Below are 56,411 nucleotides of genomic sequence, written 5' to 3'. Positions count from 1 at the left end.
ACCGGCGAAGTCAACGATCCGAATTTTTGGCTGGGCGCGACGGGCGGCGGCGGCAAGGCCACGCGCGCCGATATCCTTAGCCGCGACCACATGAGGCTGACCGACGTCACCTATTCCGGTTGCCCGTGCCCTGATCCTGCCTGGTATATCAAGTCATCCCGGGTTGACCTGCATTACGAAGATAACGAGGGTATTGCGCGCAATGGCGTGTTGTACTTCAAAAAAGTCCCTATTCTGTATTCGCCTTATCTGACGTTTCCTATCCGCAAAGAACGCAAGTCAGGCTTTTTGATCCCGACCTATGGCACATCCAGTTCCGGCGGCATCGAGGTATCGACACCGTATTATTTCAATCTCGCACCCAATTACGACGCGACGCTGATCCCGCGCTACATGGCCAAGCGCGGAGCGCAGCTGGGCGCTGAATTCCGTTATTTGGGCAGCGGCTATACCGGGCAGGTGTTTGGTACTTACTTGAACAATGATAAAGTAGCCGACAAGAACCGCTGGTATTATTCCTGGCAGCATCGCCAGAGGTTGGGCGGGGGGCTGAGCGCCTCGTTCGACGTGCGGCGGGTATCCGATGACGATTATTTTCGCGACTTTTCATCATTGGGCCTGAACGAGGCGACGAATACGTATTTGCCAAGCAGCGCCGGCCTTAATTGGAGCGGCTACAAATATTTCAATGCATCGCTGTATGCCTACACCTATCAAACGCTGCAAGACAGCACGGCCAACTATCTGAGACCACAGTACAACAAGCTTCCCGAACTGTACGTGCGTGGCGCGCGTTATAACTGGGGCGGGTTCGATGTTCAATCCGACAACTACGCCACGCGGTTCGAGATGCCGTTTTATTCGGGCGATATCGACAAGTTCAGCGCTTTCAAAGACACGCGGATTGCCCCCAATGGAACACGGTTTTCTTCTTATACCACCGTGGCCTATCCTATCGTTCGTGCCGGCTGGTATGTAACGCCCAAGGTTGGCGTGCACATGAGCCAGTACAATACCGACTGGTATCCGGCCCGTCTGTATCCGGGCTACCCCAAAACCGAGTCACGAGTGCTGCCCATCATGTCGATCGATTCCGGCATGACTTTCGAGCGCAAGGCGAGCCTGTTCGGCAATGACTCCATCCAGACGCTAGAGCCGCGGGTTTATTACCTGAATGTGCCATATCGCGATCAATCGCAGCTACCTGTGTATGACACCGGTATTGCTTCGTTCAATTTCGCTCAGGCCTTTGACGAGAACATATTCAGTGGCGGCTGGGATCGCATTGCTGAAGCCAATCAGGTGACGGTGGGCCTGACCACGCGCTGGCTTGACGCCGACAGCGGTTTCGAGCGCTTGTCACTGTCGGCTGCACAACGTATTTATTTCTCTGATCAGCGGGTAACGTTGGGTCGAGGCGGCAAGCCCCGCACTGACAAGAAATCCGATTACCTGATTGGCGCAAATGCTGCCCTTACCGATACCTTGAATGTGCGTTTTGATGCGCAGTTCAATCCCGAATCCAGAGATCGCAACCGCATGACGGCAGGTTTCCGTTGGGAACCCAAGCGCCTGGCCAGCTTGTCCACCTCCTATCGCTACGAGCGCGATCCGCGCGCTTACTCAGACCCAGGTTATGTCTATAACCCGCTTGATGACAAGACGCGTGAGCAGGTCAGTGTGGCAGGCCAGTGGCCATTGAGCAAACACGTCTACGCCCTTGGTCGTTACGACTATTCCTTGCAGGAAAAGCGCAGCACCCAGTCGATTTTCGGCTTGGAATACAAGGGCGATTGCTGCTGGGTCGGCCGGGTCGTGATGCAGCGTTATGCTGTATCAAAAGAACAAGTGAACACAGCGATGTTCTTCCAGCTGGAACTTTCTGGCCTGGGCTCGCTTGGCACCGACCCCATGAGATTGCTAAGTGACCGGATTTCAAGTTATCGGTCCATCACTCCACCAGTACCCGAAAAAACCACCTTCGAGAGGTATGAATAATGCGTAGTGTGCATGCTAAGCGCCAGCTTGTGTCCGTTTTGATTCCAATTCTGGGCATGGCATCGTCAGGCGCTGCGTTAGCTGCTAAACCAGCTGTCCAAACGGCCGAGCCTGCCTCCGTGCAAAAGTCTTCGCAGTTTGTCGATGGCATTGCCGCCGTCGTGAATCAGAAGGTCATTACCTTGCAGCAGGTCAATACCGAGGCGCGCCTGGCGCAGCAACAATTGCAACGCCAGAAGATTCCAGTGCCCGATCAATCCGTTTTGCAGAAACAGGTATTGCAGCGCATGATCATGGAGGAAATTGAACGTCAGGAGGCTGATCGCCTGGGTATTCATGTTTCCGACGCGCAGGCCGAACAGGCAGTCCGGACGGTGGCCCAGCGCAACAAGCTAAGTGTTGAGCGCTTGCGCCAGGAAGTCGAGAAGTCCGGCATAACCTGGGATGCCTACATGAAGAATCTGCACAAGGAGGTCCGTATGGACCTTCTGCGACAGCGTGCAGTTGATAGCACCGTCGTAATTTCAGATGCCGAAATCGATGCGTTCCTGAAGAATCAAAGTGGGCAAATGGCGGCAGGGCAGCAAGCGCCCTTAGGGCCGCAGTCGGAACAAGCGCCGGCGCAGCAAAGCGGTCCGCAAATATTGGGCCTGGCGCAGATTTTGGTCGCCGTTCCCGAAGGCGCGCCATCGGCGCGGGTCCAGGAATTGCGTAAAAAGGCTGAAGGGCTTTTGGCTCGTGTACGCGGGGGCGCCGATTTCGCCGGTGTGGCGGCGGCATCATCCGACGATCCTCAGGCGCTTAACGGCGGCGAGCTGGGCGTACGGCAGGCCAACGACTGGCCGGATCTGTTTTTGCAAGCGACCGAAAACCTCAAGGCTGGCGAAATCTCCGGCATCATCCAAAGCGGAAATGGCTTTCATATTCTCAAGGTCTTGACGCGCGGCCAGCCCAATAGAGGTCCGGCCACTGCTCCCGGGCAGGCCCAGGCCGCTGCACCTGCGAATCAGCCGATCCAGGAGCAAGGGCCTATGATGGTTACGCAAACCCATGCCCGCCATATTCTGATAAAAAGCTCCAAGGTCATGTCCGACACCAAGGCCGAGACTATTCTGAAGCAATTGCTTGAACGTCTCGCCAACGGTGAAAAGTTCGAAGATTTGGCCAAGCGCTATTCCGAAGACACTTCGGCACCGCTAGGCGGGGATCTGGGTTGGCTCACGCCGGGCGAGACCGTCCCCGCATTTGAACAGGCGATGAACGCGCTTGAACCCGGCCAAATCAGCCCGCCCGTCAAGTCGCAGTTTGGCTGGCACGTTATTCAGGTGATCGAGCGTCGCACCAAAAATATGGAGAACGAGTATAAGCGTATGCAGGCCCGGCAGATTCTGTTCCAGCGCCGTATAGAGCCCGCATTCGAGGATTGGCTCAGCCAGTTGCGCGGACAGGCTTATATCGATAATCGCCTTGACCCTCAATCAAACCGGAACCGTCGTTAATTATTTATGGTTCATCAAGCACGCAAGCGTTTCGGCCAGAACTTCCTGGTCGACCAAGGAATTATCGAATCCATCGTGCGAGGTATCGCGCCCCAACGCGGGGATACCGTCATTGAAATTGGTCCGGGCCTGTCGGCCCTGACCAAGCCGTTATTGCAGTCCTTGGATAGCTTGACTGTCGTCGAGATAGATCGGGATCTGGCAGGGCGTTTGCGTCACCAGTACCCGGTGGATCAGCTCACCGTCATCGAAGGCGATGCGTTGCAGGTGGATTTTTCCCAGTTCGGAACGGATCTGCGCATTGTCGGCAACCTGCCGTACAACATCTCCAGCCCCTTGTTGTTTCATCTGATCAACTATGCAGATCATGTGCTGGATCAGCATTTCATGCTGCAGCGAGAGGTCATTGATCGTATGGTGGCTGCGCCCGGATCCGGCGACTTTGGGCGCCTCTCGGTGATGCTGCAGTCTCGTTACCGTATGGACAAGCTGTTCGATGTCCCGCCCGAAGCATTCAACCCGCCGCCGCGCGTGGTGTCGGCAATAGTGCGTATGGTGCCTTTGCCGGAATCCCGCCCAAAGCCGAAAAGCCAGAATGCGTTTGAAAAACTGGTGGTCAGGGCGTTTACCCAGCGGCGCAAAATGCTGCGCCGCTCGCTAAATGACTGGTCCGGCCTGATCGATTGGGATGGCCTGGGTATAGTGCCTACGGCGCGCGCCGAGGAACTGTCGGTGGCGCAGTTTATGGCTTTGTCCGACTGTCTGTTAGCGGCGGGTGCCCTGAAAGACTGATCCGGTTTAGCCGAAAAACCAATAGCACACCGCAATGGATGCCAGCACGCCGGCGAAGTCGGCGAGCAAGGCGCAACCTACCGCATGGCGCGCGCGTTGTATGCCCACGGCACCAAAGTACACGGCAAGCACATAAAAGGTGGTTTCCGTGCTGCCTTGCACAGTAGCCGCCAGCAACGCTGGGAAGCTGTCTACGCCAAAGTGCTGCATGGTTTCGATCAGCATGCCGCGTGCGGCACTGCCTGAAAATGGTTTGACCAGGGCGGTAGGCAGGGCGTCGACAAAACGGCTATCCAGGCCGATTGCATGGACACACCACCTGATGACCTCGAGCAGGGCGTCTAACGCCCCGGAGGCCCGCAGTACGCCAACGGCGCACAACATGGCGACCAGATATGGCAGCAGGTTTTTCGAGATATCGAAACCTTCCTTGGCGCCTTCGATAAAGCATTCATAAACCGGCACTTTTTTTCTGGCGCCCGCCAATAGAAACACCATAATGATGCCGAACAGCGTGAGGTTGCCCATGAGCGACGACGTGGCGCTGATCGCGGCGGCGCTCAGGCTGCCAAGCAAGGCCATGAGGCTGCCCAGCGCCAGGGCAAGCCCCGCTCCCCATGCGAGGACGACGGGGTCATACAGTTTCAGTCTTTGCATAAAAGCGACGGACAGCAACCCGACCAGGGATGATGCGGTGGTGGCCAGCAGTATAGGCAGGAAAACCATGGTGGGGTCAGGCGCGCCCTGCTGGGCCCGGTACATGAAGATGGTGATGGGCAGCAGGGTTAGCGATGACGCATTCAAGACCAGGAACAGGATCTGCGCATTGGTGGCGGATTTGGGGTCGGGATTGAGCGTTTGCAGCTCGCGCATGGCGCGTAGCCCTATCGGAGTAGCGGCATTGTCCAGGCCTAGTCCGTTGGCGGCAAAGTTCAGCGTAATCAGACCCAGCGCGGGGTGGCCGGCTGGTACCCCTGGCATGAGCCGCCCAAATAGCGGCGCAAGCAGGCGGCTTAGCGTTTCTATCAGTCCTGCTGCTTCAGCAATGCGCAGAAATCCAAGCCAGAGCGTCAGAGTGCCAAATAGCAGGACCATCAGTTCTACAGATAGCTCGGCCATATTGAACAGGCTGAGGACCATGCGTGAGAAGATCTCGGTATCTTGCAGGGCCACCCATTGATATAACCCCGAGATCGAGGCGATGATAAAAAAGGCTAGCCAGAGGGTATTAAGCATGGAGTGGGCGATGTAATGGCAGAGCTGAATTGTCGTAGAGTATAAGGCGTAGGCTGGTCAGTCGGCGATTCTGTAAAATACCCCCCTTATTTCCCGTCTTTGGGCGGAATAGCACGCGGCATCATCGCCCAATAACAGGAATAGATAGAAACAATGAGCTTCGACCCCCTTGGATCCTTGTTGGCCGCCATCATCATGCTGCTTATCGGCACGATGGTTAATCGCAAAATTCCGTTACTGTCCCGCTACAACATTCCAGACCCGATTACCGGCGGAATGCTTTTTGCGGTGGCGGCCGCGTTGCTGCTGGCTATCGGCGACTTCAAGGTCTCGTTCGATCAGCCTATCAAGCCTGTTTTGCTTCTGATGTTCTTTAGCGGCGTGGGTCTGTGCGCCGATTTGCGAATGCTCAAGCGTGGTGGCAAGGCCCTTTTGATGTTTCTCGTGGTGCTGCTGCCGTTCATCGTGCTGCAAAATGTGGTGGGCGTGACGCTTGCAAAGTTGTTGGACCTGCACCCGATTTTCGGTTTGGTGGCCGGCTCAATAACGCTGGTCGGAGGCCACGGTACGGGCGCGGCCTATGCAGACCGCTTCGCAGAGGTGAACAACCTTCAGATGGTGATGGAACTGAGCATGACCGTCGCGACCATTGGGTTGATTGTGGGCGGTATTATTGGCGGCCCCATAGCGCAATACCTCATTAATCGTTACAAGCTGCGCTCGTCTGCCGAGCAGGCAGCGGAAACGCATGAGTTCGAAGCGCCGGCAGCCGCAATCAGTACCGTTTCCACTTTGGGTGCGCTGGCCGGCATATTTGCCGCCTTGATCGCCGGCCAATGGCTTGCCAACCGGTTCTCGGGAGGGGCTATTACCATTCCCGCATTTTTGTGGTGCATGATTATTGGTATTGCTATTCGCAACGTTTTGCCGTTTGCAGGATTCCGGTTCGACGACCGGGCGGCGGATCTTATCTCGAATGTCTGCTTGTCGCTGTTCCTGGTTATGACCATGATGACCTTGAACTTGATCGACGTTGCGCTATCTGCCGGCCCCTTCTTGGTGATCATCCTGGTGCAGGTCGTGTTCATCTTTTTCTATGTCGTGTTCGTTTGCTTCCGTTTCATGGGCAAGGATTACGAGGCCGCCGTTACCTCGGCCGCCTTTATTGGCTTCAATATGGGTTCGACCGCAACGGCAATGGCAAATATGCAGGCCATTACATCCAAGCATGGCCCGGCCCCCACCAGTAATTTGATTGCACCTTTAGCTGGAGCTTTCTTCGTGGACATCATGAACGCATTTGTTCTGACTGGCATGTTGGCCTTGCCTTTCATCGGAGGCTGGTAATGAGGGTCATTCTTGCTTGCCTAGTCATCAGCTTGCTTACCGCCTGCGGCGCCGGCCCCGATGAGGATAGTCTGCGCACGGGGGTCGCCGAACGAATCGCGCTGGCCTTGCCTGATGGCGTCGTCGAGATCGCCAGCCTGGAACGGATCGGTTCCCAGACGGATACCAAAGCGCCCGCTGGCGAAACACGGCGCATCGTGTATTTCGACACAGAGATCAAACTGTTGAAGGATATGGATTTCGGCGCCTGGAATGCGCCGGGTATTGCAGGCTTTATCTCGGCGCTCGGTGCGGGCCCAAAAGGGATAGAAGGTATCGTTTCAGGGGGCAATAAGGCGGGTGATCTGATTCGCGCTCACGGAACAGCAAGGTATCGGCTTGACGGCAAGGAGTGGGTCGCCGTTGTGCCTGCAGGGTACCAGCCACCCATCGCGCCGGTCGTGGCAACAGGTGCGCAACAGGGCACAGGGGCCATTCTGGCCGCTATCCGCAGGGTGGTAGATGCGTTTCCCCGGGACACGTCGCCAGCTCAGCATGCCGCTATTGAAGAAGAGCTTGCGGTTGCACAGTCGAGCATACGCGCGCGGCTGGCCCGCGTATCAGATGGTTATGCCATTGCAGCAGGTGCTGAGCATGGGCAATATTTGCGGGTGGCGCGGGCGCTCTTCAACGGCGCCGACTCTCGTGCTGTGCCACTGATTACGCGCGGAGGCGAAGAAAATCTACAGCTTTTGCGCGCGGGGAAGGTCTCGCTTGCCCTGGCTCAAGGTGATGCAGCGCTGGACGCCTACAACGGAACGGGTGCTTTCCAAGGGCAGGGGCCGCACATCGTGCTGCGTGCAATCGCCAGCCTGTATCCAGAGCCTATTCACGTGCTGGTCCGGGCCGACGGTAAGTTGACGTCGATAGCTGATTTGCGCGGTAAGCGGGTAGCGGTGGGGGAGGCCGGGTCGGCATCGCGTACGACAGCGTTGCGCGTGCTGCAGGCTCACGACCTTGGGATCGAGGACATCGTCGCTCAAGAGTTCAGTCTTAATACAGCGCTGCAGGCACTGCAAAAGCAAGAGACAGACGCGGTATTGCAGGTTATTGGAACGCCAGCCGATAGCGTGCGCGATTCATTGAAGGATATGCATTTGCGGCTGCTGCCTCTCTCCAGCGACGCGGTGTCCGCCTTGACGGATTTGAAAGCCGGTTATTTTCCGCACATGATCGCCAAAGGCACGTATGCCGGCCAGGAACAAGACGTTCAAAGCATAGCCACAGCAGCGCTGCTACTGACAGACACCGCTTTTTCGGATGCCGAGATCGCATCCCTGACACGCAGAATCTTTGAAAAGGGACAAGATTATTCAGCCCTTGGCAGCGCACAAGGTACACAGATCTCAGCCGCAACCAGCCGCCTGGGGCTTTCCGTACCCATGCATCCGGCTGCAGCGAAAGCATTGGAAGGGCTGTCCGCTACGCCCGAGCCATCTGAGCAGCGCAGCAGCACGACACAATGATCAAAATCAATAGGCAGGCCGGCTGGTCCGGCCGCTAATTACTTCGCGCTTGCAAGAAGCTTGTCAAAATCCTTGTCAAGCTTGGCCAGAGAGTCGTTGATCTTTGCCCGTTTTTCTTTGATCCAATTGTCCTGATCAGCAATTTTTTGGTTGGCGATTTTCAGCATGCGCTCCATTTCTGCTGGCTGCGGGCCGCCGACGGATGCGCGGTTCTTGATAATCGAGAGCGGGTCCAGAGTAGCGCGGAACTCCTGTTCGCTCATGGGGAGTTCGCCTGTATGGTGGGTGCCTTCGACGGTCTCGGCATAGATCCGCTTTGCGTCGGCGTATGGAAAGTCCAGCGGCTTGATATCTTTCTGCTTGGCATAATCAACGATGTTGGACGCAAAGTGGTGACCAATACGGAAAGGCAATTTGTATTTGCGCATCAATACATCGGCAAGTTCCTGTGATGCTGTCCAGTCGCTATTAAGCTCTTCCAGCGCACGCTCGGGGCTGATAACCATTGACTTAAGAACGGTGTCCCAGCCCTTAAGCGCTTTAATGCCGCTGTTGATGATTGCCTTGTTGTTTTTGACTTCCTTGGGGTCGCTCATGCCAGGAGTGATGTTGTGCGCTTGAAGGACGACTCCCATCGCCAGCGACACTGCGGTCGAGGCATCGCTGCGTGTCCTGTTGAGCAGACCTGGATTGCGCTTTTGCGGCATTGCACTGGAAACGTAGGTGTTGCCGCCGCCTTCCTGCAACAGTATCCATGGACGCGACTGGGCGTACTGTGTCATGACGTCCTGGATGAAGTTCCCCGTATGCAAAGCCGTGCTGGTCACGATAGCGCCCGCCTCGACAGGCTCGTCCATCGACGATATCTGGGAAGCATCGTAGGCGTTGTCAACGATTGCGTCGAACCCAAGGTAGTCCGCCATACGAGTGCGGTTCAGCGGCCAGCTCGTGCCGTTCAACACCGTTGTACCCATTGCGGATCGGTCGACCCGCACATAGGCTTCACGGATGCGTTGCGCGTCGCGATCAAGGCCTGCTGCATGGCCCAAAAGATAGTGGCCGTAGGTGTTGGGCTGAGCGGCTACACCGTTCGTGTAATTAGGGACGACGGTGCCGGCATGCTTTTCAGCCAGCTTGACCAGTGTGCTGGAAGTCTGGTTTAGCTGGTCGGCCAGGTTCAGAAGGTCGTCACGCAGGATGGCTGAGCGGTAGGTGGCATGCATGTCCTGGCTGGAGCGGCCCGCATGAAGCAGCGTTACGTCCTCGCCGGCGGCCTTGATCAACAGGGGTTCAAAGGTGATGACGGATGATGGGCGCTTGGCGCCCGGTTGGTTACCGTCGGCGATGACTTTTGAAATGCCAGCTGCGATATCGGGCGCCAGTGACTTGTCCAGCAAGCCTTCATCGGTGTTGATCACGGCAGTCGCTTTGTTCATTTCGCCCAGCCAGAAAAACTCGTCATGGACGGGCGTTTGTTGGGCGGCGCCCGGAACAGCATAAAGCGAAACAACAATGGCCAGCGCGCAAAAAGGAAGCTTCATGACGGTACTCCTTATTAGTAAAACTGCTAGTGGGTTTTCAGTCCCGATGCTTGCGGTGCCTGGTTTGACTTATTTTTTAATAAACCAAGGCGCAAAGGGTTGAGCATCCAGACCAGGCTTCACATACCAAACCTTGCGGGTCGCATCCCAGAGTGCGCCCATGGCTTTTACCGTATCTTTGTCTGCATAAGCAACCTTAAGATCGACACGGCCTGACTCGGCCGGCGTATCGTGGGTTTGATTCTTTTCGACAGACGTGTTGGCCCGCGAGCGGGACGATGCCAGCTGCATGCGCTTGATGAACGGGCTGCGTTTTGTATCTTCCGTAGGTGATATCAGCGTCAGGCGTGACTTGGCGCGCGTGGCGCCGACATAGAAAAGGTTTTCTTCCTCTTGTTTGTGGGGGTTCAAGATGCTGGGGAATTCCTCGCTTTCCAGGAACGGCATCACCACATGGTCGAATTCCTTCCCCTTGGAATTGGCTACGCACTCCAGCACAACGAAACCTTTACTTTTTCTGGTGGCGACGAAGGCGTCGGCCGCGCCTGTCCACTCAGAGAACTGGCGCAGATTCATGTCCGATTGTTTGGCTGCGGCAATAAAACCGTTCACCGATTTTGTGATCACCGCAGCATCATGAGGGTGGACGTAAATTCGTTTGGCAAGCGCTTCCAGATCCAGCTGCTGGCAAATGTCATGTAGCACAGCATGCGCCGGGGTGTCGGCATTGACCTCTTCCATATAAGCCACTGCGCCTGAAATGCGCACCTTGGCCAGATCTTGTTTATGGCGCTGAATATGACCGCTGAAAAACGTGCGAAGTAGGGTTGGGTCACTGACGATAAGTTCCTTGGCTTCATCCATCTCTTTGGGCGTAAGGGTCAGCTCCCCGAAAATGGCCAAGGCTTCTACGATGGCTTTCTGAATAGCTGCCGACTTGACCGACGCCAGATTATTCAGGGCAATGGCGACCATGCCGCGCAAAAATAGAATTTCTTCGCGCTGGGTGTAGCCTTGCATTCCATGGGTGCGGTATGCAATATCCGCACGCATCAATGCATTCTCGATCGCTACGGACTGATGCCGGTCGCGCAGGAGGATGGCGCAATCCTCCAGAGGACGCTTTTCGGCTTTCCATTTTTGTATGGCCTCCACTACACGCGCAGCGCAAGCATCAGGCTCGTCTTGCGGATAGTGCAATGGGATAATTTCCGTTATCAGCGACAAGCCCGACTCTACTGGTTTCTGCTTGAAGGCTTGCATGGCATAGGCCAAGTGGGGACCATGGCGGTAGGTCATGGTAAGCGGGTAACGGACTGCAGCAGGTTGCCGGTCAGCGAAACGATGCCGCAGGTAGCTGTCGTCGGCGCCAAGGCTGGAATGGATCACCTGATCCTTGTCGCCAGCGCCGACGAAATACAGATTGTCCTTGTCCAGCAACGCCTCGAGGATGCGGAACGAAGCCTCGTTCAGGTCATGCAGCTCGTCGCCGGCTACGAGCCTGTAGTCAGGGAGGACATTTTTACTTTCCGGAAACTCATGAAATTGCCGCGCGAGATCGTAGGTGGCATCGAATGGACCCCGAAAGCGCGCTTCGTCGAAGCTTCCAAGACGCAGGCGTTCGTACTCGAGCGTCCACAGGTAATCGGTCAGGGGTATGCCCAGGCGCTCGGCGGCGTCATCCGGGCCATTATCGTAGTCATTTTCATCGAGCGCCATCGTGGCTTTCAGCCGCAACTGATATTCCAGAAACTGGCTGATGGCAATGTTATGGGTGCGAATATCCAGATATTCCACAGTTTGACCGTACGTCAGGCCGACGCTTTCTATTGCGGCAAGCGCCTGCGTCCTGAGGTCATGCGCCGATTTCAGTTGCAATACATTGACTCCTTCTATCGCCTTGAGTGTTTCAAGAGAGAATTCATCAAATGTCCGTATGTGAATCCTGGCTGCCGTGGCTGAAGGAATGCCGATGTCAACCAGGCGTGTTTTCATCACGCTCTTGGCTTCGGGCGTAAAAACCAATGCCAGAATTTGCTCGGGCTGGAGGCCTCGCGCGATTGCCTCGCCGATTCTTAAGGCCAGGGTCGTGGTTTTAGCAGCCCCCGCATTCGCCTCGATCAGCGTCACCCTGTGCTGGGAAAGCTGAATGTTTTTTTGTTCTTGAGTGGGAATGAGCCTGTGCGGGACAAAGCGCACAGGATTTGGGGGGCTAATCATTAAGTGGTCTCCAGGACGCAAATCTTACCCTGTGGCGGAGCAGCCTTTGAGTTACCAATCGATACGGGCTTCTATCGCCGTCGCAGTTTACAGTAACGTATCGTTTTTGCGAGGCAGACACCAATGGCTATTCTTATTCTGGGTTTGGCGGTTTTTCTGGGCATGCATTCAATTCGCATTGTCGCCGACGACTGGCGCACGGCACAACGCAACCGCTATAGCGAACATGCGTGGAAAGCGGGCTATTCGATCGTATCGATCATCGGTTTTATATTGATTGTTGTCGGCTACGGAATGGCACGGCAAGAGCCCGTCATTTTGTGGGCGCCGCCAGTGGCCATGCGGCACATTGCAGCGCTATTGACGGCCATTTCATTTGTTCTGATCAGTGCGGCTTACGTCCCGCGCAATAGCATCAAGGCGGTTTTGCACCATCCCATGCTGCTGGGCGTGAAATTATGGGCTTTCGCCCACTTGCTGGCCAACGGCATGCTGGCGGATGTGATCCTGTTTGGCAGCTTTCTGATTTGGGCTGTGTTCTGTTTTCGGGCCGCCCGCCAACGCGACAAGGCGGCCATGACGCAATATCCAGCAGGCACAGCCATGGGCACGATTATCGCCGTCGTTGTCGGACTGGTTATATGGGCCTTGTTTGCGTTCTGGTTGCACGGCCTGTTGATCGGCGTGCGGCCATTCGCTTAATGGCCTGCTTAGTCTATTTCCGCACCCATATTGGGTGCACAATCCAGTTTTACCAAAGGAATTTGATATGAAAGTGTGCACGTTTCGTACTGTATCCACGGCTATTTTCATTGCCGCGTTATTACCTATTGGCGCAGCACACGCTCAATTGGGCGACTTGTTGAAAAAAGGAACTGAAAGCAGTTCGTCCGGCTCGCTGGGAAGCCTGGGCGATATCGGCGGCATGCTGTCGGGACAGTCTATTACCCCGGGCAGCACAGGCAACGTTGCCGGCGTGCTGGAGTTTTGCATGAAGAACAACTATCTTGGCGGCAATAGCGTGGCCTCAGTTAAAGATGGACTGTTAGGCAAGCTTTCCGGCGGATCCCCTTCATCCGATAGCGGATATACCAGCGGCGCGCAAGGCATATTGAATAGCGGTGACGGCAAGCAGATAGATCTGAGCGGCGGCGGGCTGAAAGAGCAAGTCACAAAACAGGTGTGCGACAAGGTGTTGTCGATGGGGAAATCCCTGCTGTAGACACTTGATAACCATACGCCACTTCCGCCCGGGCGATGAGCCGCAATTGCGGGCTATCTTTTTCTCGGCGGTCCATGAACTGGCTTGCCGGGACTATTCAACCGCGCAACTGGATGCCTGGGCGCCAGTGGCTTACGATATGCCTGCCTGGCAAGAGCGTATTCGCGCGATTCAGCCTTTTGTCGCCGAGATCAATGGTTGCCCTGTGGGGTATGCCGATTTGCAGACCTCAGGTTACATTGATCACTTCTTCGTCGCAGGCTCGCATGCGGGGCGCGGCGTGGGCCGGGCATTGATGGCGCATATTTTCCAGGAGGCGAGGCAGCGCGGTATTGCGTTGCTTTCAGCAGATGTCAGCCTGACCGCCGAACCCTTTTTCGCCAGCAACGGTTTTAGCGTGATCACCCGTCAACAAGTTTTAGTTCGTGGTGTTGCGTTGTCCAATGCGCTGATGGAAAAAAAACAGCAATTACTGACGTGATGTAGTGCTAGATAAGGATATACAGTGAACGATCTTTCAGTTTTCCCCGTTACCAAGAAGTGGCCGGCGCAGCATCCTGAGCGGTTACAGCTTTATTCGTTGCCCACCCCCAATGGCGTCAAGGCCTCGATCATGCTGGAAGAGACTGGGCTGCCTTACGAGGTGCATTTGGTCAGCTTCGACACTAATGACCAGATGACGCCAGAGTTTTTATCCATTAGCCCCAACAACAAGATTCCAGCCATCCTGGACCCCCAAGGCCCTGATGGCAAACCGCTATCGCTGTTTGAATCCGGTGCAATATTGATTTATTTGGCGGATAAGTCCAAGCAGTTCATACCGCAAGATCCCGCCGGCCGCTACGAGACTATTCAGTGGCTGATGTTTCAGATGGGCGGTATTGGCCCCATGTTCGGTCAACTCGGCTTCTTCAATAAATTCGCAGGGAAAGACTACGAAGACAAGCGTCCGCGCGACCGCTACGTTGCCGAGGCCAAGCGCTTGCTTGGCGTGCTCGATCGGCGTCTCGAAGGCCGCAGTTGGGTTATGGGCGACGCCTACACCATTGCCGACATCGCCATCTTTCCCTGGGTCCGCAACCTGATAGGCTTCTACGAAGCGGGTGAACTGGTGGGGATTGCTGATTTTCCCAACGTCACTCGTGTGCTCGATGCGTTTGTGGCGCGGCCAGCCGTGGCAAAAGGGCTGGATATCCCCAAGCGCAATTAGTCGTTTGGCAGTCAGCGCGGCTTCAAAACGCTATTTTTACTGAAGGTGCGCTGCGTTGTGCTTCACCGTGGTAGACGGCTTCGATGTTGTTGCCGTCAGGGTCAAGAACAAAGGCGGCATAGTAGCCCGGATGGTAATCGCGCAATCCCGGGGTTCCATTGTTTTTGCCCCCATTGGCCAGCGCCGCTGCGTGAAAAGCATTGACCATCGCTTTGTCCCGCGCCTGGAATGCCAGGTGATGGCGTCCTGTCAGTTCCCCGTGCGCGGCTTTGCTATCGGCAGAGGACACGAATAGTTCGTCGACCCAGAAGTACCCATCTCCTTCGCCGCCCATAGGGATTTTCAAAACGTCGAAGACGGCCTCGTAGAATTTCTGGCTGGCGGCAAGATCCCGTACGACCAACTGTATGTGATCGATCAGGCGGCCACGATGTAGTTCTTGGGTTTCCATGGAGCTCTCCTTTAGCGGTTGGCAACAACAAAAAGCCTGGGGAAGGGCAGCAGTACAGTGCCATCAGCTAACGCCGGGTACGCCTGTGCTATGGCTGCCTTATAACGTACAAGGAATGCATCCTGTTCGTCCTTGCTCAACTGTGCAAGATAAGGCTGCAGCGCAGATCCCTTAAACCATTCGACCACTGCCGCGGCGCCGCCCTTCATCGGGTGGTAGTAGGTTGTTCGCCATACATCGACATGGGTACAGAGGGGGTGAAGCAACTCGTAGTACCAATTGGCGTTATGCCTAGCCGGCAGGATGGTTCCAGCCAGCTTCCCCGCCCATGGGCCATTCTCGGCAACCTTGCGCAATAGCTTGTGGGCCGGTTCTTCCAGATTGTCGGGAGTTTGCACGGCCAAGCAGCCACCGGGCGCGAGTTGGCCTAGCAGACGGGGGTACAGGGATGCGTGATCAGGAAGCCATTGCAGTGATGCGTTTGCCAATATCACATCGAATTGTGCCGCCGGATTCCAGGTTTGAATATCGGATTGCTCGAAATCAAGTTCGGGCAGGCGCTTTTTTGCAGTTGCAACCATGTCGCCAGCGCTGTCCATGCCGGTGACTGTAGCGCCGGGAAATCGTTGAGCCAAAACTTCTGTGGAGTTACCCGGGCCGCAGCCTAGATCAACAGCGGTGCGAGCATTTTGTAGTGGTATGGCCGCGACCAGGTCGCGCACTGGCCGCGTTCGTTCATTTTCGAAAATTGAGTATTGTTTTGCAGACCAGGTCATTGTGTTTACCGTTGTGGGTTGGGGCGTTTCGAGAACGCATACTAAACAGAATAGAATTAAAGCTGGTTTGCGTAAATACGCAATGGAGGTCGGGGGCAATGGATACTTATAATTTGCAACGCTTCATTGATGCACAAGACAAGGTCTTTCATCAAGCCTGCGCGGAACTTCGCTCTGGTAAAAAGCGCAGTCATTGGATGTGGTTCATTTTTCCGCAAATTGAAGGTTTAGGCCATAGCGACATGGCGCGTACCTTTGCTATTTCTTCGCTAGCAGAGGCCAAGGCGTATTTGGATCATCCGATACTTGGCGAAAGGCTGCGGGAATGCACCCGGCTGGTGAGTACCGTGCAGGGGCGGTCCATCGGGCAGATTTTCGGCTATCCCGACGATATGAAATTCCATTCTTCAATGACATTGTTTTCGTGCGCAGATACTGATGATCAGGTGTTTAGCGGTACGCTGCGAAAATATTTTAATAGCGAATTGGATGCCTTAACGCTGAAGTGTCTGGGGTTGTCGGGCTAAATGCCGCCTAGCAGATCGTTCTGGTTAAGTATGGTGTAGGCGATTTCGGGATGGGTTTCCAGGCAGCGACGAATGGCTGCGGGAATGGTTTGTTGCGTTTTGCTGCATAGCCCTGGTCGCGCGACAAGCCGGATGTTAAAGCCGCGCATGGTGCGTACTTCGTTAATGCCAGGGGTGATTTCCAGAATGATGCCTAGTTGGGCGTAAATTCGTTCCTGGATATGCAGCAGATCGGCGTAGCTGGAAATACTTTCAATACGCGCTATCAGCTTTTTTTCTTCGTGCTTGGTCAGCCACAGTATGCGGGTATCGCCGCCAGACCCATTCAGCAGGCCGTCTCGATCGCACGTACAGGCGCCGGCAGGGCAGGGTTCTCGGATGGGGATGGCGGGCGATGGCGACATAGAGCTCATACTGCAAGTGGGTTATCGTAAGACAAGAGCCATCTTACCGCTATCTTCGTCAGCTTGCGAAAATTTGGAATTCAGTTGATTTGACGACGGGGCGCACCACTCGACTTTCACGCTGCATCTCTACCAGTCCGTAACGAGCCATGGTTTTCAACGTGCGGGATAGATTGCTGGGTTTACGGCCGGTGATCTCAGCCAAATTGGCAATGGACGCTGGTTGTCGTGACTGGATGACTCGCAGGAGGGCACGGTTGTCATCACTTAATACTTCGGCGAGTGATCGCATCGAGGTAAACCACACCTTAGGCTCGTTAGCTTTGGGCTTATAGTCGCCTTTCGCAATCGCCAGTAAGCGTTGCCGAATTTTTTCCTGAGACAAAATTCCAATAGTTATTGTCATTGTTGTTTGTTCCTATCTAGAGTCAGCGCACGATCAACTTCCAAGAAAAAATCGGCCAATAAGTCATAGCGCTTCTAAACTCATTTCCTGATCAATAATGTTGCCGTCCATTTCTAACAGGGTATCAAGGCCAAGATTACAAGGTTTCATATATCATATCATCAGATGATAGGTTTTGGTATAGGCCTTAGTATCCCTGGGCCAGCATTAAGCGGCAATTGAGACGCGGACGGTTTTGTCCGTGGCGTGAAGGGTTCAAGCGCCATCAGCAATAGGGGCAGACCAACACAGCACCCTATCTTTCAGTGGATAATGGCATCTACAAGATAAACACATCACGCTGCAAGAGGGAACATCATGAATTGGAGAGCCTGGCGTCGTCAGTGGTTGACTGAGCCCTTGTATCGCATGGCGCGCGAGACCATGCCCAGCCTGTCGCTTACGGAACAGCAGGCCATCGAAGCAGGCGACGTCTGGTGGGACGCGCAACTTTTTTCCGGCAATCCTGACTGGAAAACGCTGGTCAACGTCAAGCCGGTTGCGCTGACTCCCGATGAACGCGCCTTCATGGATGGCCCTGTCGCCCAGGTGTGCCGCATGCTCAACGACTGGCAAATCACCTGGCAGCATGGCGATCTACCCGACGAAGTCTGGGCCTTCCTCAAGCAGCACGGCTTTTTCGGCATGATCATCCCTAAGGAATACGGCGGTCTGGGCTTCTCGCCCTACGCGCATTCTGAAGTCGTTCGGCAAATATCGGTGCGCTCCGTTACCGCCGCCGTTACCGTCATGGTTCCTAATTCTCTGGGGCCCGGCGAACTGCTCATGCAATTCGGTACGCAAGAGCAGCGTCAGTACTGGCTGCCGCGGCTTGCCCGAGGCGAAGAGATCCCGTGCTTCGGCCTGACCAGCCCCGAGGCGGGTTCCGACGCCGCGGCCATGACTGACTCTGGGGTGGTTTGCCGTCGCGATATCGACGGCGTAGACACCTTGGGCATTCTGTTGAATTGGCGTAAGCGCTATATCACCCTTAGTCCGGTCGCCACGGTACTGGGCCTGGCCTTTAAGCTATCCGATCCTGACGGTCTTATCGGCGACACGCCGGAGCTGGGTATTTCCGTTGCCCTGGTGCCTACCAGCTTGCCCGGTGTCGTGACGGGACGGCGCCATCTTCCTGCGATGCAGGCCTTCCAGAATGGTCCTACCGAAGGCAACGATGTATTTGTTCCCATTGATGCCTTGATAGGGGGCGTGGCACAGGCGGGGCAGGGTTGGCAGATGCTGATGAGCGCATTGGCTGCGGGCCGCGGCATTTCCTTGCCGTCCTTGTCGGCTGCCGCCTGCACGTTTGCCGCCCATACCTCAGGGGCCTATGCCCGTGTCCGTACGCAGTTCGGCATACCTATAGGCAAGTTCGAAGGGGTGCAGGAAAAACTGGGGCGCTTGGCCGGCAATGCCTACCTGGTCGAAGCCGCACGACGCTTTACTTGTGCAGGCCTGCAATTGGGGTACAAGCCATCAGTGGTGTCGGCCATCATGAAACTGCACGCGACAGAGCGCATGCGGCAATCGGTCAACGACGCCATGGACATCCACGCAGGCAAGGCGGTCATTGATGGGCCAGCCAATTATTTGGGCAATCTTTATCGGGCTTTGCCGGTGGCTATTACGGTAGAAGGCGCCAATATTCTTACGCGCAGTCTTATCGTATTCGGTCAGGGGGCTATCCGCGCTCATCCCTACTTGATGAAAGAAGTGGTGGCTCTGGGCAATAGCGACCAGTTGGCCGGCGAAGACGCGTTTGATGCTGTCATCTGGAAACATCTGGCGCATAGCCTGAAAAATGCGCTTCGAGCCACGGGCACGGCGTGGACAGCAGGCCGTTTTGTCGCCGCGCCTAAAGGAAGCAGGGCAGCGGCGCCTTACTATCGCAGCCTGAACCGCTACGCAGCGGCGTTCGCGCTAGTTTCCGAAGTTGCTTTGCTGACATTAGGCGGGTCGCTCAAACGCAAGGAAATGCTGTCGGCCCGATTGGGCGACGTGCTTGCCGAATTGTATTTGCTGTCCGCCGTGCTCAAGCGCTGGCAGGATGAAGGCCAGCACGAATCCGACCTGCCTCTGGTTGCATGGTGTGCCCAACAAGGGTTCGCCACTATCGAGAAGCGTCTGGACGATGTCTTGCTAAACCTGCCTATGCGTAGCGCGGGTTGGGTCTTGCGCGCTTTGCTGCTGCCGCCCGGTATGCGGGCCACGCCGCCATCGGATAAGGCTACAGCGCTGTGTGCCAATTTGCTGCTTGAGCCGTCTGATACCCGCGACAGGTTGGTTGGCGCGGTCTGGGAAGGCCACGATAGCCCCAGCGTAGAGCAACTGGAACGCGCTTTTGAACTTGTGGTTGAAATCCAGCCCTTGCTTGACCGCATCAAGCATGCCGGCCTGCGGGATTGGCGGCTGGCGCATGCCAGCGGCGCAATCACGGATGCTCAGGCAAACTCCCTGGAGGCCGCCGAAAAGGCCGTGGCTGCAGTCATCGACGTGGATGATTTCGCGCCCGGCGAATTCGAGCGGCAACCGGTTTAGTCAGCCCGTTCTTTGCGCTGTATCAGCTCGATCTTGTAGCCGTCCGGGTCTTCCACAAAGGCGATGACGGTCTGGCCGTGTTTCATGGGGCCGGCTTCGCGCGTAACGTTGCCGCCTTTTTCCTTGATCCGGGCACAGGCATCGTAAGCGTCTTCGACTTCCAGGGCGATATGGCCGTAGCCATTGCCCAAGTCATAAGCGGGTGTATCCCAATTGTGGGTCAGCTCGATGACGGCACCTTCGCTTTCGTCTTGGTAGCCGACAAAGGCCAGGGTAAATTTGCCATCGGGGTAATCTTTACGGCGCAGCAATTTCATGCCCAGAACGTCGGTGTAAAACATCAGCGATCGGTCCAGGTTGCCTACGCGCAGCATAGTATGTAGTAATCGCACAAAATTCTCCTTGGCGGTTATTTGGGGTAAGACGATTAAATCAACGGCAACGAAGCGGGATCGTGCTGCTTAAGGGCGTTGCGCGATTTTTCGAAGCCGGGCAATATCCGTTCGACTTCGCGCCAGAAATCCTTGCTGTGATTCATTTCCCGCAAATGGGCGATCTCGTGGGCGATGACGTAATCGATAATGTGATGTTCAAAGTGTATCAGTCGCCAGTTAAGCATGATGTTTCCATCGCTACTGCATGATCCCCAGCGCGTTGCCGCGGATGAAAGCCGCCAGCGACGGATCGTCAATTGGCTGGCATCCAGAAAATGCTGCAGCCGTTCGCCGAACCAGATCTTTGCCTGCTGCTGCAGCCAGGAATGCACACTATCGCGCACGCGGTTGCGATCGGCGTCGGCTGGCAACGCAAGGCTAAGCATGTCGCCATCGTCGGGCGCGAAGGGGCTACCCTGGAATATCGGCGATTTCTGCATGCTGTCCAGGTTCAGGACGATGCGCTTTCCCAGGTAGGGGATGGTGCCCCCGTTTTGCCATAGCGTGTCTGCGGTAGCCAGGTGCTGTTGTCGCGTCTGCCTGATCAGCAGTTTGCCGAGTATCCATGGCGCTTTTTCAATGACGGTGGCGTCTATCTGGCCCAGCGTGACCCAATTGGGCGCCGTAATCTGTAACCCGTCATCGTTGATGGTCAGGCCTATGCTTTTGCGTCGTGAGCGTTGCAGTACATAACCGATGGTTTGTTGAGGCGTCTTCACCTCGCGCCAGCGGGCATTCAGCGGCAAAGCCGGAGGGCGGGTCGTAACGATGTTTTCGTGGCTGGCGACAGGCTCTGGCGCAGGCTGCGGTTCAGGTTGTAGCGCGAAGGCCGAGGCCAGCGTATCGGAAAACAAGGAGAGTTGCTTAGTCAAGCCCATATCGTTCTGGATTCAGTACCCTCATTTCGGATTCGATCCACTCCTGTACCTTCTTGTTGACCGTGTCTGCATCCAGGCCGGCCGTTTCAATAAGCGGGCCTATTGAAACCGTAATAAGCCCGGGCTTCTTAATAAAGGCATTGCGTGGCCAGCATTCGCCCGCATTATGGGCGACAGGGATGATGGGGGTATTGGTGCGCGTGGCCAACAATGCCCCGCCCAATTTATATCGTCCGGTTTTGCCGGGCAACATGCGAGTGCCTTCGGGAAACAGTATAGGCCAGCGACCTTCGTTGATGCGTTGCTGGCCGATTTTCACGACTTGCTCGAAGGCGTCGCGCCCTTTGGCGCGGTCTATGGGGATCATGCGCAGCAATGCCAGGCCCCAGCCGAAGAAAGGAATGCGATGCAGCTCGCGTTTGTACACAAAGCACATGTCGCGTGGCATATGCGCAATGATGAACATGGTTTCCCAGGCTGACTGGTGCTTGGACAGCATGACGGCCGGGCCATCGGGCAGGTTTTCGGCCCCTTTGATTTCCCAGCGGATACCCAGTATTACTTTGGCGCCCCAGATTCCCAGCCGGGGCCAGCCGGTGGTGACTTTATAGCGCCAGTGCAAAGGCAGCGGCGCGCACAAAAGGCTGGCGATGGCATAAGGAACAACGGTAATGAACAGAAAAATCTGATAGAGCGTCGCGCGAAGTAGAGCCATGTTTATTCCTCGGAAAGCCACGCGTCGACGACGGCGGCCAGATTGTCCCTGATTTGAGTGCCTGCCGGGATCTCGCCGTTATCTCGTGTTTTTTGCCCGTTGCCGGTCAGTACCAGCCACGGCGAGCAGCCGGCGTCGACAGCCGCCTGCAGGTCTCGCAGGGAGTCGCCAACGGCCGGCACATGTTTCAGATCGATGTCATAACGGTGGGCTATGTCGAGAAACATGCCAGTCCGGGGTTTGCGGCATTCGCAACCGTCGTCAGGTCCGTGGGGACAAACAAAGATGGCATCGATGCTGCCGCCGACCTGCGCGACTTCGCGGCGCAGCTTGGCATGGATGGCGTTGAGCGTATCCATGCTGAACAGGCCGCGGGCGACGCCCGATTGGTTGCTGGCAATGACCACGCGCCAATTGGCGCGGGAAAGGCGCGCGATGGCCTCCAGACTGCCGGGCAGGGCTATCCATTCGTCAGGGTTTTTGATGAAATCTGCGCTATCTTGATTGATAACGCCATCGCGGTCGAGAATGGCTACTTTCACTGGGCTAACCTGGAAATATCGGCCACCTGGTTCATGACCTGATGGAGGTCTGCCAACAAGGCCAGTCGGTTGGCGCGTATGGCCGGATCGTCGGCCATGACCATGATGTCGTTGAAAAAGGCATCAACGGCATCTTTGGATTGTGCCATGGTCGCCAGGTTACCCGTGAAATCGCCCTGGGCCAGTTGCGCCTGCGCCTGGGGCTTGAGCGTATTGATGGCCTGGGCCAATGCCTGTTCGGCTGGCTCTTGAAGTTTTCCTGGGTCGACAGCGCCGTGTTCAGTATCGGCCTTTTTAAGCAGATTGGTAATACGCTTGTTGGCTGCTGCCAGGCTTTCGGCTTCGGGGCGCTGTGCAAAGCTGGCGCATGCCTGTATGCGGGCATGTACTTGGTGCAGCGCAGGCTCGAGCGCCAGCACAGCGTCGACCACATTGCGGTCGAAGTCGCTGTTTAATTGGTTGCGGTAGCGTTCGTAAATAAATGCTTGAACCTCGGCGCCGCAGGTTGAACTGAGGACGCCGGGGGCGAAGGTGGTTGCCGCAAAGGCAAGCAGTTCGGGCAGGCGCAGGCTGGCGCTGTCGTTGATGGCCAAGTAGCCGCCCGCTTGCAATTGCTCGAAGGCGCTGATCATGCCCAGCGCGGCACGGCGCAACCCGTATGGGTCGCGTTCGCCCGTTGGCACCAGGCCTATTCCCCAGATGCCCAGCAGTGTTTCGACGCGCTCGGCAATGAACAATACGGTCGAGGTCAGGGTATCGGCATTGACGGGCGTATCCAGGCGGATACGGTATTGCTCTTTTAGGGCCAGGACGATATCGTCGGGCTCGCCGTCTGCTTTGGCGTAGTAAGCGCCCATAATGCCTTGCAGCTCGGGGAACTCGCCGACCATGAGGGAACCGAGGTCGGCCTTGGCCAGCAACGCGGCACGATCGGCATGTTCGGTATTCGCCTGCAGCTGGCCTGCCAGATAGCGCGCTATCTGACGCACGCGTTCCACGCGCTCCAGTTGCGAGCCCAGTTTGTTGTGATAAACGCTGGTGGCCAGGCCGGCTACCCGATCGGCCAGCCGCGTTTTGCGGTCAGTCTGGAAAAAGAATTGCGCATCCGCCAGGCGCGGGCGCACGACGCGCTGGTTGCCTTCGATGATATGGACGGGATTATCGACGTGCATATTGCTGACGATCAGGAAGCGGCTAGTGAGCTTGCCAGTTGCCGGCTCGAAAAGCGGGAAGTATTTTTGATTCAGACGCATGGTCAGAATCAGGCATTCGGGGGGCACCTGCAGGAATTGCGCTTCGAACTCGCCGACGTATACAGTGGGATGTTCTACCAGCGCGGTGACCTCGTCAAGCAACGCGTCTACTTCGGGACCGGCGCCTATCGTGGCGCCCAGGGCTTGCGCCTGGCTTTGCAGTTGCTGGCTGATCAGTTCCTTGCGCGCGGTAAACGACGCAATCACTTTACCTTCGTCATGCAATTGCTTTTCGTAGGTGTCGGGCGAAGCGATGGTAATCGCCTGGGGGGCCATGAAGCGATGGCCCAGTGTGGTGCGCCCGGATGTCAAGCCCAAGGCCTGTATCTTGATGATGTCGTTGCCCCAGAGTGCAATCAGTTCATGCGCGGGGCGTACGAATTTGACGCTGCTGACGCCGTCGGCCAACTGGTAGCGCATGACCTTGGGTATGGGCAAGTGGGTAATGGCGTAGTCCAGCGCTTGCTGCAAGGCGTCGGCAAGCATTGCGCCTGCGGCTATGCCTTTGGCGTACAGATAATCTTGCTTGCCGTCGGACTCGGTGATCAGGTCGGCGGCTGACAGGTGCTCCAGGCCTTTGCTGGCCAGTTTCTTTGCCAAGGCGGGGCTGATGCTGCCTGTTTCGCTTAGGCCAATCTTGGCCGGCATCAGTTTTTCGGTATAGCTTAAGTCGGGCGCCTGAGGCAGTACGGCGCTTAGCAGGACAGCCAGGCGGCGCGGCGTGGAAAAGTCCGTGATGCCGCAATCGTCGGCCAGCAAATGGTGCTGATCCAGTGTTTTGCGTATGCCTTCGGCAAAGGCCAGGCCCAATTTCTGTAGTGCTTTGGGCGGGAGTTCTTCAGTGCGCAGTTCTATCAGCAAGGGCTGTGTCGATGCGGCGGTGGCTGTGGTCATTATGCAGCCTCCGTGCCGTTGCGGTTGACTAGCATGGGAAATCCAAGTTTTTCGCGTGAATCAAAATAAGCCTGGGCGACGGCGCGCGACAGGTTGCGGATGCGGCCAATATAGCTGGCTCGTTCGGTAACGCTGATGGCGCCGCGGGCGTCCAGCATATTGAAGGTGTGCGCAGCTTTAAGTGTCGCCTCGTAGGCGGGCAATGCCAGCGGGACTTCGATAAGGCGCTGTGCTTCGGCTTCGTAATCGTTGAAGTGGGCCAGCAGCATGGGGATGGACGCATGCTCGAAGTTATAAGTGGATTGTTCCACTTCGTTCTGGTGGAAGACATCGCGATACAGCACTTTCTGCCCATGCGCGCCTTCGGTCCAGACCAGGTCGTATACGCTTTCGACCCCTTGAAGATACATGGCCAGGCGTTCCAGGCCATAAGTGATCTCGCCTGTGGTCGGGCTGCAGTCAAGGCCGCCGACTTGCTGGAAGTAGGTGAACTGGGTGACTTCCATGCCGTTAAGCCAGACTTCCCAGCCCAGGCCCCATGCGCCCAGCGTGGGGTTTTCCCAGTCGTCTTCGACGAAGCGGATGTCGTGTTCCTGGGGGTTGATGCCCAGCGCGACCAGCGAACCGATATACAAGTCCATGATGTCGGTGGGGGCGGGTTTGAGTACTACCTGGTATTGGTAGTAGTGTTGCAGCCGATTGGGGTTTTCGCCGTAGCGGCCGTCGTTGGGGCGGCGCGAAGGCTGTACATATGCCGCGCGCCATGGCTCAGGCCCGATGGACCGCAAGAAGGTTGCCGTATGCGAAGTGCCCGCGCCGACTTCCATATCGTAGGGTTGCAATAGTGCGCAGCCCTGCTTATCCCAGTATTGCTGGAGCGTTAAAATGATTTGCTGAAATGTGAGCATGAGCGAAAGCCAGTAAAGCGAAAAGCCGCAAAATTTTTCAATTTTAACTGGTTCCGCGCCAAAGAAGGCAGCCCAGTAATTGGGGCTCTGGTAATTGGTCGTATGATATTGCGTTATCGACTGTCTTTAACAGGCGCTTGCTGGCGCCGCGGCTTTTTGGGAATTGATTTATGTCTGATTTGGTAAAAGTGGAAATCATCGATCGCGTACAGATCATTACGGTCAATAGGCCCGAGGCGCGCAATGCCATCAACTATGAAACCGCGCATGAACTGGCCAAGGCGTTCGATCAGCTTGACGCCAACGATGACGTGGTAATTGGGATTCTTACCGGGGCCAATAACACCTTTTCTTCCGGTATGGACTTGAAAGCATTTGCGCATAATGGCCAGCGCCCTTTGGTCGAAGGCCGCGGCTTTGCCGGCCTTTGCGAACGGCCCCCCAGAAAGCCCTTGATCGCCGCGGTAGAAGGCTACGCTTTGGCGGGCGGTTGTGAAATGGCTTTGGCCTGCGACATGATCGTGGCGGCAAACAACTCCAGTTTCGGATTGCCGGAAGTCAAGCGCGGCATCGTGCCCGGTTCCGGCGGCATGGTTCGTTTACCCAGTCGCATCCCTTATCATATTGCCATGGAAGCGGTACTGACAGGCGAAATGCTGCCCGCTGAACGCGCGCATCAGTATGGTCTGGTCAATCGCCTGGTTGAGCCAGGCAAGGCACTTGAGGGCGCTCTGGCGTTGGCACGCGTCATAGCCGAAAACGGCCCTCTGGCTGTGCAAACCGCCAAAAAAATCGTGTCCGAATCCCGCGACTGGCGCCAGTCTGACATGTTCGATTTGCAGCGGCCTCGGGTCGCCCATATTTTCGTATCGGCCGACGCCAAAGAAGGCGCGACCGCTTTTGCCGAAAAGCGCAAGCCTGTGTGGACCGGGAAGTAAGCCTTTGCGCAACTGGCCAGTAACCTCGGCAGGTGTTACATGCTTGCCTTTTTTATGACTATATAAGCTCCATGACTACGACAATTAAAGAATCCGACCTGATCCAGTCCATCGCGGACGCCGTGCAGTTCATCAGTTATTACCATCCGGCTGATTACATCCAGCATCTGGCTCGCGCCTACGAACTGGAAGAAAGCCCAGCCGCCAAAGACGCAATTGCCCAGATACTGACCAACTCGCGCATGTGCGCCGAGGGCCATCGCCCGATTTGTCAGGATACCGGCGTCGTCAACGTATTCCTGAAAGTGGGCATGGATGTCCGCTTCGATACACAGCGCAGCATGCAAGATCTCTGCGACGAAGGGGTGCGCCAAGGGTACCTGAACCCCGACAATCCTTTGCGCGCATCCATCCTTGCCGACCCTTTGTTTACGCGCAAGAACACACGCGACAATACACCCTGTATTGTCAGTGTCGAGCTGGTCGCCGGCGCTAAAGTCGATGTGCAAGTGGCAGCCAAAGGCGGCGGCTCGGAAAATAAATCCAAATTTGCCATGCTTAATCCCAGCGATTCGCTGATCGATTGGGTTTTGAAGACGGTGCCGCAGATGGGCGCAGGATGGTGCCCGCCGGGCATGCTGGGTATTGGGGTCGGCGGAACAGCCGAGAAAGCCATGCTGATGGCCAAGCAGTCCCTGATGGAAGATATCGACATGTACGAGCTTTTGCAGCGCGGACCGCAAAACAAGCTCGAAGAACTGCGTATCGAGCTCTACCAAAAGGTGAATGCGCTGGGCATAGGCGCCCAGGGCCTGGGTGGTCTGACTACGGTGCTGGATGTCAAGATTCATACTTTCCCGACACACGCCGCCTCCAAGCCAGTAGCCATGATCCCCAACTGCGCGGCAACACGCCACGTGCATTTCGAACTCGACGGCTCTGGCCCAGCCCAACTGACGCCGCCAGCGCTTTCGGACTGGCCTGATGTCCATTGGGCCCCTGACTACAATAAATCGTTGCAGGTGGATCTGAACACTTTGACCAAAGCGCAAGTCGCCAGCTGGAAGCCAGGCCAGACCTTGCTGCTGTCAGGCAAAATGCTGACGGGCCGCGACGCCGCCCATAAACGTATTCAAGACATGCTGGCAAAGGGCGAGAAACTGCCCGTGGATTTCGCCAATCGGGTTATTTACTACGTAGGCCCGGTCGATCCTGTGGGCGACGAAGTCGTTGGTCCGGCAGGCCCTACTACCGCTACCCGCATGGACAGCTTTACCGACATGATGCTGGAACAGACTGGCCTGATCTCCATGATAGGCAAGGCCGAGCGCGGTCCGGTTGCCATCGAGTCCATACGCAAGCATGGTTCGGCGTACCTGATGGCTGTGGGCGGTTCGGCTTATCTGGTTTCCAAGGCGATACGCGGCGCCAAGGTTGTCGGTTTTGAAGATCTGGGCATGGAAGCCATCTACGAATTCGATGTCAAAGATATGCCGGTTACCGTGGCGGTGGACTCCACCGGTACATCGGTGCACGAAACCGGTCCCCGGGAATGGAAGGCGCGCATCGCCGAAATTCCTCTGATCCCAGTGTAATCAAGGGATGCCGGATTATGCTCGCCACGCGAGCGAATCCGGCCTGTTTAAGCCAAGTGAAGAGGGGCTTATCCAAAATCGAATTCACAAGCGCTGCATAAGCATGCAAGCTAGTGCTTTATCTGATTTAACGGAAAAAGAGCCTCATGACAGCCCCGAACCCCTCTGCCTGGATTGGCCGGACCGAAGAATGCAATGATTCGATCGACATTGGCCACATCGAGAAGGTCGCACTCAGCCTGGGTGCGGCAACGCCCCAGGTAGGCGACGCGCTGCCCTTGCTATGGCACTGGGCCCTGTTTGTGAAGGGTGTGCCTTACGACCAGATAGGCACAGACGGCCACCCGCAACGTGGTGGTTTTCTACCTGCGGCAGATAACCGTAACCGCATGTGGGCGGGCGGTCGCCTGGAGTTTCTGCAACCTTTACGCATCGGGACGCCAGGCAAACGGCTGTCGACTATCGCCGCCGTCAAGGAAAAAGAAGGCAGTACCGGCAAGTTGTTGTTCGTAACGGTAAAGCATGAATACACCCAGGACGGCGTATTATGCATCTCCGAAGAACAGGACATCGTCTACCGCGAGCCCAGCCCTCCCAAGCTAGAGGGTAGCGTGCCGGCGCCGCAAGCGCAGTGGTCCGAAAATATCGACCCAACGCCCGTCATGCTGTTTCGCTACTCGGCGGTAACCTTCAACGGCCACCGCATTCATTACGATGAGCCCTACGTAACGCAAGCCGAAGGCTATCCCGGTTTGGTGGTGCACGGCCCCATGATCGCGACCTTGCAATGCCAGGCATTCACCAATGCCCATCCCGACAAGGACGTTGTTTCCTTTTCTTACCGCGGTTTGAGGCCGCTGGTCGCGCCGCGCCCCTTCCAGGTGGCCGGCATGCTGACACAGGACAATACGGCCCAACTCTGGGCGGAACAAGACGGCACGCTTGCCCATCAAGCTGAATTAAGGTTCAAGGCATGAGCACTTCAACACAACCTACTATTGCAACCAGCAATCCCGCAGCGCCGCGGCCACTGGACGGTATTACCGTTGTGAGCCTGGAACACGCCATTGCCGCGCCATTTTGCACCCGCCAGCTTGCCGATATGGGCGCTCGCGTCATCAAGGTCGAGCGACCCGGCGTGGGGGATTTTGCCCGTGGCTACGATGAGCGGGTCAAGGGGATGGCGTCGCATTTTGTGTGGACTAATCGTTCCAAGGAAAGCCTGACGCTGGATCTTAAACGGCCAGAAGCGGCAGATATCCTGGGCGAATTGCTGGGGCAGGCCGATGTGCTGGTACAAAATCTGGCGCCTGGTGCGGCGGCCCGCCTGGGCTTGTCATTCGAAGCTTTGCACGAAAAGCACCCGAGCCTGATCGTCTGCGATATTTCTGGTTATGGCGAAGGCGGCTCATATCAGGATAAAAAAGCCTACGATCTGCTGATTCAAAGTGAAAGCGGATTTTTATCCGTTACTGGAACACCGGACAGTCGTGCCAAGGCGGGCTGTTCGATTTCCGACATTGCGGCAGGCATGTACGCCTATAGCAGCATTTTGTCGGCGCTATTGCTGCGCGGGCGTACAGGCCAAGGCAGCCGCATCGACGTATCCATGCTGGAAAGCATGGTCGAGTGGATGGGGTTCCCCATGTACTACGCGTTTGACGGCGCGCCTCCACCACAACGCGCAGGCGCTGCGCACGCCACCATCTATCCCTATGGCCCCTTCCCGGTGGGGGATGGCAGCGAAGTGATGCTGGGGCTGCAAAACGAACGCGAGTGGGCGGCATTCTGCAACATTGTCTTGAAACAGGCTGACGTGGCGGCCGATGGCCGGTTCAGCAACAACACCCAGCGCGTGGCCAACAAAGAGGCGCTGCGGGTATTGATTGTCACGACGTTTGCATCCTTGTCGCGTGCCCAGGTCATTGAGCGCCTGGAAGCCGCAAACATTGCCAATGCCAGCGTCAATACGATGCAGGACGTGTGGAATCATCCGCAGCTAGCCGAACGCCAGCGCTGGACCACTGTGGATAGTGCTGTCGGTCTACTGCCGGCGCTGATTCCGCCGGCAACGAGTTCGGCATTCGAGGCCCGCATGGACAAGATCCCCGCACTGGGCGAGAATTCCGCTTCTATTCTTGCCGGACTGGGTTATTCGCAAGATGAAATCCAGGGCTTGGCGCAACAAGGGGTTATTTAATGCAGCAACAAATCAGATCGGCATTGTTCGTGCCGGCGACCAGGCCAGAGCGATTTGCCAAGGCCTTGGCCGCTGGTGCCGATGCCGTCATTATCGATCTTGAAGATGCGGTTCAGCACGACCTTAAAGATCAGGCCCGGGAACATTTGCGTGAGTTTGCCAGCGCTAATCCGCAGTCTTCCTTTTTTGTGCGGACCAACGGCGCGACAACCTCCTGGTTCAATGCCGATCTGGCTTTATGCGCGGCGTATGACAACATTAAAGCCGTGTTGCTGCCCAAGGCCGAATCGGCACAGCAGCTTCAGCAGGTAACGGGGGCGGGTAAAGCCGTGCTGCCCATCGTGGAAAGCGCCAAGGGCGTACTGGCGCTGGATGAACTGGCGGCACAGCAGGGTGTTGCGCGGCTATCCTTTGGTAGTCTGGATCTCATGCTCGAATTAGGTGCGACTCCCGATACCGCTGGCGCGGCGTTGCTGCTTAACCAAATACGTTGCCAGATTCTGTTGCATAGCGCCGCTTGCGGGCTGGCGGCACCGCTGGATGGCGTCTACCCGAACTTTTCTGATCAAGACGGCTTGTCAGCACTGGCCCGGCAGGTACGAGACATGGGCTTTGGCGGGATGCTATGCATACATCCTGCGCAAATCGCCACAATACATGCAGCATTCGCGCCAACGGCCGCCGACACAGAGTGGGCGAAGCGCATTGTTGCGATGGCCGATTCCACCGGATCGCTGGCCTTCCAGATGGATGGAGAAATGGTGGATGCGCCCGTTATAGAGCGGGCAAGGCAGATTTTGCGGCAACAGCCCTGATCGCTGGTTCAGGGAATACGCGCCAGCGCCTGGTCAGAGCATGCCGCCAGCAAGGCGGCGACCGGGCCCTGCGCCAATATCAAGCCGGGCGACAGGTCCGACAGCGGCCGCAATACGAATGCACGTTCGTGCATGCGGGGATGGGGCACAATCAAATCGGGTTCCTGGATGTTCTGGTCGCCAAACAGCAGCAAGTCCAGATCCAGCGTGCGCGGGGCATTGCGATAAGGGCGCAGGCGCCCATGGCGCTGTTCGATATCCTGCAATGCAAGCAGCAACTGCCTGGCTGTCAGCACCGTATCAAATGAAGCAACGGCATTGATGTAATCAGGTCCGCTGGAGTCGATTGGCGCGCTGCGGTATAGCGGCGATAGTTCGAATTGCTCTGTGCCCGGCATTTGCGCCAGTTCGTCGGCAGCCTGCAGCAAAGCAACTTGTGCATCGCCCAGGTTCGCGCCCAGGCCAATATACGCCAGCGTCATGCTTGGGGTGTGCTGGCCGGAGCACGCCGTTTGGGGCTGCGGCGACGCCGCGTCGTGGTCGGTTTGCTGCGTGTCTTCGCCTGATAAGTTTCGATCAGTTCAGCTCGCGTAGAGTCATCGGCATTAGCCAAGTCCATCCACCATTGCGCTTGTACGCTATCCACTTCGCGCGCCTCGGCGCGCAATTGCAGGAAGTCAACGGCGGCACGAAAGCGCGGCTGCTCCAGCATGCGCCATATGGTCTTGGGGTTGGCGCGCTCGAAGCGGGCTTGCATGAACCAGATTTCGCGCATGTCAGCCTGAAAGCGGCGCTGTATGGCCAGTTTGCGGGTTTGCTCTTCCACGACTGAGTCGGCTGCTTGCATGAGTGCCTGAGCGGGGTGTTCGCCCCCGGCGCAGATTTCTTGCCAGCGCTTATTGACCAGTTTCCACAGCAGTGCGGCAAACAGGAAGCTTGGGCTAACGGTCTTGCCTGCCCGCACACGCGCGTCGGTACGCGCTAGCGCCAGTTCGACAAACTCTTCGCCGCCTTCTTGTTTGAAGATGATGTCGATCAGGGGCAGCAAGCCGCGGTCCAGGCCAACGGCCTGCAACTGGCGCACGCAGTCCATGGCATGCCCGCAGGTCAGTAGCTTGAGGATTTCGTCGAACAAGCGCGAGGACGGTACATTTTCGATAAGCGGCGCCATGCGCAAGATGGGTTCGCGCGAGGCTGGATCTATCGTGGCGCTGAGCTTGGCAGCGAAGCGCAGCGCGCGCAGCATGCGCACCGGGTCTTCGCGATAGCGTGTTTCGGGGTCGCCTATCATGCGCACCACGCGCTTTTTCAGATCTTGCACGCCGCGATGGTAGTCGATGACTTCTTCCGTGACGGGGTCGTAATACAGCGCGTTCAATGTGAAGTCGCGGCGCGCGGCGTCTTCCTCGTGCGTACCGAACAAGTTGTCGCGCAGAATGCGGCCATGTTCGTCGGTGTCTTGTTCGACCGATGCCGGGGCCCTGAATGTAGAGGTTTCAATTATTTCCTGGCCGAACACCACATGCACCAATTGAAAGCGCTTGCCGATGATACGGGCGCGCCGGAACAGCGCGCGAATTTGATTGGGCGTGGCGTTGGTGGCCACGTCGAAATCCTTGGGCTCCAGGCCTACGATAAGATCGCGCACAGCACCGCCCACGATGTAAGCGGCATAGCCTTCGTGCTGAAGCACTTCACACACTTTGATGGCGTGGCGCGAGACGTTGCGCCGGTCAATGCCATGCTTGTCTTGGGATAAGCGTTCAGGCCCGCGGCGCGGCGCGGAGAATAGACGACCTACAAAGTTTTTTATTGTTTCTTTAATCATGAATGTATTTTAAGACTTTGCGTCTTGCATGTCCTTGAAAAGATCAAGGATTTTCCAGTTCCGCTCTTGTGCGATCAGGCGCAGCGGCGGGCTGGGGTTAGTGGCAATAGGGTGCGTGACGACTTCCAGCAAAGGCAGGTCATTGGGCGAATCGCTATAGAAGAAAGAGCATTCGAAGTCGGTTCGTGCCAAGTCCATGCCCGCCAGCCATTCGTCGACACGTGTGATCTTGCCTGCCTGGAAGCTGGGCACGCCTTGAATACGCCCTGTATATCGTCCGTTCTGGGCTTCGGGAATGGTGGCGATCAGGTGCGGCACGCCAAATTCGCGGGCAATGGGCGCTGTAACGAATTCGTTGGTCGCGGTGACGATAGCGCACAGGTCGCCCTGATCGATATGATCCTGAACCAGGCGCTTGGCGATAGGAAGAATGGCCGGACGCACGACTTCAGCCATGAATATTTCGTGCCAATGGGCCAGCTCGGCCGCATCGGCCCGAGTCAGCAGGCCCAGCATGAATTCGGCGGATTGCTCGGCAGTAAGATTGCCGGCGTTATAGCGATGCATCAAGTCATCGTTGCGGCGTTGTGCTTCGGCCGGATCGCCGGCCCGCCCAGTGCGAGCCAGGAAATCGGCCCACTGATAATCGCTGTCCAGAGGAAGCAGCGTGTGATCCAGGTCGAACAGGGCAAGGCGTTTTACAGACATTGTTGGTATCAATTCATTTAGGTCTGGCTGGAAGCCAGAAAATCTTTTAATAAGGGCAAGGTAATGGCCCTGCGTTTCTCCAGGGAATAGCTATCCAGGGAATCAACCAGTTCGCTTAAACGACTCATGTCGCGTGCGTAGTGGGTAAGGATCCAGCTTATAACCTCGGGTGAAAGCTGCAAGCCGCGCTCGCCGGCTCGCGCCTTGAGGACTTCGGCCCTATCCTGGTCAGATAGCAGCTCCAGGCGAAACACCAGATCCCAGCCTAGTCGTGTGCGCAAGTCTTCGCGCAGCGGCATCGCCATCGGAGCCCGATCCCCCGCTAAAATCAGCGCGAAGCTGTGGCGGGTAGCCGCGACCTCGCGCCAGCGATTGTACAGGGCAAACAGGGCTGCCTGACCATCGGCGTCCAGAAGCTCTACATTATCGATCGCAATCAATCTGTGCTGAAGGTAATCGCCGGTGGCGATATCCTTCAAAATAGCCGGGCTATCGGTAGGCCCGTGATAAAGCCCATTGAGCCCGCTTGCCGTGGCCCGAAGCAAGTGCGTGCGGCCCGAGCCAGGCGGACCCCATAGGTAAATTGCGTGTCCGGTCTCCCAGTTGCGCAGGGCATCCAGCGCCTGTCCGTTCTCGCCGACAACGAAGTTGTCCAGCGACGGGGCAGAGGGCAGTAACAAATCCAGTATCAGTTGCTGTGTCATGTGTTGTCTAATAGGGGGCGCCGCGGCTTTTGCCCGGTCGCCGCATGCCAGGGGCGTGCATTTTCTGCGTTCATCGTAAAATCAACCCTGGTATTTAATTCAACATGCAATTCTTACACATCCCACGGCATTTCTCATGACAAACAAACATTCAGCTTCCTTGACTTATCGCGACGCAGGCGTCGATATCGACGCAGGCGATGCGCTTGTCGACCGTATCAAGCCGCTTGCAGCCAAAACCATGAGGGCCGGAGTTATGGCGGGTATTGGTGGATTCGGCGCCTTGTTCGAAGTACCCAAGCACCTGAAAGAACCCGTATTGGTATCGGGAACTGACGGCGTTGGCACCAAATTGCGGCTCGCCTTTGAATGGCAGCGTCATGATACCGTTGGTATCGACCTGGTGGCCATGAGCGTCAATGATATTTTGGTGCAAGGTGCCGAGCCGTTGTTTTTCCTGGATTATTTCGCTTGCGGCAAATTGTCGGTCGATACGGCAGCCAGCGTGGTCGGCGGCATAGCCAAGGGATGCGAACTTTCGGGTTGCGCCCTGATTGGCGGTGAAACCGCCGAAATGCCGGGCATGTATCCCGATGGCGAATACGATTTGGCCGGCTTTGCTGTTGGCGCCGTTGAAAAGTCGCGCATCATCGACGGCAAGTCCATCGTCCCGGGTGATGTCATTTTGGGGCTGGCCTCCAGCGGCGCGCATTCCAATGGTTTTTCGCTGCTGCGCAAGATTCTGACGCATGCCAATGCCAGGCCTGGCCAAGACCTGGGCGGCCGTCCGCTGGAAGACGTGGTCATGGAACCCACCCGCATCTATGTCAAGTCGGTGCTGGCGGCATTGGCAGCGCACGGCGCTTCCATTAAAGGCCTTGCTCATATTACGGGCGGCGGTTTGCTGGATAACGTGCCGCGCATCTTGCAGCCCAATTTGTCGGCAACGCTGCATCGCGACGCCTGGACCATGCCTGACCTGTTTTCCTGGCTGCAGCAAAACGGCGGTGTGGCCGATACGGAAATGCATCGGGTATTCAACTGCGGCATAGGCATGGTCATTGTTGTTCCTGCGGATCAGGCTGATGCCATCAAGGCGACGTTGGTCGCCCATGGTGAACAAGTCAGCGTTCTGGGCGAGATTACCGAACGCCAGGGCGCCGATGCGCCTCAGACTATCGTGGTGTAACCAAGGGTCGATCCGGCCAGAATTGCGCGATCTTGTCTACGGCCTGCCTGGCGGCATCAGGCGCCAGGCAATCGATAATATGGCGGTCGGGCTGGGAACGTAGCCAAGTCAGTTGCCGCTTGGCTAACTGGCGCGTGGCGGCGATGGCCTGCTCTATGGCCTGCCTTTTGTCCTGCTTGCCATCCAGGTAGTCCCAAAGCTGCCTATATCCCACGCAGCGCACGGAAGGCAGCCCGGTATGCAGGTCGGGGCGTTGATGCAGCGCTTGCACCTCCTGCAGCAGGCCTTGCTCCATCATTGCCTGATAGCGTTGCGCGATCCGGGCGTGTAGCGCCAACCGATCCGAAGGTTCCAGGCTGACGGTAATGAATTCCAGGCTATTGTCTTGCTTTGGGCGCGCATCGGCGAGCCAGGACGACATAGGCCGCCCGCTGACCCGATATATTTCAATGGCGCGTTGCAGGCGCTGGCTATCATTGGGCGCCAGGCGTGCCGCAGTGGCTGGATCGAATCCGGCAAGCTGCCGGTGCAATTCGGGCCATCCACTTTCTTGCGCTTCGCCATCTATTTGGGCCCGAATCACGGGATCCGCTGCAGGAAGTTCGTTTAGCCCTTCCCGCAAGGCTTTGTAATAAAGCATTGTGCCGCCGCACAATAGCGGAATGTTGCCACGGGCGGTGATCGCCTGGATCAACGCTGCAGCGTCCCGCTGGAACTCGGCGGCGGAGTAGCTTTCAGCCGGGTCGCGGATATCCAGCAAATGATGTGGCGCGATGGCTTGTTCGGCAGCGGACGGCTTGGCGGTTCCTATATCCATGCCGCGATAAATCGTAGCCGAATCGACGATAACGATTTCAATCGGCCAACGTTGTGCCAGCGCCAGCGTGGTGGCGCTTTTTCCGGCGGCAGTGGGGCCTGCCAGACAGATAACGGGTATTGTCATTGGCCGCGCATAAACATTTTATCCAGCTCGCTGACCTTCCATTGCACCCAGGTAGGGCGGCCGTGGTTGCACTGATCGGCTCTTTCAGTTTGTTCCATTTTACGTAGCAGGCCATTCATCTCGTCCAGTGTCAGCCGACGGTTGGCGCGGACCGAGCCGTGGCAGGCCATGGTGGACAAGAGTTCGTTGCGCTGTTCGGTAAGGCGTGGCGATGTGCCCACGCTGGCCAGGTCGCGCAGGACGCCGCGTGCAAGCGATTCGATATCGCCGTTTGCCAGCAGCGCGGGTACAGATCGGACGGCCACAGAGGCAGGGCCAGCGGCGCGTATGGATAGTCCCAGTTGGGTTAGCGTGTCGCCGTGCTCTTCAAGTAATGCGACTTCTTTTTCCGTGACGGCGAAAACCACCGGCACCAATAATTCCTGGCACGGCAGGCTTTGCGTGTCCATTGCCTTTTTAAGCTGTTCGTAGACGACACGTTCATGGGCGGCATGCATATCGACCAGAACCAGTCCGGCATGATTTTGGGCCAATATGTAGATGCCGTGCAGTTGCCCCAGTGCCATCCCTAAGGGAAATTCGTGTTCGTCCGACATAGGGTCAACTGGTTGGCCCTGCGTTGTGGTGGGCGGATCCAGCGGACGGTAGAACGACTGCCAGTTGGTCGCGGTGTCGGTGCCGTGGTCGCGTAAAGGAAAGGCACGTTGGTATTGGGCCGGACGGAAAAATGCGGAAGAAGGAGCTTGCCCATCGTTTGACGAGGCCAGCCCAAAGTCTGGGTTCGAGCCCCCCGTACCGCCTGGTTCGTAAGCGGTGTTGTATGGGGTCGATGAGTCTGGCTGCTGCGGCGGAGCAAAGCCCGACGCAGCGGGATCGGCAGATGTTGAGGCTGCTGATTGTCCGCCTGCGGCTGCAAGAATGTGGCCAAGCGCTTTAGAGACAAAGCGGTGGATGGCGCCGCTGTCGCGAAAGCGTACTTCGTGCTTGGCTGGGTGTACGTTGACGTCAACGCCAGCCGGGTCGACTTCCAGGAACAAAACGTAGGCGGGTTGCCGGTCGCCATGCAAGACGTCGGCGTAAGCGTGGCGTATGGCGTGGGCAACCGTGCGATCTTTTACATAGCGTCCGTTGACATAGAGGTATTGGCGGTCGGCGCGGCTGCGTGCGTAAGTCGGCCGGGTGACAATGCCGCGCAGGACGATCAGGCCATGCTCTTGCTCTACTTCCAGGCCTTGTTCGATGAACTCCGCACCCAGCACATCGCGTACGCGCTGGGCGATATCGGCGGCGCGCCAGTGGCGCTGAGCCTTATCATTATGAAACAGCCTGAATGCAATATTGGGCTGCGCCAATGCAATTCGTTCCATGGCATCAACGCAATGGCCGTACTCGGTTGGTTCAGCGCGTAGAAACTTGCGGCGGGCAGGCACTTCGTCGAACAACTGGCGCACATCAATGGTTGTGCCGATAGAGCCGGAAGCCGCAGTTGGTTCGTTTTGCGCCGATTCGACTTGCCAGGCATGGGCATCGTTGACGGTGCGCGACGTCAGGGTCAGCCGCGCTACCGATGCAACAGAAGCCAATGCTTCGCCTCGGAACCCCATGGAGTTGACCGATTCCAGTTCGTTCAGCGTAGCAATTTTACTGGTGGCATGGCGTGTTAGCGCCAGTCGTAATTCGGGTTTCGGGATGCCATGGCCATCGTCGCTGACCGCAATGCGGCGTATGCCGCCGCCATCCAGCCGCACCTCAATGGCTCGCGCGCCAGCATCAATGGCGTTCTCGAGCAATTCTTTCAGGACAGAGGCAGGGCGTTCGATCACTTCGCCGGCGGCGATCTGGCTGATCAATAGGTCGGGCAGGGGGGCGATAGAGCGACGTTCAGACATTCAGGCATTCCATTCGGCTTCGGGTTTGCATATTGATGATTTTAGCCCTTTGTGGAGGCCGTTCTTTTTTTGCGGGGATGAACGCGTTATATTGCAGTATCTTTTTTTTGGTAGTTGATATGCTTGATTTGTTGAACATGATTATCCACATAGACCAATATCTCGGGATATGGGTGACCCAGTATGGTGCATGGATATATCTTGTGCTGTTCCTGATTATTTTTGGTGAGACCGGGCTGGTCGTGCTGCCTTTCTTGCCGGGCGATTCCCTGTTATTCATTGCGGGCGCGTTTGGCGCTTCGGGTATGCTCGATCCCGTCTTGCTGGGTGGCTTATTGATCGTAGCCGCCGTATTGGGTAATACCGTGAACTATTCGGTAGGGCGCTATTTAGGTACGAAAGTGTTTACCCACAATTATCGTTTTCTGGATCGCAACGCGCTGCTGAAGACCCATGCTTTTTATGAAAAACATGGCGGGAAAACCATTGTCCTATCGCGCTTTCTGCCCATTTTTCGCACATTCGCCCCTTTCGTGGCGGGCGTCGGCAGTATGAATATCGTGCGTTTCCAGCTGTTCAATATCTCGGGCGCCGTATTGTGGGTGGGTAGTCTTGTAACCTTGGGCTACTTTTTCGGCAATGTTCCCATCATTAAAGAGCACCTGAACACCATTGTACTGATCGGCATCTGCGCTGCGGCAGTGCCAGTGGTTGTTGGCGCTTTGTGGAAAATATTCAAGAAGAAATCGCCCACCTCTTGAGGCGGGCGATGGGTCAGGTCCGGCGCGCCAGCGCGGGGCTGGCCGCGAAGTAATCGCCAATGCCGCTTAGCATGGCTTTCGCGATACGGTCCTGGTGCGCCGGGCTGCGCAACAGGCGCTCCTCTTCAGGGTTGCTGATGAAAGCGGTTTCCACCAGTATGGACGGGATGTCCGGGGCTTTCAGTACGGCAAAACCCGCCCGTTCCACACGGTTTTTATGCAGCTTATTGATTTTTCCGATCTCGCCCAGGATACGGCTGCCCACTTGCACTGAGTCATTGATCTGTGCCGCGGTGGAAAGGTCCAGCAATACTTGAGCCACCTGTTTGTTGTGCGACCCCAGGTTGACGCCGCCGATAAGGTCAGCGTCGTTTTCACGCTGGGCCATCCAGCGGGCCGCTGAACTGGTAGCGCCATTTTGCGATAACGCGAAAACCGAGGATCCCCTGGCGCTGGGCTTGATCCATGCGTCGGCGTGTATGGAAATAAACAAATCCGCCTTGACGCGGCGCGCCTTCTGTACGCGCACCCCCAGAGGCACGAAATAATCATTGTCCCGAGTCAGATAGGCCCGCATATTAGGCTGCGCGTCTATCAGTTTTTTCAGACGCCGGGCAATACTCAGCACAATGTCTTTTTCCTTAGTGCCGCTGCGTCCAACGGCGCCGGGGTCTTCGCCGCCATGGCCTGGGTCAAGGGCGACGAGTATGGGACGGGAACTATCGCGCGGCTGCGTAGCAATAGGTGGAGGCGCAGCGGGCGACCTGGGCTTTGTGGCTACAGGAGGCAGCTTTTGCCCTTCTACTGATGGAATGGGGGCCTGGGATGGCGAATTCTGGGCAAGGTCCTCTAGTACCTGAGCCAACGGGTCGGTTTCTTTGTTGTCCATGATGGCAAGCAAAGGGTCTTGCGCAACCTTGGGGTACAAGTCGAGCACCAGCCGGTATTTGTATTCGCCAATAGGCTTAAGGGTAAAGACCTGTGGCGCAATAGGCTGCTTCAAGTCCATAACCAGGCGAATGACATCGGGTCGGTTTTGCGCTACGCGTACCGATTCGATGTAGGGGTCATTGGGTTTGATCTTTGACACCAGGTCATTGATGGCCCGGCTCATGGTCAGCCCCTCGATATCTACCACAAGCCGGTCGGGGCCCTCAAGGGTGAAATGTTCAGCCTTCAGTTCGCTGTCCATTTCCAGGGTGACACGGGTGTATTCGTCGGCTGGCCAAGTTCGTACAGCCAGGATAGTACCCGCCATGGCCAGGCGCGGAACAACAGGAAGAAGGAATAACGTGCTCGCGGTTGCTATGAGCCGGCGCCGGGAGAGTCCTGTGGGGGAAGGGCGAGTGTCGTCAGCCATAATTTTCCTTTGTTGCTATGGGCCGTTAAGCTGGCATGCCGCCCATGTTCTGCGTATTCAAGATTGATATCGAGATCTGGAGGAGGTAATAAAGCCCCCGCTTGCTCCGGCCATTCGATTAAAACTATTGCTTCTTTTTGCAGTATATCTCGAAATCCTGCGTCGACCCATTCTCGGGAGTCGCTAAATCTATAGAAATCAAGATGATAGAAGTTTAAGTTAGAAAGATTATAGCTTTCCATCAGCGCATAGCTAGGACTTTTTATTTTTCCGGTAATTCCAGCTGCCCGTAACAGCGCCCGAGCGAAGCTGGTTTTGCCGGCTCCTAGCTCACCGCGCAGGTGTATTCTTCCGCCTCGTTGCGTTGCGTCGACGGCCGGGTGGGTGCCGCAAAGCATTGGGGCAAGCTGGGCTGCCAGCGCGATCGTGGCCTGTTCATCGGGTAAGTACAGCGCTTTTGTACTGAATTGGATGTTTTCTTGAGTCATATGCGTTAGCTATGGATTAGCCCCTATCATTAGCCAGAACGGAATAGTTAGAGCCGACAGCAAGGTGCCCAGCGACATCGTAACAGCCACCATCTGCCCATTGCCGCCCATTCTTGCCGCCAATACGTAGGCTGAAGAGGCTGTCGGAAGGGCACTAAATAACAACAGTATTTGCCGTTCGACCACAGAAAGCTCCAATGCCCAGCCAATGGCAATGGCCGCCACCGGCGTCAACAGCAAGCGTACGGCGAGCATCCATGTCATTAGCCTGGCAGCACCTTTTCCGCCATTGAGCGAAAGCGTCGCTCCTACACACATCAAACCGATGGCAATCGCGCAAGCGCCAAGGCGGCCCAGCACGGTATCTACCGGCTTGGGGATAGGCACGCCCAAAATATTGCACAACAAAGCAAGGATTGTGGCGATGATGAACGGATTTCGGAGGATTTCCTTGAATATCTTTCCACCGTTCTGGCGGGCCAGGGCGTGGACGGCGGCCACATTGGAGATCGGTACTGCAAAACCCACAATCACAGCCATGATGGTCTGGCCGCTTGCACCTGCCAGCCCGCCAGCCAGCGATAAGCCCATAAAAGTATTGAAACGATAGGCGCATTGAGCGACAGACGCATGGGCAATCGGATCAGGCCGTAGCGTTGGTACCGCCAGCCACGCCATGGCGACACCGAACGCCATGACGGCCATGGTCGCCTGCAGCAGGGTATAAGTGCCTGACAGGCTCAACGGTGTTTGCGTGATCGAATGGAACAGCAGCGCGGGGAAAAGTACAAAATAAACTAACTGCTCGGCGCCCCGGAAGAACTCGCTGGAAAATTTCAGCTTATGGAATAGCGCCCAACCCAAAGCGATAAGCAGGAAATCGGGGAGAACAAGTTGAATGATGGACATGAGGCTTTGGCTGGTATTACAGGGCGGGCCGCTATTTTAGACGTAAGCTTATTTCAGTCGAAAAAGGCCTTTATATTTGCCCTAATCAGCAAAGTTAATGCTGATGGAAGATGCTACTCTGTCGGCCAGCAAAGTGGCTTTGGACTGTTGAACAGAGGCCCTTTTTTGTATGAAATTCCCGGAGAGACGACAGATGGTTGCACTTAATAAGAAATTTTCCGTACTGGCCATCGCTGTGGGTCTGGCGTCCGTATTTGGCGGCGCCACAGCTTATGCTGCTGATTATCCGTCCCAGCCGATACGCGTATTGGTGCCTTTCGCACCAGGCGGTTCAACGGATATCGTGGCACGTATTGTCAGCCAGCGCATGGCCCAAGAGCTTGGCCAGCCCATGGTTGTAGAGAACAAAGCAGGGGCCGGCGGGGCGATTGGCGCTGCCGAGGCAGCACGTGCAAAGCCCGATGGCTACAACTTATCGATTGCGACGGTGTCCACACTGGCTGTTAACCCTGCTTGCCGTCCGACGGACCTGCCGTATGACCCGTTGACTGACTTTGTGCCTGTGACCAATTTTGCCAATGTTCCCAACGTCATCGAAGTCAACCCCAAGTTTCCTGCGAAGGACTTCAAAACGTTCGTAGAAGTGCTTAAGGCCAATCCGGGCAAGTATTCTTATGGCAGCTCGGGCACTTGCTCGATCAACCACTTGTTTGGCGAGGCTTTTAAATTAGCGACAGGTACAGATATTGTTCATGTTCCCTATAAGGGATCCGGTCCGGCCGTGGTTGATACCGTCGGCGGGCAGGTTGAGGTCTTGTTCGACAATATCCCTTCCTCCATGTCTCAGATCCAGGCAGGCAACCTGCGTGCGTTGGCTGTTGCAGCACCACAGCGGATGGGCTCTCTCAAAGATGTCGCTACGCTGGCTGAACTCGGTTACCCACAATTGAACCAGCCGGCTTGGTATGGTTTGCTGGCGCCAAAGGGAACACCGCCTGAAATCGTCAACAAGTTGCGCGACGCCGCGGTGGTGGCATTGAAAGATCCCAAGGTTATCGCGGCTTTGGAAAAGCAGGGTGCTGCGCCGTCTGGTAATACACCGGAAGAATTCGCCAAGGAAATCAAAGAGCAATATGACTGGGCCAAAGGCGTAGTGGCGCAGAAAAACTTCAAGTTCGAATAATCCTTCTGGTACTTGGTAACGCATAATACGTATAAGACAACAGTAACTAAATGCTGTTATTCTGCTAGTGACATGCATAAGCCTAGCCTAAAATAAAGGCCTGGTTATTCAAATAAAATGTTTTCACGGAGAGACTTCTTATGGTCCCATTTCGAAATAAATTCGCCGCGTTAGCCCTGGTTGCTGGTGTTGCTTCGGTGTTCGGCGCCGCGAATGCAGCCGAATATCCTACCCAACCTGTTCGGGTCATCGTTCCTTTTGCGCCTGGCGGTTCAACCGATATCGTTGCTCGCATCGTGACGCAACGCATGGGCCAGGAATTGGGCCAAACGTTCGTCGTCGAGAACAAAGGCGGCGCAGGCGGTGCTATCGGCGCAGCCGAAGCAGCGCGTGCCAAACCCGACGGCTACACCTTGTCGATCGCTACAGTATCCACGCTAGCTGTGTTGCCAGCTTGCCGTCCCACCGATTTACCCTACGATGCGTTGACGGACTTCGTTCCAGTCACCAACTTTGCCAACGTGCCTAACGTTATCGAAGTCAATCCCAAGTTCCCTGCCAAAAACTTCAAGGAATTTGTGAAGGTGCTTAAAGACAATCCGGGCAAGTATTCCAACGGTAGTTCGGGCACTTGCTCGGTGCTGCACTTGTTTGGCGAAGCCTTCAAGCTCGCGACTGGCACCGATACGGTTCACGTGCCCTACAAAGGTTCGGGTCCCGCAGTGACGGATGCTGTTGGCGGTCAAATCGAAATCATGTTCGACAACTTGCCTTCCTCCATGGCCCAAATTCAGGCTGGTAACCTACGTGCAATGGCTGTGGCATGGCCAGAGCGCCTTCCTAGCCTGAAAGACGTTCCTACATTGGCAGAAGAGGGCTATCCTCAGCTTAACCAGCCAGCCTGGTATGGTCTGCTTGCTCCTAAAGGCACTCCACCCGAAATCGTTAAAAAGTTGCGTGACGCGGCAGTGGTGGCTTTGAAAGACCCCAAGGTTATCGAAGCTCTTGAAAAGCAAGGCGCTGCACCTTCCGGCAACACGCCAGAAGAGTTCGGCAAGGAAATCAAAGAGCAATTCGATTGGGCTAAAGATGTTGTCGCCAAAGGCAACATCAAGCTTGAATAGTCGACTTATTGCCGTTTAAAAAAAAGCCGGGGCGTGCGCCTCGGCTTTTTTCTCTCCGGACTGCCTTATAATCCGGTTTCGGTTTTGCGTCTCCATAGTTAAATGGATATAACTTTCCCCTCCTAAGGGAAGATTGCAGGTTCGATTCCTGCTGGAGACGCCAGCTATTTCTGTACAGTGCAAGCTTTTTTTATTGAAGCAATTGCCGTTGCATCGACCTTAGCCTTTGGCTAATCCCACAGTCACCGGTTTTGCGTCCAGCAAGCCAGTCAGCGCTGACGCTGGCACGCCAATCAAATACCCACGCCGTCCGCCGTTCAGGTAGACAACCGGATATTCTAAAAGAGCGGCCTCCACCCATACCGGCATTTTCTTGCGTGTTGCAAAAGGCGATGTGCCGCCTACCAGATAGCCGGAATGTTTTTGCGCCGTATCGGGCGTGCAGGGGGCGACTTTTTTTGCGCCGATCTGACGAGCCAGATTCTTGGTGGAAACTTCGCAGTCGCCGTGCATGACGACAATCAGGGGCCGAGCATTCTCGTCTTCCATGATCAGTGTCTTGGCGACTTGGTGCAAGTCCAGGCCCAGTTGTTTTGCGGCTTCGGTGGCGCCGCCATGGTCTACATAATCGTAGGGATGCTCGCTATAGGCTATTTTGTTTTTCTTCAGAAACTGCGTTGCCGGTGTTTCTGATACGTGTTTGTCTTTTGCCATGATGAGATGTGTTTAACAAATAGGGTGGGGCTGTCGTTGCACTCAAGCGCGCGGGTGATGCTTGGCATGTAGGGCTTTGAGCCTTTCGCGCGCCACATGAGTATATATCTGCGTAGTGGAAATGTCGGCGTGACCCAGCAGCATCTGCACCACGCGCAGGTCGGCGCCATGATTCAGCAAATGCGTGGCAAAAGCGTGCCGTACGACATGGGGTGAAAGCGGCGTATGGATGTCGGCCTGAACGGCGTGCTTCTTTACAATGAGCCAGAATGATTGGCGTGTCATGGCTGCGGCGCGTGCAGTAACGAATAATGCATCGCAGCGGCGCGGTCCCAGCAGTTCGGGGCGCGCCTGTTTCAAGTACAGGTCTATCCAGTGTTGGGCTTCCGCGCCCAGCGGCACCAGTCGGTCTTTTCCGCCTTTGCCCATGTTGACGCGGACCACGCCTTCCGTAAGGCTGACATCCAATACGTTCAGGTTGATCAATTCGGTGACACGTAGGCCGGTGGCGTATAAGGTTTCGAGCATGGCACGGTCGCGCAAGCCCAGGGTGCTTCGCTCGTCTGGCGCGTGCATCAAGGCGTCTACCTGGTCTTCCGATAAGGTCTTGGGAAAACGTGCAGCCTGCTTTGCGGCGCGCAAGGTCAGGCAAGGGTCTTTGGCAACCAGCCCGTGGCGCATGGCCCAGAGGTAGAAACGTCTTAGCGCAGCCAGGCGGCGATTGGCGGTCGTGGCTTTACTGGTTGGGTGGCGGGCAACAAACCAATCCTGGATATCGGCAGCATCGGCTTGTTCCAGCCCTTTGGCTTTTTTCTCGTGCAGCCATCGTGCAAAAGCACCGAGGTCGCGCCGATATGCCGACAGCGTGTTTGCCGCCAGGCCGTCTTCCAGCCACATTGCGTCGATAAAAGTATCAATGGAAGCGGGGGGTAGAAATACCAAGGTTGTCGTGACCGTAGATGCTAAGTAAATAGAGTGGCAAGGCGTCCGTATGGGTTGCGCTTGGCTGGCCACCATCATCTTATCCTATCCATCCGGTCTGGCCATGAATTTGACTATCGTTATGTAGGTATATATATTACGAGATTGTGCAGCATGTAAACCTTATATTCGATAGCAAACAGGGGCAGGAATGAAAATCAAACGGTTTGTCGCAACGGCGCTTTTCGCGATGCTGGGATGGAACGCATCTGCGTCAGCGGAAGATATCGTGGTGTCTGCCGCGGCCAGTCTGACTAACGCATTTACCGAACTGGCGGTAAAGTTCCAGCAAACGCATCCAGATACCAAGGTATTGATGAGCTTCGCCGCGTCTGATGTGCTGGTGCAGCAAATCGTGAACGGCGCCCCGACGGATATCTTTGCCTCGGCTGATCAAAAAGCAATGGACAAGGCCGTCGAAGCCAAGGTTATTGATGTCGCGTCACGCAAGGATTTTGTCCGTAACGAAGTCGTTTTTATCGTACCCGCTGATAATCCGCTGAAGATTCAATCGCTGGCCGACCTGAAGTCCGATAGCGTCAAGCGCGTTGCGTTCGGCAACCCGGCGACTGTGCCGGTAGGCCGCTACACGAAGGCGACGCTCGAACACTCAGGCGACTGGGATGCGGTCAAGCAACGTGAAGTGCTGGGCCAAAACGTGCGGCAGGTTCTGGACTATGTCGCGCGGGGCGAGGTCGATGCAGGCTTCGTTTTTGCCACCGATGCGGCCATCATGCCGGAAAAGGTCAAGGTCATCGAAAAGCTGCCTTCTCCTGAGCCGGTGCTGTATCCCATTGCTTTGGTCCAGCGCAAAGGGCGGCATGCCCAGGCGGCAGACTTCCTGGCGTATATTCACTCGCCCGAGGGGCAAGCCGTATTGGCTAAATTTGGCTTTGCCAAGCCGTAAGCAGTGCATGCATGAACAGTTTTAGCATTCCGTTATTGCTTTCCTTGAAGGTGGCCGGCTGGGCCGCCTTTTTTGCAGCGATCCTGGGGATTGCCACTGCCTACGGCTTGTCCCGTTGGCGCTCGCGCTGGTGCGACTTGGTTGATTCCATCTTGACGCTGCCCATGGTGCTGCCTCCCACCGTCATTGGCTATTACCTCTTGGTGCTGTTGGGGCGTCGCGGCTGGCTTGGGCAATATCTTGAACAATGGGGCATCCAGCTTGTCTTCACTTGGCAAGGCGCTGTAATCGCCGCCACGGTGGTAGCGTTTCCGATGGTGCTAAAGGCTGCGCGTGCCGCTTTCGAAGGCGTTGATCATACGCTGGAAGATGCCGCCAAGGTCTTGGGAATCAGCAATGCCGGGGTGTTCTTCAGGGTTACGTTGCCTCTGGCGTTGCGTGGCGTTGTAGCGGGGATATTGCTTGCCTTTGCCCGGGCTTTGGGCGAATTTGGCGCTACCCTGATGATCGCCGGCAGCATACCCGGGCGTACACAAACCTTATCGATTTCCATCTACGAAGCAGTCCAGGCTGGCAATGACGACTTGGCGCTGATGCTCGTGTTGATAACCTCTTTGACCTGTGTTGCCGTGCTGTGGATCGCGACACAGCTAATGCCTGACAGATCGCGTATGTCGGGCTCAGGAAGCCGTCTCTTATGATCCAGATACACATAAAAAGGCAGGTGTTTTCCGGCAATCGGGAATTTGTGCTGGACATTGCCATTGCAACGTCGTCATCTCGCATTGCGTTGTTCGGGCCGTCGGGTTCAGGCAAAACGCTGACCGTCCAGGCCATTGCCGGTTTGTTGCGCCCGGATAGCGGTCATATCGATATCGGTGGATCAACGTTATATAACTCAAGCCGTGACATATTTCTTGTGCCTCAGGACAGGAAGCTGGCTTACCTGCAACAAGACTATGGCTTGTTTCCCCACTTGACCGTGGCGCAGAATATTGGTTTTGGCTTGAAAAAGGGCTGGCTTAATTTGCGGCGCCACGTCTTGCCCGAAGCCGCACGGCGCTGGATCGATGCTTTCGAACTGGACGCTATCTTGCATAGCTATCCTGCTGAAATATCAGGGGGGCAAAAACAACGCGTTGCACTGGCCAGGGCCTTGGCCGTAGAGCCCCGGCTGTTGGTGCTGGACGAACCCTTGGCTGCGCTGGATGCGGATCTGCGGACAAAAATGCGTGCCGAGCTGGCTGCGCTGCAAGCCCGACTGGAAATCCCCACCATTCTGATTACCCATGATCCCGCTGATGTGGTGGCATTGGCTGACGAGGTCTACAAAATCGAAAATGGCAAGATAGTTGGCAACTGCCATCCGGAACAATTGGCGCTGAATCAGTCGAGGACGCCGAGCATAACGCTGGAAGCCTTGAAAATCGCATAGGCCGCTTGTTCTTCTTTCAGACCCATGGAGTCAAGGCTTTCAAGGCTGACCATCGCCGCGATGACTTGCCCTGACTCCAGTTCTATGCAGACTTCGGCATTGACCGCCCCGGGAACAATTCGGCTGATGCGGCCCGGCAACTGGTTGCGCGCCGAAAGTTTAAGGTCGCCGCCCGGCGCTCCGACGATAACTGATGACGCCTTAATAAACGCCAAGGCCCGCTTGCCGGGATGAAGCCCCAGGTTTTGCACGCTTTCACTGGTGATGGTGGCGATAACCTGTATCCCATCGCCTATGGTCAGCGTGACCTCGTCGTTGACAGCGCCAGGCTTGATGTGGTCGACAATGCCAAGCAATTTGTTGCGCGCCGAGGTTTGGATCATCATGTGTTGGATAAGCTCCAGGTTCTGTGCTGACTGCGTACTGGCCTTGGCCAGCTGGGCCATAAAACGTTCGTGCTCTTGGTTTAGGGCATGGTAAAGCTGTATGAGTTCACGAGCCCTTTCTGTCAATGTCGCGCCGCCGCCACGATGGCCGCCCGTCGATCGCAGTACCAATGGTTCGCCCGCCAGATTGTTCATGGTGTCCACGGCGTCCCACGCTGCCTTGTAGCTGAGGCCGATTTTTTTCGCGGCGGCGCTGATAGAGCCTTCCTGGCCGATAGCATGCAACAACGCCATGCGTCTTTGGCTGCCCCAGTTCTGTTGCCCGGAACGAAACGAAATCGAACCGCTAAGTTCTACCGGAAGGATGGGGGGAGGACTGTTTTGTGTGGGCATAATATAAGTGTAAGTCATAGTCGTTAGAATGAGGTTCTTGTCGATTTGCCCGCGACTGTTGCAAGCACCTGGAACTATGATTGATACCTTCGCCTCCGTCTCCCTGGATGACCTTGCCGGCCTGAATCCGGATGACGCCTTGATCCTGACGGTCAATAACCGGCATGCTCGCCGTATTCTGGCTGAGTTGTCGGCCAGCTTAAGCGATACGCGGCGTGTCATGGCGGTGCCCGATATCGTGCCCTTGTCGGGTTGGCTGGCGCGAATCGCCGATCAATTGTCGTTTGTTCCCGAGGCACAGCTGGCGTCGCATACCGTTGATGCATTCGGCTCGCAGTTTCTGTGGCAGAGGGTCATTGCGGACGCAGAGTCTGATCACGTCTTGCTGGATGTTTCCCAGGCCGCCAGGCTAGCGGCACAAGCCGACCAGCTATTGGATGAGTGGCGCATCAACGTGATTCCAGAAGTGGAAACCACTGATTACCAGCGCTTCATGGTCTGGCGCAGGGATTATCGGATGATGCTGGCCGAAATGGATCTTGAAGACAGCAATCTTGCCTACGAACGTATTCATAGCGCCATCCGTGATGGTTTGCTGGTCCTGCCTTTTGCCAATCTGGTGCTCGCCGGGTTTAACGAGATTTCACCGCGTTTGTCCAGTTTGCTGGACGCGCTGCAGGAACAAGGTATTGAGGTGTTGTCCCTGGAAGCCGGAGCGCGAGCGGAGAGCCATGCGCGACGCGTGATTGCTCCCGACCCGGATGCGGAGTGGCGCATGGCGGCGCAGTGGGCCGCTGGAAAATTACAACAGCATCCGGAGGGGCGCTTTGCGATTGTGGCGGCGCGGCTGGAAGCCGACGTCGTCCTGGCGCATCGTAGCTTGCGCGCGGCACTCGGAACCGATGCGCAAGGCCGGCAGGTTCCCTACAACATTGCCGTGGCGCGGCCGTTGTCGGAATGGCCGCTCGTTCGCGCGGCGCTCGCCTGGTTGCGCATCTTGGCGCTGTTTGCGCAAAGAAAATATTGTGCGCCCGCAGACCTGGGCCAGGCATTGCTGGCAGGAGGATGCGCAGGCGGCATACCAGAAGCGTCAGGACGGGCGGCCATAGACGCGCTTTGGCGCAAGCAGGCCAAAGTCACGGTGTCGCTCGCCGAGTTTCGTGGATTGCTTGAACAGCACGCGCCACGCCTGGCTGTCGCATGGGGCCACTGCGAGCAAGCGTGGTCGCCTGAATCGGGCACGGCCGATATGCACATTTGGACGACGCGTTTCCGGTCGTGGTTGCAGGCGTTGGGTTTTCCTGGTCAGGCAGGACTCGACAGCCATGCTTATCAAGTCGTGGAAGCATTCGATGGCTTGGTTGACAGGTTGGCCAGGCAGGCTCCGGTCGTGGGGGTGGTGGGCTTCTCGGCTGCGGTTGGCATGTTAAGCCGGCTGGCGCGCGAAACGCCATTCCAGCCGCAGCGCGATCCTTCCGCCAAGCTGGATGTGCTCGGTTTCCTTGAGTCGGAAGGCGGGCGCTGGGACGGTATATGGGTGCTGGGGCTTACCGATGACGTGCTTCCTGCCGTCCCCAAACCCAACCCTTTCATTCCGTTGGCGGCCTTGCGCCAGGCGAACGCTCCGCGGGCGACTCCTGAACGCGAATTGAATTGGGCGCGATCCATGTACGACGCCTTGCTCGCCTGCGCGCCCGAAGTCCTGCTTAGTCATGCGCAACACCAAGGCGAAACCGAGTTGCGGCCCAGCCCATGTATTTCGGCGCTAAGCGTCGTCGATATGTCCGTTTTAGCTCCTGCCCCAGAGCCGGATGGCTGCGAGTTGGAGTACGTGTTTGATGAGCGGGGGCCGGCATTGCAGGCAGGCGTGAAGACGCGTGGAGGCATTGGTGTTATCGATACGCAGGCTCGCAATCCTTTGTGGGCTTTTGTGAAGTATCGATTGGGCGCCAGTCAGTTGGTTGATTATGCCGATATCTCCGACCAGAATGCGCGTGGCATCTTTTTGCATAAAGCCATTGAGTTGGTGTGGCGGTTGTTGCACGACCAGCAAGGTTTGCGCGACCTGGAGTCCAGCGGCGGTTTGGAAGGCTTGCTGGAACAAGTCGTGGAGCAGGCGGCTGACGAATGTCTGCAAGACTACGGTGGGGTGCTGCGGTCGTTGGAAACGGCGCGTGCCAAGAAAGTATTGCAGGACTGGCTGGCACTGGAACTGACCCGCGAGGCATTTCGTGTTCGCGATGTCGAGCAGGAATATCAGTGGTCTCACGGTCCGCTAGATCTGAAGCTGCGCCTGGATCGCATTGATGAATTGCATGATGGCCGCCTGGCTGTCATCGACTACAAAGCGGGCGATAGCGACATTGACCCGCGTTCTGACTGGATGCGTACGCGGCCGGTGGGCTTGCAGTTGCCCTTTTATGCCGCCGTGCTGGCCGGTGAAGACCAGGCCGTGGCCGCGCTGGTCCTCGCCAGGCTGCATGCCAGGGAAACCAAGGTAAAAGGGCTGGTTGATGGCGACTACGGCTTGGATGGCTTGTCGACGCTGCAGGCATGGCCTGCATTTGCCGGTTATAGCTGGAATGGGCTGATGGCCGAGTGGCGTCGCACTATTGAAAGCCTGGCTGACGAGTATGCCGCGGGTGCTGCCCGCAACGAAACCTGGCGTGCCGACGATATCAAGTATTGCGACGTTTTGCCGTTTTTGCGTTTAACAGAGGAATATCAACGTGTCGATTAAATCGCCTAGCGACAGTGCCGTTCGAGCGGCCGCTATCGATCCGTCCCGCTCATTCATTATTCAGGCTCCTGCAGGCTCGGGCAAAACCGAGCTGCTTACCGATAGAATCCTGGCTCTGCTGGCGACCGTCAATCGGCCTGAAGAAATCGTGGCGATTACTTTTACGCGTAAAGCGGCATCGGAAATGCACGCCCGCGTACTTGGCAAGCTGGCTGGCGGACAGGGCGAATGCCCGCCCGAAGCGTATAAGAAGCGCAGCTGGGAGCTGGCTCAAAAAGCTATGCAGCGCAACGACGAACTGGGCTGGAACCTGCTGCAGTATCCAGCGCGATTAAGCATACGCACGATTGATTCGTTTTGCACTTATCTGGTTCGCGCCATGCCGTGGCTTAGCGCTCTGGGCGGGTTGCCCGCTATTGCCGAAAATCCCGTCCAGCATTATGAGGCTGCTGCGAAAGCCACGCTGGCTATGGCCGATGAAAACGAATCCGTAGCCCGGTTCATTTCTCATCTGGATGTGAACAGGCAAAGCGCGATGGGCTTGCTGGCGAATATGCTTGCAAGCCGCGACCACTGGCTGCCATTGCTGATGCCTGGCAGCGACGTCGACCAATTGCTGGAAAACCTTGATAGGGCAGTTCAGGTTGATCTTGAGCGTTTGGCCGAGGCGATGCCGCCTGGTTGGGCAACGACACTGGCCCCTATGGTTTCGCGTGCCGCCAGTGTATTGATCAGCAAGGGGTCAACCGCTGAAGAGTGCATTCTGGAAAACTGGCAAGGCGAGGTTTTCGATACTGATGTGTCAAGCCTGTCTCAGTGGCAGGCATTGGCCGGCATGCTGTTGACCAAAGAAAACAAGCTCAGGAAAACGGTCACTATCAGTCAGGGTTTCGAAGCCAAGTCGGACTACAAAGACGATTTCCTCGCCTGGATTAAAGCCGTGCCGGAGTCCGAGCCTTGGATCGCTGCATTGGCCGATATCCGCAGCGCGCCTTGCGATGGCTATAGCGATGAGCAGCAAGATACGCTGCGCATTCTGATCGAAGTGTTGTGGCTGGCCGCCGCCCAGTTGAATGTATGTTTTACCGAAGCGGCCGAGGTGGATTTCACCGAAATCTCGCGGCGCGCCCTGGATGCATTGGGACAAGTGGACGACCCCAGCGATTTGTTGCTGGCGCTCGATACCGTTATTCGACACATACTGGTCGATGAATTCCAGGACACCAGTCAGTCCCAGATTCAGTTGCTGGAACGCCTGACGTCCGGCTGGATGCCCGGTGATGGCCGCACGCTGTTTCTGGTGGGCGACCCTATGCAGTCCATCTACCGTTTCCGCAAGGCTGAAGTCGGGCTGTTCCTGACCGTCAAGGAACATGGCCTTGGGGAAGTTTCCCTCACCCCCCTGGAACTGAAAGACAATTTTCGTTCCCAGGCCAACCTGGTCGAGTGGGTCAATAAAACCTGCAGGCCCATATTTCCAAAAGAAGACCATCCTGGCTTGGGGGCTATTCGCTATACGGATTCCGTCGCATTCAATGATGGCATCGAGGGCCTGGGTGTGGAGTTTCATCCGGTCTGGGCGCTTAAGGGAGAGCAGGGTGACGAGGCTGGTGATCCGGGGCCGGTAGCCGAGTCCATTGCAATACAGCTTGCCAAAGAAGCTTTGTTGCGTAACCCCGATAGCGCACACCCTGTGGCGATATTGGTGCGGGCACGAACACATCTGGACGGTATCGTGCATCGGTTGGCGCAACAGAATATCCCTTGTCGGGCGGTGGAGCTGGTGTCGCTCAAGTCGCGTCAAGTCGTGATAGATCTGGCGCAATTGGCCAGGGCGCTGTCGCATCCGGCCGATAGGCTGGCGTGGTTGTCGGTGTTGCGTTCACCGCTGTGCGGTCTTACTTTGAATAGCTTGCACGCCTTATGCGGTTCCGATTTGTACACGACCATACCGGCGCTGCTTTCCCAGTGGCTGCAGCAGGGGGCCGAAGACGAATGCGGCATGGACGCCATGGAAGCCAGACGCTTGCGGCATGCCGCTGCCGTGCTGCTGGATTCAAGTAATGCCTCGGGCACTATTCCTTTCGCCGCCTGGTTGGAAAGCTGCTGGCAACGCCTGGGTGGACCTGCCGTGTACAGCAGCCAAAGCGATGCGACCGATGCCGAACGCTTATTTCGCCTGATCGAGGAACTCGCGCCCTATGGCAACCTGAATCCTATCGCACTGGAAGACAAGCTCGACAAGCTTTATGCCGCGCCCAATGGCAGTGGCAGGGCGGTAGAAGTCATGACTATTCACAAGTCGAAAGGGCTGGAGTTCGATACGGTCATCCTGACTGGCCTGGATCGCCGACCCAAGGCCGATACCCCGCCGTTGATGCGTTTTGAGCATAGCGGTGGCGAACTCTTGCTGGGGCCCATTAAACACAAGGTCTCTGACGAGCAGGATCCCGTTTCCGTATACCTGGCCGGTCGCGACAAAAAGCGCGGGGCTTACGAGGCGGATCGGCTTTTGTATGTTGCATTGACCCGTGCGCGCCAGCAATTGCACTTGATCGGCAAGCTGGGACTGGAAGGGGGCGGTGCCATTAAAAAGCCGGAAACCACGTCCTTGCTAGGGCGTTTGTGGGAACACATGCCGCCGCCCCAGACTCCCGATCCCGCCGAGTTGATCACCGGGGATGCGGCGCTGGACGAGGCGCGGCCACAGCGTATGCTGGTGCGTATGTCGGCACAGTCCCTGCCTGCGGATGCAGTGCCTTATCAGGAGGCCCGTCAAGTCAGCACCTGGACCTGGCGGCCCGAGTCCGGCAATGAAAGCATGATAGGAACGGTCGCCCATGCCTGGCTGGAGCGTTTGGGCAAGGAAGGGGTCGAAGCCTGGTCCATCGACAGGATAGACACTTGCCTGCCTATTTTTCGCAAGCAATTAAGTCGGGCAGGCGTCATAGGGACGGCTGTGGATGCTGCCGCGCAGGTGTTACGCGATACGCTGGCAGCCACGCTGGCCAGTCCGAAAGGACAGTGGCTATTGTGGGCCGCTCGCGCCCATAGGGAATGGTCGCTGCTCGACGTCAGCGGGCGCGTTTCGGTCATCGACCTGGCAATCTCCCAGGAAGACGACTGGCTGGTGGTGGATTACAAGACGGGCGTGCCCCATGCTGATGAAACTCGCGATGCGTTTGCCGCGCGGATGCGTGAGCGCTATCGCGAGCAGATCGAACGTTATTGCGGGCATGTCAGTGCGCTGGACGGGCGTCCGGCACGCGGCGCGCTGTACTTTCCGCGTGCAGATGTCTGGGTGGATTACTGAAAGTCCAAACTCCTGTTAAACTCTTTCTTGGCGGGCCCCTTCGCATGGTTCGGCGGTGAAACTGGTCAGGTCGGGAACGAAGCAGCCATAGTCGCTTAGAATCAGTGCCGAAGTCAGGCTCGCCTCCTTGTTTTTCTGTTTATCTCTTCAAATACCCCAAGCTTGCGTCTAATCCGGTACACTTTTCGTTTATCGATTGATAGCTTCCGGCTTTAAGCTCCCTGCATGACTTATCTGGTACTGGCGCGTAAATGGCGGCCACGTTCGTTTGATACTCTCATCGGCCAGGACCACGTGGTCCGAGCCCTGACGCACGCCCTGTCAACCCAGCGATTGCACCATGCCTGGCTATTCACCGGCACGCGAGGCGTGGGTAAGACGACGCTGTCGCGTATCTTGGCCAAGTCGCTGAATTGCGAAACTGGCATTACGGCTACGCCTTGTGGTGTTTGCCGCGCTTGTACCGAAATCGATACAGGTCGTTTTGTCGACTACGTCGAACTCGATGCCGCCTCGAATCGGGGCGTGGAAGAAATGACGCAATTGCTCGAGCAGGCGGTATACGCCCCGGGCAGCGGCCGTTTCAAGGTCTACATGATCGACGAAGTTCACATGCTGACCGGGCACGCGTTCAACGCCATGCTCAAGACGCTCGAAGAACCGCCGCCCCATGTGAAGTTCATCCTGGCGACCACCGATCCGCAAAAAATTCCCGTCACGGTCTTGTCGCGCTGCTTGCAGTTCAATCTGAAGCAAATGACAGCCGAATCGATTGTGGCGCATTTGCAGGAAGTGCTGGGCCAGGAGGACATGAAGTTCGAAACCCCCGCCTTGCGCTTGCTGGCGCAGGCCGCATCGGGGTCGATGCGCGACGCATTGTCATTGACCGATCAGGCTATTGCATACAGCGCCGGGCATCTTACGACGGATGCCGTGCAGGGCATGCTGGGCACCATCGACCACCGTCACCTGGTGACTTTGCTGCAAGCGCTGGCTGCGGGCGACGCCACACAAGTGCTGCACGTGGCCGATGAGCTGGCTTCGCGCGGCTTGTCTTATTCGGGGGCTTTGGCCGATTTGGCAGTCTTGCTGTCGCGCATCGCGATCCAGCAACGTATTCCAGGCACGATACCCGCCGACGACCCCCAGGCCGAAGATATTGTGCAGTTGGCAACTAGCCTGCATCCCGATCAAGCGCAATTGTTTTACTCAGTGGCAGTCCATAGCCGTCAGGAACTATCCCTGGCGCCCGACGAATACGCCGGTTTTGTCATGGCTTGCCTGCGCATGCTGGCGCTGGTCCCCGCGGGCTCGCTCGCACCGGTCAGCCCGCCGCCGTCCAAGCCTGCCGCTTCTGAATCGGAAGGTGCGGCGCCGGCGGCACAAGCTGCCCCTATTGCGTCTCCCGCGGCATCCGTTTCTGCAACCCCTGCCGTTAGTGCCGAGAAGATAGCAGCGCCAATACCACAGCCGGCTGTGATAACGCCTGCCGACCCCGTCCCGGCACCAGCACCAGCACCAGCACCAGCACCAGCACCAGCGGTCCTGGTCGAGCCGGTGCAGCCTGATG

At 56.6% G+C, this 56,411-nt stretch carries 51 protein-coding genes, 1 tRNA gene and 1 other RNA gene (1 of these 53 running past the window's edge); 28 read left to right on the top strand and 25 right to left on the bottom strand.

Annotation, left to right across the window (positions count from 1 at the left end; translation table 11 throughout):
* The 3 genes in view from ABWO67_RS00995 to rsmA are tightly spaced (at most 6 nt apart) and all read left to right on the top strand, a layout consistent with a single transcriptional unit that may run on beyond the window.
* Positions 1-1,998: the 3' portion of an LPS-assembly protein LptD gene (locus ABWO67_RS00995; protein ID WP_353146385.1), read on the top strand. 384 nt of this gene lie to the left of the window's left edge; the window shows 1,998 of its 2,382 coding nt (coding positions 385-2,382); the start codon falls outside the window, past its left edge; the stop codon is at positions 1,996-1,998.
* Complete coding sequence (locus tag ABWO67_RS00990; protein ID WP_353146411.1) at positions 1,995-3,497, top strand: peptidylprolyl isomerase; 1,503 nt, start codon at positions 1,995-1,997, stop codon at positions 3,495-3,497. The genes ABWO67_RS00995 and ABWO67_RS00990 overlap by 4 nt, the downstream gene beginning before the upstream one ends.
* A gap of 6 nt (positions 3,498-3,503) precedes the next feature.
* A complete protein-coding gene (gene rsmA / locus ABWO67_RS00985; protein ID WP_353146383.1) occupies positions 3,504-4,289 on the top strand; it encodes a 16S rRNA (adenine(1518)-N(6)/adenine(1519)-N(6))-dimethyltransferase RsmA in 786 nt (261 codons plus the stop codon).
* 6 nt (positions 4,290-4,295) lie between these two features.
* Here rsmA and ABWO67_RS00980 read toward each other — a convergent pair whose 3' ends face one another.
* Entirely contained in the window at positions 4,296-5,525 is a 1,230-nt protein-coding gene (locus tag ABWO67_RS00980; protein WP_353146381.1) for a spore maturation protein, read from the bottom strand.
* A 153-nt stretch (positions 5,526-5,678) separates the two neighbouring features.
* Between ABWO67_RS00980 and gltS the strand changes: the two genes are divergently transcribed.
* Entirely contained in the window at positions 5,679-6,872 is a 1,194-nt protein-coding gene (gltS, locus tag ABWO67_RS00975; protein ID WP_353146379.1) for a sodium/glutamate symporter, read from the top strand.
* Positions 6,872-8,377 carry a TAXI family TRAP transporter solute-binding subunit gene (locus ABWO67_RS00970; protein WP_353146377.1) on the top strand — a complete coding sequence of 502 codons (1,506 nt, stop codon included), beginning with the start codon at positions 6,872-6,874 and terminating at the stop codon, positions 8,375-8,377. Before gltS ends, ABWO67_RS00970 begins: the two co-directional genes overlap by 1 nt.
* Before the next feature lie 38 nt (positions 8,378-8,415).
* Here the strand turns inward: ABWO67_RS00970 and ABWO67_RS00965 are convergent, their stop codons facing one another.
* Together ABWO67_RS00965 and ABWO67_RS00960 are read right to left on the bottom strand one after the other, a co-directional pair.
* Entirely contained in the window at positions 8,416-9,918 is a 1,503-nt protein-coding gene (locus tag ABWO67_RS00965; RefSeq protein WP_353146375.1) for an argininosuccinate lyase, read from the bottom strand.
* 69 nt (positions 9,919-9,987) lie between these two features.
* Positions 9,988-12,138 (bottom strand): ATP-dependent helicase, encoded by a 2,151-nt coding sequence (locus tag ABWO67_RS00960; RefSeq protein ID WP_353146373.1) that lies wholly within the window; start codon positions 12,136-12,138, stop codon positions 9,988-9,990.
* Between the two features lie 123 nt (positions 12,139-12,261).
* Here ABWO67_RS00960 and ABWO67_RS00955 point away from each other — a divergent pair, with 123 nt between their 5' ends.
* The 4 genes from ABWO67_RS00955 (at position 12,262) to ABWO67_RS00940 (ending at position 14,570) form a co-directional block, all read left to right on the top strand.
* Entirely contained in the window at positions 12,262-12,840 is a 579-nt protein-coding gene (locus tag ABWO67_RS00955; RefSeq protein WP_353146371.1) for an NnrU family protein, read from the top strand.
* Positions 12,841-12,907: 67 nt separating this feature from the next.
* Entirely contained in the window at positions 12,908-13,360 is a 453-nt protein-coding gene (locus ABWO67_RS00950) for a YjjA family protein (protein WP_353146370.1), read from the top strand.
* A 4-nt stretch (positions 13,361-13,364) separates the two neighbouring features.
* On the top strand, positions 13,365-13,841 hold the full coding sequence (locus ABWO67_RS00945; RefSeq protein WP_353146369.1) for a GNAT family N-acetyltransferase: 477 nt from the start codon (positions 13,365-13,367) through the stop codon (positions 13,839-13,841).
* A 24-nt stretch (positions 13,842-13,865) separates the two neighbouring features.
* Positions 13,866-14,570 carry a glutathione S-transferase N-terminal domain-containing protein gene (locus ABWO67_RS00940; RefSeq protein WP_353146367.1) on the top strand — a complete coding sequence of 235 codons (705 nt, stop codon included), beginning with the start codon at positions 13,866-13,868 and terminating at the stop codon, positions 14,568-14,570.
* A 22-nt stretch (positions 14,571-14,592) separates the two neighbouring features.
* Here the strand turns inward: ABWO67_RS00940 and ABWO67_RS00935 are convergent, their stop codons facing one another.
* Both ABWO67_RS00935 and tam read right to left on the bottom strand, forming a co-directional pair.
* Positions 14,593-15,021 carry a VOC family protein gene (locus ABWO67_RS00935; protein WP_353146365.1) on the bottom strand — a complete coding sequence of 143 codons (429 nt, stop codon included), beginning with the start codon at positions 15,019-15,021 and terminating at the stop codon, positions 14,593-14,595.
* A gap of 11 nt (positions 15,022-15,032) precedes the next feature.
* Complete coding sequence (gene tam, locus ABWO67_RS00930; RefSeq protein ID WP_353146364.1) at positions 15,033-15,797, bottom strand: trans-aconitate 2-methyltransferase; 765 nt, start codon at positions 15,795-15,797, stop codon at positions 15,033-15,035.
* A 98-nt stretch (positions 15,798-15,895) separates the two neighbouring features.
* Here tam and ABWO67_RS00925 point away from each other — a divergent pair, with 98 nt between their 5' ends.
* A complete protein-coding gene (locus ABWO67_RS00925; RefSeq protein WP_353146362.1) occupies positions 15,896-16,324 on the top strand; it encodes a DUF1810 domain-containing protein in 429 nt (142 codons plus the stop codon).
* On the opposite strand, the gene ABWO67_RS00920 is transcribed toward ABWO67_RS00925, so the two are convergent.
* Together ABWO67_RS00920 and ABWO67_RS00915 are read right to left on the bottom strand one after the other, a co-directional pair.
* Positions 16,321-16,728, bottom strand: a complete 408-nt coding sequence (locus ABWO67_RS00920) for a hypothetical protein (RefSeq protein WP_353146361.1) — start codon at positions 16,726-16,728, stop codon at positions 16,321-16,323. The two genes, ABWO67_RS00925 and ABWO67_RS00920, sit on opposite strands and share 4 nt — an antisense overlap.
* A gap of 58 nt (positions 16,729-16,786) precedes the next feature.
* Positions 16,787-17,134, bottom strand: a complete 348-nt coding sequence (locus ABWO67_RS00915; RefSeq protein WP_353146360.1) for an HVO_A0114 family putative DNA-binding protein — start codon at positions 17,132-17,134, stop codon at positions 16,787-16,789.
* 357 nt (positions 17,135-17,491) lie between these two features.
* Between ABWO67_RS00915 and ABWO67_RS00910 the strand changes: the two genes are divergently transcribed.
* Entirely contained in the window at positions 17,492-19,714 is a 2,223-nt protein-coding gene (locus tag ABWO67_RS00910) for an acyl-CoA dehydrogenase (protein WP_353146358.1), read from the top strand.
* Here ABWO67_RS00910 and gloA read toward each other — a convergent pair.
* Genes gloA through glyQ form a run of 6 tightly spaced genes read right to left on the bottom strand, consistent with a single transcriptional unit; the run spans position 19,711 to position 25,338 of the window.
* Positions 19,711-20,106, bottom strand: a complete 396-nt coding sequence (gene gloA, locus ABWO67_RS00905; protein ID WP_353146357.1) for a lactoylglutathione lyase — start codon at positions 20,104-20,106, stop codon at positions 19,711-19,713. The two genes, ABWO67_RS00910 and gloA, sit on opposite strands and share 4 nt — an antisense overlap.
* 35 nt (positions 20,107-20,141) lie before the next feature.
* The gene (locus ABWO67_RS00900) at positions 20,142-21,026 is read right to left on the bottom strand and encodes a M48 family metallopeptidase (protein WP_353146355.1); all 885 of its coding nucleotides are present in this window, start codon (positions 21,024-21,026) and stop codon (positions 20,142-20,144) included.
* Positions 21,013-21,741: a lysophospholipid acyltransferase family protein gene (locus tag ABWO67_RS00895; RefSeq protein WP_353146354.1), complete on the bottom strand. Its 729-nt coding sequence runs from the start codon at positions 21,739-21,741 to the stop codon at positions 21,013-21,015. Before ABWO67_RS00895 ends, ABWO67_RS00900 begins: the two co-directional genes overlap by 14 nt.
* 2 nt (positions 21,742-21,743) lie before the next feature.
* A complete protein-coding gene (gmhB, locus tag ABWO67_RS00890; RefSeq protein ID WP_353146352.1) occupies positions 21,744-22,283 on the bottom strand; it encodes a D-glycero-beta-D-manno-heptose 1,7-bisphosphate 7-phosphatase in 540 nt (179 codons plus the stop codon).
* The gene (glyS, locus tag ABWO67_RS00885; RefSeq protein ID WP_353146350.1) at positions 22,280-24,430 is read right to left on the bottom strand and encodes a glycine--tRNA ligase subunit beta; all 2,151 of its coding nucleotides are present in this window, start codon (positions 24,428-24,430) and stop codon (positions 22,280-22,282) included. Before glyS ends, gmhB begins: the two co-directional genes overlap by 4 nt.
* Positions 24,430-25,338: a glycine--tRNA ligase subunit alpha gene (glyQ, locus tag ABWO67_RS00880; protein WP_353146348.1), complete on the bottom strand. Its 909-nt coding sequence runs from the start codon at positions 25,336-25,338 to the stop codon at positions 24,430-24,432. The genes glyS and glyQ overlap by 1 nt, the downstream gene beginning before the upstream one ends.
* Positions 25,339-25,508: 170 nt before the next feature.
* Here glyQ and ABWO67_RS00875 point away from each other — a divergent pair, with 170 nt between their 5' ends.
* From ABWO67_RS00875 to ABWO67_RS00855, 5 genes are all read left to right on the top strand, one after another.
* Positions 25,509-26,276, top strand: coding sequence for a crotonase/enoyl-CoA hydratase family protein (locus ABWO67_RS00875; RefSeq protein WP_353146346.1), 768 nt, complete (start codon positions 25,509-25,511; stop codon positions 26,274-26,276).
* 71 nt (positions 26,277-26,347) lie between these two features.
* Positions 26,348-27,871 carry a fumarate hydratase gene (locus ABWO67_RS00870; RefSeq protein WP_353146344.1) on the top strand — a complete coding sequence of 508 codons (1,524 nt, stop codon included), beginning with the start codon at positions 26,348-26,350 and terminating at the stop codon, positions 27,869-27,871.
* 146 nt (positions 27,872-28,017) lie between these two features.
* Complete coding sequence (locus ABWO67_RS00865) at positions 28,018-28,848, top strand: HTD2 family dehydratase (protein WP_353146342.1); 831 nt, start codon at positions 28,018-28,020, stop codon at positions 28,846-28,848.
* On the top strand, positions 28,845-30,071 hold the full coding sequence (locus ABWO67_RS00860; protein ID WP_353146340.1) for a CaiB/BaiF CoA transferase family protein: 1,227 nt from the start codon (positions 28,845-28,847) through the stop codon (positions 30,069-30,071). Before ABWO67_RS00865 ends, ABWO67_RS00860 begins: the two co-directional genes overlap by 4 nt.
* Positions 30,071-30,886 (top strand): HpcH/HpaI aldolase/citrate lyase family protein, encoded by an 816-nt coding sequence (locus tag ABWO67_RS00855; RefSeq protein ID WP_353146338.1) that lies wholly within the window; start codon positions 30,071-30,073, stop codon positions 30,884-30,886. The genes ABWO67_RS00860 and ABWO67_RS00855 overlap by 1 nt, the downstream gene beginning before the upstream one ends.
* Positions 30,887-30,894: 8 nt before the next feature.
* Here ABWO67_RS00855 and folK read toward each other — a convergent pair whose 3' ends face one another.
* From folK to hda, 4 genes are read right to left on the bottom strand one after another with little or no spacing between them, the layout of a single operon-like run.
* Positions 30,895-31,368 (bottom strand): 2-amino-4-hydroxy-6-hydroxymethyldihydropteridine diphosphokinase, encoded by a 474-nt coding sequence (gene folK, locus ABWO67_RS00850; protein WP_353146336.1) that lies wholly within the window; start codon positions 31,366-31,368, stop codon positions 30,895-30,897.
* The gene (gene pcnB, locus ABWO67_RS00845) at positions 31,365-32,714 is read right to left on the bottom strand and encodes a polynucleotide adenylyltransferase PcnB (RefSeq protein ID WP_353146334.1); all 1,350 of its coding nucleotides are present in this window, start codon (positions 32,712-32,714) and stop codon (positions 31,365-31,367) included. Before pcnB ends, folK begins: the two co-directional genes overlap by 4 nt.
* A 9-nt stretch (positions 32,715-32,723) precedes the next feature.
* Positions 32,724-33,422 (bottom strand): HAD family hydrolase, encoded by a 699-nt coding sequence (locus tag ABWO67_RS00840; RefSeq protein WP_353146332.1) that lies wholly within the window; start codon positions 33,420-33,422, stop codon positions 32,724-32,726.
* Positions 33,423-33,439: 17 nt separating this feature from the next.
* Positions 33,440-34,126, bottom strand: a complete 687-nt coding sequence (hda, locus tag ABWO67_RS00835; RefSeq protein WP_353146330.1) for a DnaA regulatory inactivator Hda — start codon at positions 34,124-34,126, stop codon at positions 33,440-33,442.
* Positions 34,127-34,262: 136 nt separating this feature from the next.
* Between hda and purM the strand changes: the two genes are divergently transcribed.
* Positions 34,263-35,315 carry a phosphoribosylformylglycinamidine cyclo-ligase gene (purM, locus tag ABWO67_RS00830; protein ID WP_353146328.1) on the top strand — a complete coding sequence of 351 codons (1,053 nt, stop codon included), beginning with the start codon at positions 34,263-34,265 and terminating at the stop codon, positions 35,313-35,315.
* On the opposite strand, the gene miaA is transcribed toward purM, so the two are convergent.
* Together miaA and mutL are read right to left on the bottom strand one after the other, a co-directional pair.
* A complete protein-coding gene (gene miaA, locus ABWO67_RS00825) occupies positions 35,302-36,258 on the bottom strand; it encodes a tRNA (adenosine(37)-N6)-dimethylallyltransferase MiaA (protein WP_353146326.1) in 957 nt (318 codons plus the stop codon). The genes purM and miaA overlap by 14 nt on opposite strands.
* On the bottom strand, positions 36,255-38,147 hold the full coding sequence (mutL, locus tag ABWO67_RS00820; protein WP_353146324.1) for a DNA mismatch repair endonuclease MutL: 1,893 nt from the start codon (positions 38,145-38,147) through the stop codon (positions 36,255-36,257). The genes miaA and mutL overlap by 4 nt, the downstream gene beginning before the upstream one ends.
* A 119-nt stretch (positions 38,148-38,266) precedes the next feature.
* Between mutL and ABWO67_RS00815 the strand changes: the two genes are divergently transcribed.
* Positions 38,267-38,908, top strand: coding sequence for a VTT domain-containing protein (locus ABWO67_RS00815; protein WP_353146322.1), 642 nt, complete (start codon positions 38,267-38,269; stop codon positions 38,906-38,908).
* Positions 38,909-38,921: 13 nt separating this feature from the next.
* On the opposite strand, the gene ABWO67_RS00810 is transcribed toward ABWO67_RS00815, so the two are convergent.
* Genes ABWO67_RS00810 through ABWO67_RS00800 form a run of 3 tightly spaced genes read right to left on the bottom strand, consistent with a single transcriptional unit; the run spans position 38,922 to position 41,665 of the window.
* Positions 38,922-40,268: an N-acetylmuramoyl-L-alanine amidase gene (locus tag ABWO67_RS00810; protein ID WP_353146320.1), complete on the bottom strand. Its 1,347-nt coding sequence runs from the start codon at positions 40,266-40,268 to the stop codon at positions 38,922-38,924.
* A complete protein-coding gene (gene tsaE, locus ABWO67_RS00805; RefSeq protein WP_353146318.1) occupies positions 40,214-40,756 on the bottom strand; it encodes a tRNA (adenosine(37)-N6)-threonylcarbamoyltransferase complex ATPase subunit type 1 TsaE in 543 nt (180 codons plus the stop codon). Before tsaE ends, ABWO67_RS00810 begins: the two co-directional genes overlap by 55 nt.
* Before the next feature lie 9 nt (positions 40,757-40,765).
* On the bottom strand, positions 40,766-41,665 hold the full coding sequence (locus ABWO67_RS00800) for an AEC family transporter (RefSeq protein ID WP_353146316.1): 900 nt from the start codon (positions 41,663-41,665) through the stop codon (positions 40,766-40,768).
* 193 nt (positions 41,666-41,858) lie between these two features.
* On the opposite strand from ABWO67_RS00800, the gene ABWO67_RS00795 reads away from it, so the two are divergent.
* From ABWO67_RS00795 to ABWO67_RS00785, 3 genes are all read left to right on the top strand, one after another.
* Positions 41,859-42,848 (top strand): tripartite tricarboxylate transporter substrate binding protein BugE, encoded by a 990-nt coding sequence (locus ABWO67_RS00795; protein WP_353146314.1) that lies wholly within the window; start codon positions 41,859-41,861, stop codon positions 42,846-42,848.
* Positions 42,849-42,988: 140 nt separating this feature from the next.
* On the top strand, positions 42,989-43,972 hold the full coding sequence (locus tag ABWO67_RS00790) for a tripartite tricarboxylate transporter substrate binding protein BugE (protein ID WP_353146312.1): 984 nt from the start codon (positions 42,989-42,991) through the stop codon (positions 43,970-43,972).
* Between the two features lie 88 nt (positions 43,973-44,060).
* Positions 44,061-44,135: transfer RNA gene (locus ABWO67_RS00785), tRNA-Arg, on the top strand.
* A 56-nt stretch (positions 44,136-44,191) separates the two neighbouring features.
* Here the strand turns inward: ABWO67_RS00785 and ABWO67_RS00780 are convergent.
* Positions 44,192-44,686 (bottom strand): aminoacyl-tRNA deacylase, encoded by a 495-nt coding sequence (locus tag ABWO67_RS00780; protein ID WP_353146310.1) that lies wholly within the window; start codon positions 44,684-44,686, stop codon positions 44,192-44,194.
* Positions 44,687-44,728: 42 nt separating this feature from the next.
* Positions 44,729-45,583 carry a site-specific tyrosine recombinase XerD gene (gene xerD / locus ABWO67_RS00775; protein WP_502929941.1) on the bottom strand — a complete coding sequence of 285 codons (855 nt, stop codon included), beginning with the start codon at positions 45,581-45,583 and terminating at the stop codon, positions 44,729-44,731.
* Positions 45,584-45,818: 235 nt separating this feature from the next.
* Here xerD and modA point away from each other — a divergent pair, with 235 nt between their 5' ends.
* From modA to ABWO67_RS00760, 3 genes are read left to right on the top strand one after another with little or no spacing between them, the layout of a single operon-like run.
* Positions 45,819-46,574 (top strand): molybdate ABC transporter substrate-binding protein, encoded by a 756-nt coding sequence (gene modA / locus ABWO67_RS00770; RefSeq protein WP_353146306.1) that lies wholly within the window; start codon positions 45,819-45,821, stop codon positions 46,572-46,574.
* Between the two features lie 11 nt (positions 46,575-46,585).
* Entirely contained in the window at positions 46,586-47,275 is a 690-nt protein-coding gene (modB, locus tag ABWO67_RS00765) for a molybdate ABC transporter permease subunit (RefSeq protein WP_353146304.1), read from the top strand.
* Positions 47,272-48,009, top strand: a complete 738-nt coding sequence (locus tag ABWO67_RS00760) for an ABC transporter ATP-binding protein (RefSeq protein ID WP_353146302.1) — start codon at positions 47,272-47,274, stop codon at positions 48,007-48,009. Before modB ends, ABWO67_RS00760 begins: the two co-directional genes overlap by 4 nt.
* Here ABWO67_RS00760 and ABWO67_RS00755 read toward each other — a convergent pair.
* A complete protein-coding gene (locus tag ABWO67_RS00755; RefSeq protein ID WP_353146300.1) occupies positions 47,961-48,788 on the bottom strand; it encodes a TOBE domain-containing protein in 828 nt (275 codons plus the stop codon). The two genes, ABWO67_RS00760 and ABWO67_RS00755, sit on opposite strands and share 49 nt — an antisense overlap.
* A 76-nt stretch (positions 48,789-48,864) precedes the next feature.
* On the opposite strand from ABWO67_RS00755, the gene ABWO67_RS00750 reads away from it, so the two are divergent.
* The 4 genes from ABWO67_RS00750 to dnaX all read left to right on the top strand — a co-directional run.
* The gene (locus ABWO67_RS00750; RefSeq protein WP_353146298.1) at positions 48,865-51,528 is read left to right on the top strand and encodes a PD-(D/E)XK nuclease family protein; all 2,664 of its coding nucleotides are present in this window, start codon (positions 48,865-48,867) and stop codon (positions 51,526-51,528) included.
* Entirely contained in the window at positions 51,518-54,841 is a 3,324-nt protein-coding gene (locus ABWO67_RS00745; RefSeq protein ID WP_353146296.1) for a UvrD-helicase domain-containing protein, read from the top strand. The genes ABWO67_RS00750 and ABWO67_RS00745 overlap by 11 nt, the downstream gene beginning before the upstream one ends.
* 29 nt (positions 54,842-54,870) lie before the next feature.
* Positions 54,871-54,968: signal recognition particle sRNA small type (gene ffs / locus ABWO67_RS00740), an RNA gene on the top strand.
* Between the two features lie 98 nt (positions 54,969-55,066).
* Positions 55,067-56,411: DNA polymerase III subunit gamma/tau (gene dnaX, locus ABWO67_RS00735; protein ID WP_353146294.1), on the top strand; the 1,345-nt coding region annotated here is incomplete at its 3' end.

This window comes from Pollutimonas bauzanensis, from assembly GCF_040393045.1.
Taxonomy (GTDB): Bacteria; Pseudomonadota; Gammaproteobacteria; order Burkholderiales; family Burkholderiaceae_B; genus Pollutimonas; species Pollutimonas bauzanensis_A.
This window is presented reverse-complemented; position numbering and strand designations above follow the sequence as displayed.

Excerpts from the sequence above, each read along its gene's own strand:
- ABWO67_RS00865 (WP_353146342.1), top strand. The coding sequence starts at position 28,018 with ATGACAGCCCCGAACCCCTCTGCCTGGATTGGCCGGACCGAAGAATGC.
- ABWO67_RS00840 (WP_353146332.1), bottom strand. The coding sequence starts at position 33,422 with ATGTCTGTAAAACGCCTTGCCCTGTTCGACCTGGATCACACGCTGCTT.
- ABWO67_RS00965 (WP_353146375.1), bottom strand. The coding sequence starts at position 9,918 with ATGAAGCTTCCTTTTTGCGCGCTGGCCATTGTTGTTTCGCTTTATGCT.
- hda (WP_353146330.1), bottom strand. The coding sequence starts at position 34,126 with ATGACACAGCAACTGATACTGGATTTGTTACTGCCCTCTGCCCCGTCG.
- tam (WP_353146364.1), bottom strand. The coding sequence starts at position 15,797 with ATGACCTGGTCTGCAAAACAATACTCAATTTTCGAAAATGAACGAACG.
- rsmA (WP_353146383.1), top strand. The coding sequence starts at position 3,504 with ATGGTTCATCAAGCACGCAAGCGTTTCGGCCAGAACTTCCTGGTCGAC.
- ABWO67_RS00760 (WP_353146302.1), top strand. The coding sequence starts at position 47,272 with ATGATCCAGATACACATAAAAAGGCAGGTGTTTTCCGGCAATCGGGAA.
- ABWO67_RS00810 (WP_353146320.1), bottom strand. The coding sequence starts at position 40,268 with ATGGCTGACGACACTCGCCCTTCCCCCACAGGACTCTCCCGGCGCCGG.
- ABWO67_RS00860 (WP_353146340.1), top strand. The coding sequence starts at position 28,845 with ATGAGCACTTCAACACAACCTACTATTGCAACCAGCAATCCCGCAGCG.
- glyS (WP_353146350.1), bottom strand. The coding sequence starts at position 24,430 with ATGACCACAGCCACCGCCGCATCGACACAGCCCTTGCTGATAGAACTG.
- ABWO67_RS00870 (WP_353146344.1), top strand. The coding sequence starts at position 26,348 with ATGACTACGACAATTAAAGAATCCGACCTGATCCAGTCCATCGCGGAC.
- ABWO67_RS00970 (WP_353146377.1), top strand. The coding sequence starts at position 6,872 with ATGAGGGTCATTCTTGCTTGCCTAGTCATCAGCTTGCTTACCGCCTGC.
- ABWO67_RS00875 (WP_353146346.1), top strand. The coding sequence starts at position 25,509 with ATGTCTGATTTGGTAAAAGTGGAAATCATCGATCGCGTACAGATCATT.
- glyQ (WP_353146348.1), bottom strand. The coding sequence starts at position 25,338 with ATGCTCACATTTCAGCAAATCATTTTAACGCTCCAGCAATACTGGGAT.
- ABWO67_RS00895 (WP_353146354.1), bottom strand. The coding sequence starts at position 21,741 with ATGGCTCTACTTCGCGCGACGCTCTATCAGATTTTTCTGTTCATTACC.
- modA (WP_353146306.1), top strand. The coding sequence starts at position 45,819 with ATGAAAATCAAACGGTTTGTCGCAACGGCGCTTTTCGCGATGCTGGGA.
- ABWO67_RS00755 (WP_353146300.1), bottom strand. The coding sequence starts at position 48,788 with ATGCCCACACAAAACAGTCCTCCCCCCATCCTTCCGGTAGAACTTAGC.
- folK (WP_353146336.1), bottom strand. The coding sequence starts at position 31,368 with ATGACGCTGGCGTATATTGGCCTGGGCGCGAACCTGGGCGATGCACAA.
- ABWO67_RS00955 (WP_353146371.1), top strand. The coding sequence starts at position 12,262 with ATGGCTATTCTTATTCTGGGTTTGGCGGTTTTTCTGGGCATGCATTCA.
- ABWO67_RS00800 (WP_353146316.1), bottom strand. The coding sequence starts at position 41,665 with ATGTCCATCATTCAACTTGTTCTCCCCGATTTCCTGCTTATCGCTTTG.
- ABWO67_RS00795 (WP_353146314.1), top strand. The coding sequence starts at position 41,859 with ATGGTTGCACTTAATAAGAAATTTTCCGTACTGGCCATCGCTGTGGGT.
- ABWO67_RS00960 (WP_353146373.1), bottom strand. The coding sequence starts at position 12,138 with ATGATTAGCCCCCCAAATCCTGTGCGCTTTGTCCCGCACAGGCTCATT.
- tsaE (WP_353146318.1), bottom strand. The coding sequence starts at position 40,756 with ATGACTCAAGAAAACATCCAATTCAGTACAAAAGCGCTGTACTTACCC.
- ABWO67_RS00815 (WP_353146322.1), top strand. The coding sequence starts at position 38,267 with ATGCTTGATTTGTTGAACATGATTATCCACATAGACCAATATCTCGGG.
- modB (WP_353146304.1), top strand. The coding sequence starts at position 46,586 with ATGAACAGTTTTAGCATTCCGTTATTGCTTTCCTTGAAGGTGGCCGGC.
- ABWO67_RS00790 (WP_353146312.1), top strand. The coding sequence starts at position 42,989 with ATGGTCCCATTTCGAAATAAATTCGCCGCGTTAGCCCTGGTTGCTGGT.
- purM (WP_353146328.1), top strand. The coding sequence starts at position 34,263 with ATGACAAACAAACATTCAGCTTCCTTGACTTATCGCGACGCAGGCGTC.
- mutL (WP_353146324.1), bottom strand. The coding sequence starts at position 38,147 with ATGTCTGAACGTCGCTCTATCGCCCCCCTGCCCGACCTATTGATCAGC.
- ABWO67_RS00915 (WP_353146360.1), bottom strand. The coding sequence starts at position 17,134 with ATGACAATAACTATTGGAATTTTGTCTCAGGAAAAAATTCGGCAACGC.
- ABWO67_RS00750 (WP_353146298.1), top strand. The coding sequence starts at position 48,865 with ATGATTGATACCTTCGCCTCCGTCTCCCTGGATGACCTTGCCGGCCTG.
- ABWO67_RS00900 (WP_353146355.1), bottom strand. The coding sequence starts at position 21,026 with ATGGGCTTGACTAAGCAACTCTCCTTGTTTTCCGATACGCTGGCCTCG.
- ABWO67_RS00855 (WP_353146338.1), top strand. The coding sequence starts at position 30,071 with ATGCAGCAACAAATCAGATCGGCATTGTTCGTGCCGGCGACCAGGCCA.
- xerD (WP_502929941.1), bottom strand. The coding sequence starts at position 45,583 with ATGTGGCTGGAAGACGGCCTGGCGGCAAACACGCTGTCGGCATATCGG.
- ABWO67_RS00980 (WP_353146381.1), bottom strand. The coding sequence starts at position 5,525 with ATGCTTAATACCCTCTGGCTAGCCTTTTTTATCATCGCCTCGATCTCG.
- gltS (WP_353146379.1), top strand. The coding sequence starts at position 5,679 with ATGAGCTTCGACCCCCTTGGATCCTTGTTGGCCGCCATCATCATGCTG.
- ABWO67_RS00935 (WP_353146365.1), bottom strand. The coding sequence starts at position 15,021 with ATGGAAACCCAAGAACTACATCGTGGCCGCCTGATCGATCACATACAG.
- ABWO67_RS00910 (WP_353146358.1), top strand. The coding sequence starts at position 17,492 with ATGAATTGGAGAGCCTGGCGTCGTCAGTGGTTGACTGAGCCCTTGTAT.
- ABWO67_RS00950 (WP_353146370.1), top strand. The coding sequence starts at position 12,908 with ATGAAAGTGTGCACGTTTCGTACTGTATCCACGGCTATTTTCATTGCC.
- pcnB (WP_353146334.1), bottom strand. The coding sequence starts at position 32,714 with ATGATTAAAGAAACAATAAAAAACTTTGTAGGTCGTCTATTCTCCGCG.
- ABWO67_RS00920 (WP_353146361.1), bottom strand. The coding sequence starts at position 16,728 with ATGTCGCCATCGCCCGCCATCCCCATCCGAGAACCCTGCCCTGCCGGC.
- ABWO67_RS00780 (WP_353146310.1), bottom strand. The coding sequence starts at position 44,686 with ATGGCAAAAGACAAACACGTATCAGAAACACCGGCAACGCAGTTTCTG.
- ABWO67_RS00925 (WP_353146362.1), top strand. The coding sequence starts at position 15,896 with ATGGATACTTATAATTTGCAACGCTTCATTGATGCACAAGACAAGGTC.
- miaA (WP_353146326.1), bottom strand. The coding sequence starts at position 36,258 with ATGACAATACCCGTTATCTGTCTGGCAGGCCCCACTGCCGCCGGAAAA.